Origin of the sequence: Pseudomonas sp. ATCC PTA-122608, assembly GCF_001952855.1 — a bacterium.
Taxonomy (GTDB): Bacteria; Pseudomonadota; Gammaproteobacteria; order Pseudomonadales; family Pseudomonadaceae; genus Aquipseudomonas.
Genome location: NZ_LPNO01000023.1, coordinates 1 through 55,534, shown reverse-complemented (window position 1 = coordinate 55,534; position 55,534 = coordinate 1). Strand labels below are relative to the sequence as shown.

Genomic DNA, 55,534 nt, shown 5'->3' with positions numbered 1-55,534 from the left:
CGCGGAGCTGCTGGGGCGGCAGTAAACGCCGGTGGTTTTCACGCCATAGACGAAGGTCAAGTCGGCCTTGGCGTCGCGGGCGACGATGGCGGCCCAGCGTGGGTCTTGTTCGATGGCGTGGCGCGCGGTCATGGCGGTGGCTCCTGGTTGAAGAATGCCAGGTTAGTCCCCTGAGGCATTCGCAACACTCCGATGCTTGCGGTCAAATTCATCCGGCCGTGCGAAATGTCATGTTGATGCGCTGCGGGCCCATGACCGGATGTGTGCCTGGCTTGATCGGCATCACGCCGTGAAAGCGCAGGCGATCGACGCCGCCCCATACCACCACATCACCATGGAAAAGCGAGACTTTTTGTGGCTTGTCGCTGCGCTCATGGCCGCCGAACAGAAAAATCGCCGGCAAACCCAGTGACACGGACACCACTGGAGCGGCATAGCGGCGCTCGTTCTTGTCCTGATGCAGGGACATTTTCGCGCCCGGCACATAGCGGTTGATCAGGCAGGCATCCGGTTCGAAATCCTCGAAACCCGCGTCTGCCGCCGCCATGAGCGCCAATTGGCGTAGCGCCTCGGGCATGGCTGGCCAGGGTTGCTGGTTGTTGGGGTCAATCGCAGAGTAGCGATAGCCGGTGGGATCGGTCGTCCAACCCAGTTCACCGCAACTGCTCAAGGCGGCCGACATGGTAAAGCCGCCCGGCGTGACCATTTGCCGGAACGGCGATTGAGCCAGTACGCGCCGCAGTTCCGGCAGCAAACGTTCGACCCAGGGCAGGGCGTAGCCTCTGAGAACGTAGGATTGTTCACCGATTTGTTCGCGTCCCGGGGGCTGTTGCAAGGCCTCGTCGGCAAACAAATCGGCAGTTGCTCCGGGATCGGTCTTACTGCGCATCGTGAAAAATCACTCCCAAGGTATGCCGCGTACCACTGTGCAGAACACTGACCCCATGGCGCAAGGTCACTCGATGAAACCCTCTCACGCTGGGCATGGGTCGCTGGTTGACCGCGAAGATCACGGCGTCGCCCCTGTTCAGCGGTACGACCTGGGCCCGGGATTGCATGCGTGGGCGCTGTTCGGTCAGCACCAGTTCGCCGCCACGAAAGTCCTCTCCCGGCTGCGACAGCAGGATGGCAACTTGTAAGGGAAATACATGTTCGCCGTACAGATCCTGGTGCAGGCAGTTGTAGTCGCCGGGGCCGTATTGCAGCAATAACGGGGTAGGGCGCTGTTGTCCCGCAGCGTGGCAACGGGCAATGAAGTCAGCATGGTGTGCCGGGTAGGTGATCGGCAGGTTCATCTGTTCGTTCCAGCGATTGGCCTGGGGGACCAGGTACTGATACAGCTGCTCGCGCAACTCGCTGACCCGGGTGGGCAGCGGATAGCGGAAATACTTGTACTCGCCCCGACCGAAGCCGTGCCTGGCCATCAGCACATGGGAGCGAAACCGTTCGTGCTGCGGGTAGTGGCCACTGAGCTCCGCACATGCCTGCTGGCCCAGCAAGGCCGGAATCAGTGCGTTGCCCTGTTGATCGAGGTCGCGCTCAATCGCGCGCCAGTCCAGCTTGGCCAGGCGCTCTTGCAGTGAGGTAGATGGCATTGACGAGTTCCTGTGGCAGCGGATAAAGGCTGCCAGTCTAGGAAGTCGCCAGCGTTACGACACTCCGATGCTTGCGCTCGAATTACAGAGCTTTGCTCACATTGATATCGGTGATTTCGTCGCTGGCATCGTGCATTTTCGCCAGGGCTTCCTTGGCTTCCTCAACGCTGCCTGCTTGCAGTTGGGCGAACTCGAAGCGGCGTTCACCGTTAAGTTTGTACTTGATCACATATTTGGTGGTAGTCACGGGCATTCCTGTCAGCTCAGTTTCGAATTGGTGCGGCGCACGATGCGGATCTTGTGGGACAAGGTCGGCTTCTTGGTCACGCTGATGGCGCGGCGGGTCACCACGTCCAGGGTGATGTTCCAGAACCCGGTGCTCGGCGCGGTGATTTTTGCCGGGAACTTGTCGAATGCGCCGCCGTGGTAAGTGTGGCGGCCACCGTTCTTGAAGCTGCGAAAGTTCGCGTCGCTCATCAGGCGGATGTTGCAGGTTTGCGAGCATTCAATGACGACAATGTCTCCTTCATTAAGGTGTTCGCGTTGGTGGATGAATTTCATGAGGTGTCTCCAGAAGGGCTTTTTCTGAAAAATCAGAACGATACGTAGGATAAGATGGAGTTTATCAGCCCCAGCACGTTTATTATCGGACCGTCGTCGACGACTTCGACAATTTAAAACAGTTATTTACCGAGTTATCAGGGATAAATCCTACGTGGGCGGGAGAAAAATACCTTCTTCGCTGTCGTAGGGTCTTTATCGGAGGTTTTTAGTATGAAGTGGAGTGTGTTGGTTCTGGCCTTGGCGTTGGGTGGATGTGCTTCGGTGGCGGATATCAAGCAGACCCCACCGACGTTGGCAGTGATCTCCGGGAAAAAACCTCAGGAATACGCGGCGTGTGTGGTCCAGAAACTGTCTAAAACCCGCAGGCCGTCGCAGATTGAGCCTCACAAGGAGGGTGTTCAAGTTATCGTACCGCAGAAGTTTTCTGCCGATCCGTCGGCTATCTTCGAGATTGAAGAACGTTCCAGCGGTAGCAGTATCAAGCTCTACGAGAGCATGTCCAATGTGCCTATTCGTCCGGGTGACGTGAAGGCTGCCGGGGAAGCTTGCATTTCCGGCTGAGTCTGTAGGCCCGCCACTTTCGAATCCGATCAAAAAACCCGACCTGCCGTTGCAGTGTCGGGTTTTTTTGTGTGGGATTTTCGGTTTGTAGTCCTTTTCCTTCGGCTAAGGGTGTTGTAGCTGTCGGACCATTACCCTACCATTTGTAGGCTTATGCCTAATTCGCCTAAGCATATAACTATAAAAATGGAGTCGTGATGATGTCTCTGGAACGAGTACTGATGGGTAGCGCGCTGCTGCTGATACTGGGCAATGCTCATGCGCTGGAGGGAAAAAACGTATTTACACAGGGTGGCTCGCAGCCCGGGGCCGCGCCGTGTGTGGCTTGCCATGGGGCGGATGGCCTCGGGCTGGCAGCGGCGGGCTTTCCGCGCTTGGCCGGGTTGCCAGCAGGCTATTTGCGCAAGCAACTGCAGGATTTTAAAAGCGGCGCCCGTAACAGCCCGGTGATGCAACCGCTGGCAAACGCCCTGACGGAAGAGGAAATCAGCGCTGTGACCCAGCAGCTGGCGGCGATGCCTGCGCCTGCGCCTGTCCTGATCCACCGCAGCGAGATGCCAACCGAGGCTGCACAAAAGATCGCCCTGCAAGGCGCGTTGGAGCGCCAGATTCCGGCCTGCGTCAGTTGTCATGGACCGGCCGGTGTGGGTGTCGGCGACGCATTTCCGCCCTTGGACGGGCAATCCGCCACCTATCTGGCGGCGCAACTGAACGCCTGGCGCAGTGGTACGCGCCGTAACGATCCGAATGACTTGATGGGCCATATCGCCAAATCCCTCAGCGCTGAAGAAGTGCAGGCCGTGGCCACTTATTTTGCGTCGTTGAGCGGCCAGGAGGCCAAGCCATGAAGCTTTTCTTATTGGCAGCCCTCGCCAGTGTGCCTGTCCATGCTGCCACCATCGCCATGGAAGATCAGTCACAGTTGCAGCCAACCGCCAGTCCGACGGCTGCCGCGCAGTTCCAGCCGCCGCAAGAGAGCGAGCTGCCGGACAACGCCTACGGCAAGCTGGTGAAGCAGGGCTACGCACTGTTTGTCGACACCAGGCGCCTGGCGCCGCAATTTGTCGGCAATGGCCTCAATTGCAGCAATTGCCACCTCGACCAGGGCCGCCTGGCCAATTCCGCGCCGCTGTGGGGCGCCTACCCGATGTACCCGGCGTATCGAAAAAAGAACGACAAGGTCAACACCTTCGCCGAGCGCTTGCAGGGCTGTTTCCAGTTCAGCATGAATGGCGGCACGCCACCGACCGCAGACAGCCCGGAGATCACCGCGCTGTCGGTGTATGCCTACTGGCTGGCGAGCAAGGCCCCGTTGGGCGTCGAGCTGCCAGGGCGGGGTTATCCGGAGGTGCCGGCACCCGCCAAGGGTTACGACCTGACCCAGGGCGCAGAGGTCTATAAAGGCCAATGCGCGGTGTGCCATGGCGCCGAAGGCCAGGGCCAGAAAGTCGGTGACAGTTACGTGATGCCGCCGCTGTGGGGTAAAGACTCCTACAACTGGGGCGCTGGGATGCACCGTATCAATACGGCAGCGTCCTTCATCAAGCACAACATGCCCCTGGGCAAGGGCGGCAGCCTGAGCGACCAGCAAGCCTGGGACGTGGCGGCCTACGTCAACCGCCACGAGCGACCTCAGGACCCGCGCCTGGTGGAAGGCTCCGTGGAGAAAACCCGGGTGAAGTTCCACGCCAATGACGGCGTCAATCTTTACGGGCAAACGGTGGATGGCGTGCTGATTGGCCAAGGCATCCGTTAAACTGTCGGTAACCCACAAAAAATGCCGCTGAATCAGCGGCATTGTCTTTTCGGAAACTTATTCATGAAGCGTGAGCAAGTCAGAGAACAACATGCAGGGGGGCATATTTCTGCGACCCATGTGATTCAAAATCCCGCGGATACCGGCGAGTGGATCGTGTTCTTCAAAAAGAGCGGCGGTCGCAGCTATTTYCTGGTGGATGACCAGGATGAAGTCGAATCCTTTTCTCGCCTGGATGACTTGATCGAGACCATTCGCGGCCTGGGCATCAAGTTCGCCGAAATTCACATGTAATTACTTGCAAACTACCGTCACGCTGCGGGTCTTGTAGTTGCCGACATCCTTGCCCAGGGTCTTGTCGCTTTCTTTCAGGGCCGGTGTGCCTTCGGTGCCGACAATCCGGTAGCCGGTGCCCGCGCAGGACGCATCAGCCTTTTCATAGCAACTGGCCCAGGAGTTGGCTTCGCCGGAGCAATCGATCGCCAGGCCTTGTTCGCCATTTTTCAGCACGGTGTCGGAAGTGGTGGTGCAGCCACCGGTAAGCGCCAGTACCGCAATCAGTGCCAGGATCTTGTTCATGTAGGAGTCGTCATTAGGGTGTTGGAGGGAAGCGCTGACACTGTCGTGGGGCGTTTCAGGCGAGATTATAGCGAACCGCCATCAAGGTACAGACAAACACAAAAAAGCCCCGTTAAACGAGGCTTGATTGGCACTACTGCGGGTATTACTTGGTCTTGGGACGTTTGCTCGACGCGTGGCCGGCTTCATCTACGAACACTTCGGCCACGGCGCAGGCTTGAGCTTCGGTCGCGAATGCCCCGGCAACGCTGTCGCCGTGGAAGTTGATCAGGTGCCAGCCATCCGCTCGCTTGGTGATCAGGTAGCCGTTCACGCCTTTTGGTTCTGACATCTATCAATCTCGTTGTCTGGTTCAAGGCGGTAATGATAGCGCCAAACGGCCTGGGGCGGCGCAAGTTGTTGCAGTTCAGTGCCGATCGGCATAAAGCGTGCTAAAAAGGTTTAAGCCCTTTGAATGACGGGCGCAAGCCGACGATTTCTAACAGCGGCGAAGGCACTGGATTGAATGCTGGCGGAACTTACGCCGACTTTTTTTCTCTATGTTGACATCGCGGCGCCTGCAGGACCCATTGTAAGGTGACTGCGGCCTGATTAGACTGCGCCGAATTTCGTACGCACAGCCCTTTGTAAGGACTCATATGATCAAGAAATGCTTGTTCCCAGCAGCCGGTTACGGCACTCGCTTCCTGCCAGCGACCAAGGCCATGCCCAAAGAAATGCTGCCGGTGGTGAACAAGCCACTGATCCAGTACGGCGTGGAAGAAGCACTGGATGCCGGCCTGAACGAAATCTCGATCGTGACCGGCCGTGGCAAACGCGCCCTGGAAGACCACTTCGACATCAGCTACGAGCTGGAAAACCAGATCAAGGGCACCGACAAGGAAAAATACCTGGTCGGCATCCGTAAACTGCTCGACGAGTGCTCGTTCTCCTACACCCGTCAGACCCAAATGAAAGGCCTGGGCCACGCGATCCTGACCGGTCGCCCGCTGATCGGTGACGAACCCTTCGCCGTGGTACTGGCGGATGACCTGTGTGTAAACCTGGAAGGCGACGGCGTCCTGACCCAGATGGTCAAGCTGTACCAGAAGTACCGTTGCACCATCGTCGCGGTTCAAGAGGTTGATCCTCAGGAAACTAACAAGTACGGCGTGATTGCCGGCGACGATATCGGTGATGGCCTGATCCGCGTACGTGACATGGTTGAAAAACCGGCGCCGGAAGATGCTCCGTCGAACCTGGCGATCATCGGTCGCTACATCCTGACTCCGGACATCTTTAAGCTGATCGAAGAAACCGAGCCGGGCAAGGGTGGCGAGATCCAGATCACCGACGCCCTGCTGAAACAGGCAAAAGACGGTTGCGTGATTGCCTACAAGTTCAAAGGTCGTCGTTTTGACTGCGGTGGCGCTGAAGGCTACATCGAAGCAACCAACTTCTGCTACGAGCACTTCTACAAGACTGGCAAGGCTTACTGATTCACGGTTGCCTGCTTGATCTGGGAAAGCCACCTTCGGGTGGCTTTTTCGTTTTTCGGCCCCATGTAAGCAGGTATGCTGTTGTCCTGCCGAGGAGAGTGAAATGGCCTACGATTTTGACCTTTATGTAATTGGCGCCGGTTCCGGCGGTGTGCGCGCTGCACGATTCGCCGCAGGTTTTGGCGCCAAGGTGGCAGTGGCTGAAAGCCGCTACCTGGGTGGTACCTGCGTGAACGTAGGCTGTGTGCCGAAGAAGCTGCTGGTGTACGGCGCGCATTTCGCCGAAGACTTCGAGCAGGCCAGCGGGTTTGGCTGGTCCCTGGGTGAAGCAAACTTCGATTGGGCGACCCTGATCGCCAACAAGGACCGCGAGATCAACCGCCTCAATGGCATCTACCGCAATCTGCTGGTCAACAGCGGCGTGACCCTGCACGAAGGGCATGCGCGGTTGGTGGATCCGCATCAGGTGGAAATCAACGGCGAGCGCTTCACCGCCAAACATATCCTGGTCGCTACTGGTGGCTGGCCGCAGATCCCGGAAATCCCGGGGCGCGAGCACGCCATTGGCTCCAATGAGGCGTTCTTCCTCAAAGAGTTGCCCAAGCGTGTGCTGGTGGTCGGCGGTGGTTACATCGCTGTCGAGTTTGCCGGGATTTTCCATGGTCTGGGCGCAAAGACCTCTCTGCTGTATCGCGGCGACCTGTTCCTGCGCGGTTTTGACGGTTCGGTGCGCACGCACTTGAAGGAAGAGCTGACCAAGCGTGGCCTGGATCTGCAATTCAATGCCGACATCGAGCGCATCGACAAGCAGGCCGACGGTAGCCTGAAAGCCACCTTGAAAGACGGCCGCGTGCTGGAAACCGATTGCGTGTTCTACGCCACCGGCCGGCGCCCGATGCTCGATAACCTGGGGCTGGAAAACACCGGCGTCAAGTTGGACAAGCGCGGCTTTGTCGAAGTGGATGATCTGTACCAGACTGCCGAACCGTCGATCCTGGCGATTGGCGATGTGATCGGTCGTGTGCAACTGACGCCGGTAGCGTTGGCTGAAGGCATGGCCGTGGCGCGCCGCCTGTTCAAGCCTGAGCAATATCGCCCGGTGGATTACGCGATGATCCCGACAGCGGTGTTCAGCCTGCCAAACATCGGCACCGTGGGCCTGAGCGAAGAGCAAGCCCGTGCAGACGGTCACAAGGTGCAGGTTTTTGAAAGCCGCTTCCGGCCTATGAAGCTGACCCTGACCGAGTGCCAGGAAAAGACCCTGATGAAGCTGGTGGTCGACGCCGAGACCGACAAGGTCCTGGGTTGTCACATGGTCGGCCCCGACGCCGGGGAGATCGTGCAGGGCCTGGCGATCGCGCTCAAGGCGGGCGCGACCAAGCAGCATTTCGACGAAACCATCGGCGTGCACCCTACGGCGGCGGAAGAATTCGTCACCATGCGCACGCCGGTGGCGCAGTAATCAACCGTCGGTAGTTGCCTCTGGCGCCGTCGCAACGACGGACGCCAGGCGCAGCGCCTCGATACTTGCCTGGGCTTTGACCAGGTCCAGCTCCAGGGTTTTGTGGGTCTGCTGATGTTCGGCCAGCGCTTCCTGGCGCGTCTGACTCTCCAGCAGTGCAACCCGCAAGCGTTCCTGCAACAGGGTGCGCTCGCTGTCGATCACGTTCACCTGTTCGCTTAGCTGGCGCTGCTGATCGCGGTCCTGGCGGGCCTGTTCCTGCAGTGCGCTCAATTCCTTTACGGTCACTCGATGTTCAATCAGCAGGCGCTCGTTATCGCGATGCAGCTGGGTGATCTCGTCCTGGCGCACCATCGCGCTCTGCTGAGCCTGACGCAGCTCGGCCTGTACCTGCTGCAGTTGGCCTTCGTGGCGACGCTGTTCCTGCTCGCGCTGATCCTTGATTGCGTTGCGGTAATGCTCCAGGGCATCCCGGGCGTGCAAGTGCTTCTCTTCCAGTGAGCGTATCTGCTCGTCCTTGTCGTTGATCCGCAGTTCGTAATCGCTGCAGGCCTGGCTCAGCCCTGCGTTGCGGGTTTGCTCGGTTTGCAGGCTGGAGCGTGTGCTTTGCAGGGAGGCACTTTCTTCGGCCAAAGCGGCTGCCTGGATATCGAACTGCTGCTTGAGCTGACTGTGGGTGGCTTCCAGTTCCTCGACCTGGGCGAGCAGGGCGGCTTTCTGCTGCTGGAACTGCGCCAGGGCCAGGTCGATAGGCTCCTGGGCCTTCTCCTTCAGGCGCTGGGCCAGCCGCGCTACCAGTTCGCCGAGCTCGTCGTCGATGGGGGCTTCGGTGATGGTCTGGCGGGTTTCGCTTTCGTCCAGCTCCTTCAAATAGCGGTGAATCGTGGTTTTCGAGCCGGTATTGCCCATCTCGATGCGTACTGCATCGATGCTCGGGTTTTCGCCGCGGGCGAGGATCGCCAAGCGTGCCGTTTGAACTACTGCTTTATTGATGCCGCCGCGAGCCATGGAGTCTCCGTCGATTTAGTACTGTGGTACGTAGTATGTATATACGTACTATATCATGATTATATTTAGCCTGAAATTGATGATTTAACAGATGGGATATTGGCGTATTATCCCGTGTGATCAAGGTTTTGAAGTGGACAACGCCCCATGGCAGTACAGATATGAGTGAACTGGACCGTTATCTGAATGCGGCCACCCGCGATAACACCCGCCGCAGTTATCGCGCGGCGATCGAGCATTTCGAGGTGAGTTGGGGTGGTTTCCTGCCGGCGACCAGCGACAGCGTGGCGCGCTACCTGGTGGCCCATGCGGGCGTGTTGTCGGTCAATACGTTGAAGCTGCGCTTGTCGGCATTGGCCCAGTGGCATACCAGTCAGGGTTTTCCCGACCCAACCAAGGCGCCGGTGGTGCGCAAAGTGCTGAAAGGGATTCGCGCCGTGCACCCGGCTCAGGAAAAGCAGGCCGAGCCATTGCAGCTCCAGCATCTTGAGCAGGTGATTCAGTTTCTCGAACAGGAAGGCCGCGACGCCCGAAGCGCAGAAGATCATCCCCGCTGGCTGCGTGCCAAACGTGACGCGGCATTGATCCTGCTGGGTTTCTGGCGCGGGTTTCGTAGCGATGAGCTGTGTCGGTTGAACATCGAGGACGTGCAAGCAGTGCCCGGCTCGGGCATTACCCTGTATTTGCCGCGCAGTAAAAGCGATCGGGAAAACCTTGGCCGCACTTACCAGACGCCGGCGTTATTGCGCCTGTGCCCGGTGCAGGCCTACAGCGAGTGGCTCAGTGCTTCGGCGCTGGTGCGCGGCCCGGTATTTCGCGGCATAGACCGCTGGGGCAACCTGGGCGAGGAGGGCTTGCACCCCAACAGCGTGATCCCGCTATTGCGCCAGGCCCTGGAGCGCGCCGGCATTGCAGCGGATCAATACACCAGCCACTCACTGCGCCGGGGCTTTGCCACCTGGGCCCATCGCAGTGGCTGGGACTTGAAGTCGTTGATGACTTACGTCGGCTGGAAAGACATGAAATCTGCCATGCGCTATGTTGAAGCGACGCCCTTTCTAGGCATGACCCGCGCATCCCTCGAGTGATTGAAGGTTTCTTCTATTAATACAGTCCCTTGATAGTGAAAACCAATCGTCAGCATCAGGTTTGCCAATGAGCCATCGGCCGGGAGAGTGGGTAGGATTCACCCCATCAACTTACTAAGCCCTTCTACAAACCTGACGGAGAGTCAACGATGCCTATCATCAACAGCCAAGTAAAACCGTTCAAAGCTACCGCCTACAAAAACGGCAACTTCGTAGACGTGACTGATGCTGACCTGAAAGGCAAATGGTCTGTCGTCTTCTTCTACCCAGCCGACTTCACCTTCGTCTGCCCAACCGAACTGGAAGACCTGGCTGACAACTACGCCGAATTCCAGAAACTGGGCGTCGAAATCTACAGCGTTTCTACCGACACCCACTTTGCCCACGCTGCCTGGCACAACACTTCGCCAGCCATCGGCAAAATCCAGTACACCATGATCGGCGACCCGACCCTGACCATCTCCCGCAACTTCGACGTACTGATCGAAGAAGCTGGCCTGGCAGACCGTGGCACCTTCGTGATCAACCCGGAAGGCCAGATCAAAATCGTTGAACTGAACGATGGCGGCGTTGGCCGTGACGCTTCCGAGCTGCTGCGCAAAATCAAGGCTGCTCAGTACGTTGCTGCTCACCCAGGTGAAGTGTGCCCAGCCAAGTGGAAAGAAGGCGAGGCCACCCTGGCTCCGTCCCTGGACCTGGTCGGCAAGATCTAAGCCTGTGAAGTACCAAGGGCGGGTTACCGCACTTAAGTAAGCTGCATCCGCCCTCAAAACGCCCGGGCGAGATTCGCTCGGGCGTTTTTTTGTCTGCAATAAACCGAATTAATAGGAAATCGCCCGTATGTTGGACGCCAATCTTAAAGCTCAGTTGAAGTCATACCTGGAACGGGTCACCCAGCCGATCGAGATCGTCGCCTCCCTCGACGACGGTGCGAAATCCCAGGAAATGCTCGCCTTGTTGCAGGACGTAGCCAGCCTCTCAGCGCTGATTACCCTGCAAAGCGATGGCAACGATGCGCGCAAGCCTTCGTTCTCCATCAACCGCCCGGGTGCCGATATCAGCCTGCGTTTCGCCGGCATCCCAATGGGCCATGAATTCACTTCGCTGGTGCTGGCGCTGCTGCAAGTCGGCGGCCACCCATCGAAGGCCAGTGTCGAAGTGATTGAACAGATTCGGGCCCTTAAAGGCGAGTTCAGCTTCGAGACTTACTTCTCGCTGTCGTGCCAGAACTGCCCGGACGTGGTCCAGGCGCTGAACCTGATGGCGGTACTGAACCCGAGCATCCGCCACGTCGCAATCGACGGTGCGTTGTTCCAGGCCGAAGTCGATGATCGTCAGATCATGGCCGTGCCTAGCGTTTACCTGAACGGTGTGAACTTCGGCCAGGGCCGCATGGGCCTGGAAGAGATCCTCGCCAAGCTCGACACCAGCGGCATCGAGAAACAAGCCGAGAAAATCAGCGCCAAAGGAGCCTTTGATGTGCTGGTCGTCGGCGGTGGCCCAGCCGGCGCAGCTGCAGCGATCTACGCTGCCCGTAAGGGCATTCGTACCGGCGTGGCTGCTGAGCGTTTTGGTGGCCAGGTACTGGACACCATGGCGATCGAGAACTTTATCTCGGTGCAGGAAACCGAAGGGCCGAAACTGGCCAGTGCCCTGGAAGAACACGTCAAGCAATACGACGTGGACATCATGAACCTGCAGCGTGCCAGCGCGCTGATCCCGGCGAAGAACGCGGGTGAGCTGCACGAAATCCGTTTCGAAAGCGGTGCGACCCTCAAGTCCAAGACGGTGATCCTTGCGACTGGCGCCCGCTGGCGTGAAATGGGTGTGCCGGGTGAACAGGAATACAAGGCCAAAGGCGTGTGCTTCTGCCCGCACTGCGACGGTCCGTTGTTCAAGGGCAAGCGCGTGGCGGTGATCGGCGGCGGTAACTCCGGCGTTGAAGCGGCCATCGACCTGGCTGGTATTGTCAGCCACGTGACCTTGCTGGAATTCGACAGCAAACTGCGCGCCGATGCGGTATTGCAGCGCAAGCTGTACAGCCTGCCCAACGTTGACGTGATCACCAGTGCGCTCACCAGCGAAGTCAAAGGTGACGGTCAGAAGGTTACCGGCCTGGCTTACAAGGACCGTGACAGTGGCGAGTTCAAGACCGTTGACCTGGAAGGTATCTTTGTCCAGATCGGCTTGCTGCCTAACACCGACTGGCTCAAAGGCACCGTCGAGTTGTCGCCCCGTGGCGAGATCATTGTCGATGCCCGTGGCGAGACTTCACTGCCAGGTATCTTCGCAGCTGGCGACGTCACCACCGTGCCATACAAGCAGATCGTGATCGCCGTGGGCGAGGGCGCCAAGGCTTCCCTGAGTGCTTTCGATCACCTGATCCGCAGCTAAGCTGCCGGCTCTGAAACGAAAAACCCCATGAGTGATCATGGGGTTTTTTTATTACAGCGGCGTTGGCTGAATGATTTCAACCCAGTACGCATCCGGGTCTTTCACAAAGGCCAGGCTTTTCATGCGGCCATCACTCAAACGCTTCTGGAAGTCGCAGCCCAGCTCTTCAAAGCGCGCGCAGGCAGCCACAATATCCGGTACCGAGATGCAGATATGGCCAAAGCCACGCGGGTCGGTGTTGCCATTGTGGTAGGCAAAGTCCGGGTCGTTTTCGGTGCCGTGGTTGTGGGTCAGTTCGAGGATGCCCGGAATCGACTTCATCCACTGGGTGCGTGCGGCAGCGTCGGCCGGGATCTGGGCCTTGTCCACCAGGGCCAGGAAGTACAGGCTGAATTCGGCTTCCGGGAAGTCACGTTTTTCAACCAGGGAAAAACCCAGTACGCGGGTGTAGAAATCCAGCGACTTGGTGATGTCCTTGACCCGCAACATGGTGTGGTTGAACACGAAGTTCGTGGTGGCGGTGTCAGGTTGGGCGGTTACGCCCGGAAATGTGTTCAGTTCGTGCAGGCTCATGGGCCCTCCAGAGAAGAATGGGGCAAACGTAGCTCTAGTTCGAGCGATCCCTTGGCTTGCGGCTGGCATCCGTGCAGCCGGCCCATGATACGCAGCCCTGCCGGTTGCGCCAAATGAAAAAGGTCACGCAGCCCTTGCGAGCAGCGGGTGCAGAGGCCCAAACTTTGTCGCTTGAACCTTGAGTGTTTTTTGCAATGATCGGATTACGCGCACCGCTGTTAATGACCCTGGGCCTAGTGTTGGGCAGCAACGCCGTATGGGCGGCTGACCCGGAAATTCATTGGCCCAGCGGCTGGCAAGTGGAGGAGGTAGTGCCCGACGATCAGGCGGCGGCGCAGCCGTCGGCAGTGTCCCGCCAGCGTGCAATCAAGAATGATGAAAATGGCGCGACCTTGATGGTCATGGAGTTGACGGGTACTCCGATTGAAGCGGGGCATACGGTCAATTTGCAAGGTGTGTTGCTGGAAATGCGTAAATCCATCCAGAAAGACTTTGCTCAAGGCGGTTATCAAAGTGTGTGCACCAAGATGCACCCCACAACATTGAGTCGGCTTGAGGCTTTGGAAACTACCTGTGTAATCACCGAGAACGGTCGGCATGTGCTGTCGCAAACGTTGGTGGGGGCGGTCGATACCGATAAGGCCTATGTTTTTTCATTCGCAGGCCAGGCCGCAGCTTACGAGTCAAGCAAGGATGAAGTCAGTTCGGTGCGCGACAGCCTTAAACTTTGATTGCTCTAGGCCAGGTCGGGATTATTCGAATTGAACAAAGTGAAATGTTTTTTAAAGTTCGTTTTTGAAAGTGCCAGCGTCTGATTTTGTTTCAATATCGATGGTTGTAAACGAAGAAGCCCTGCATGTGCAGGGCTTGTCTTAGTGCGTTTGTACTAGCTGCAAAGCATTAGCCACGAAGCCAGGAATCTACAGTGGCCGCGCCGTATTGTTCTTTCCATGCCTTCAGGCCGCGGTGGTTCCCGCCCTTGGTTTCGATCAGTTCGCCAGTGTGCGGGTTGTGGTAAACCTTGACCACACGTGCACGGCGCTGTTTTGGTGCGGTGGCGACGGAAGCGCCGGACTTGCCCGCGTTAGGATCCAGGATGGAGATGATGTCGCGCAGGCTTTTGCCGTAGGTTTTCATCAGCCCTTGCAGCTTTTCTTCGAATTCGATTTCTTTCTTCAAGCCAGCGTCGTTCTTCAGGGATTCCAGCTGGGCAAGCTGTTCTTGAAGGGCTTTTTCTGCTGCGCGAAATTCGGCGAGTCTGGACAAAATCTATACTCCAATAGTGTATTTGGCTGATATCTACTGCAAACAAAGCGATAAGCCAAGAGCCTTAAGGCAACTCAACGAAAGTGGCCTTCCTGCCAATTCTGCACAGGCAGGAAAAATTGTAGTAGTTAATCAGCCTTGAGTAAATCATGTCTTTTGTATAAATAACAATATTTCCGTTGAACTGGATGGCTATTCAATGGCTGTTCAGGAATCTAATGAATTCAGCACAAGGTACAGGCTTGCCAAAGAGGTAGCCCTGCAAGAAATCAACACCTTGGGCGGCAAGATATTCACATTGTTCTGGTGTTTCGACGCCTTCGGCAACCATGCCCAGGTCGAGCTTGGCGGACAATTCAATGATGCTGTCGAGTATATGCCGCGAGAGTGCATCAACACCGATCATCGCGACGAAGCTCTGATCTATTTTCAAGTAATCGACATTGAAGTTGCGCAAATAACCCAGGCTCGAGTGGCCGGTGCCGAAGTCGTCGATCGCAATCATTACCCCCATTTCGTGCAGCGCCTGGAACAGCTGGTGGGTGATATCCGTGGGTTCGATCAACTCGCGCTCGGTCAATTCCAGTACCAGAATCACCTTGCCTGGCGGGAAGGCGCCGAGGAATTCCCGGCAGTCCTCCACCAGTTTCAGGTCGTGACAATGGCGGGCAGTGATGTTGATCCCGACGTGAAACCCCTCAGCGAGTTGCTCTGCGTGGGGCGCCAGCTGCGCAGCCGTCTGACGCATCAAGGCGCGAGTCATTGGCACGATCAGGCCCGAATGCTCGGCCAGGGGAATAAACAGGTCCGGGCGCACCAGGCCTTCCTTGGGGTGATTCCAGCGCATCAGCACTTCACAGCCGGCCCACTGGCGAATGTCGCCGCCGCGCACCACCGGCTGGTAATAGGGCACGAATTCATTAGCACCCAGGGCACGTTGCAGCTCAAGGGTCGGTGCCGATGAGCGCTTTTGCAGCCAGTGGGCGAGGATGCCTGCCAATACGCCGAAAAACACGACAAGAACGAACAGTGCAGGATACCGCGCCTGCATGTAGCGCCAGGTTTCGCCCTCCGGCATCCCGGCTTCCACGCTGTAGGTATAGCGCTTGGAGTCGAGATGATGGTGCGCGAGGGCAAATGTCGGCAATGCTGTGCTGTGGACCTTGCCATCCGACGCCAGCCAGTTGGGCCCCACCTGCAACACCAGGTCGGTATATCGGCTGATCAGGCGCAAGGCGTTGGTCAAGTGATAGCCATCAACGGAGGCGAAGGCACCCCGGTCGCCCTCGGTGAGGCGATACACCAGCAAGGCCGTGTCGGGTGTGACCGGATTGCCTTTCATCAGCCAGAGGCGGCCGTCGACGTAGTCCTCCGGGTTGACCGGCGACAGATAATTGCCGCCGAACAACGAGCTGCAATAGATGTTTCTCTGCCAGGACAAGGTCGTGGCGCGCACAAAAGGCCGGCGGGTGACTTGTTCCCGTAGCGCCAATTGTGTCGGGTTATCACATTCATGCCCGGCCAGGGGCAGCAGGGCCTGGGCGGCGAGGGCGGTGTTGTCGAGCATCAGGTCAAACTGGCGCACGGCTTCCTGAGCGGTTTGCGCGGTGCTGTGCTCCAGCGTGCGCCCGGCTTGCCAGTACAGGATCAGCACACCCAGCAGAATCGGCAGCGCGCCACTCAACAGGGTGATCAGGTGGCGAGTAGTGGCTTTTCTTGGGCCTTTGACGGTCAGTGGCATTTGCGCGGCCTGTAGCGGGAAGGGGCAATAAGACGCTCAAATGCGGTCGGGACGTCCAACAAAGCGTTTTGGTATTGGCCATGATAGATGGCGGCACGCGACCCTGCATGCTCAATCAAGCTGCAAGCGTGTGGCCAGTTCAATAAACGCCAGGGTCGCCGGCGAGGATTGCCGTCGATCCAGAACCGCCAGCCCCACCTGGCGCTTCACGGCTGGTTTGAGCGGTTTGATCAGGTAGTCCGGCTCGGTGGATTCAGGCAGTGACGACTCGGCGACAACGGTCACGCCGTCACCCCGGCGCACGGTGTCCAGGGTACTGAGCAGTTGTGAGCAGCGGTAACGCACATCCGGCTGCAGCCCGGCGCCGACGAACAGCCTTGAGACCAGTTCGGACGAACCCGCCTGGGTCAGGATAAAGGGCTCGCCGCACAGCGCCTTGAGGCTAACGCTCGACTGCGCGCCCAGGTGATGTCCCGCTGGCAACAGCGCGACCAACTGATCCTCGATCAACGGGAACGTATCGAAGCGCTCTTCAGGCAGCACCACAAACCCCACGTCGACGCGCCGTTCTTCCAGCCACTGCATCACCTGCCGATCCGGGCCTTCGTCGACGTGCACCTCAATGCCCGGATGCAACTCGCGAAAGCGTTGCAAAATCTTCGGCAACAGACGAATCGATGAAGTCGGCCCAAACGAACCAATGCGCAGCGTGCCGCGTTTCATCCCGCGGGCATCGGCGGCTTCCTGTTGCAGGGTGTTGGCCAGGCCGAGCATGGCCCGGGCGCGCAGCAACAACTGTTGACCGATATCACTGAGTTCCACCTGGGACTGATGGCGGCGGATCAACTCCACCCCCAATTCCTGCTCCAGGGATTTGATCGCATGGGACACCGCCGACTGGCTGATGCCCAGGCGATTGGCGGCAGTGGTGAAACCTTGCAACTCGGCCACCAGGGAGAAGATTTCCAGTTGGGTAAGGGTCATGAGCATTTACTCATTTTACGATGACAAGGGATTAGCCAAACAATAAGCCAATCCTGTGTTTTTTGAGTAGAAATCTGATGACGCCAACCTCTGACCGTCTCACGTATTTGAAATTGGCGGCCGTGACCATGATTTGGGGCGGCACCTTTGTGGCCGGCCGCTATCTGGCTGCAGGCCTGGACCCGTTGTTGGCGGCGACTCTGCGCTTTGTGCTGGCAAGCCTGGCGCTGCTGGTGTTCATGGCTGTGGCGCGCCTTCGCCTGGTGCGCCCGACCTCCGCGCAACTGGGGCAATTGACCGTGCTCGGGTTCTTCGGGATTTTTTTCTACAATCTGTGCTTTTTCTACGGCCTGCATTACATCAATGCGTCCCGGGCGTCGTTGATCGTCGCACTGAATCCGGCAGTGATTGGCCTGGCATCGTGGCTGCTGTTCAAGGAGCGGCTGGGGTCGCTGAAGCTGCTGGGAATCGCCTTGTGCCTGAGCGGTGCCGGGCTGGTGATCGTCAGTCGCAACCCGCAGTTGCTACAGGGCACGGCAGATGCGTGGGTCGGTGACCTGCTGATCTTTGGCTGTGTGGTGGGGTGGGGCGTGTACTCGTTGTTTTCCCGCGGCCTCAACCAAAGCCTTGGGCCTTTGCAAACCGTGACCTGGTCGATCCTGTTGGGCACGCTGATGCTGACGATCACCACGCTGTTAGCCGGACAATTGACGGTCGCCGCAGTGAGCAGCATTGATCTGCCGCAACTGCTGAGCTTGTTGTACCTCGGCGTGCTGGGTTCGGCACTGGCCTACATCGGCTACTACGATGGCCTGCGCCGCATCGGCGCCACCCGCGCGGGCGTGTTCATCGCGCTCAATCCGCTGACCGCGGTGATTTGCGGTGCAATGCTGCTCGGCGAGCAACTGACCGTGCCGATGCTGCTGGGCGGGGCAGTGATCCTGCTGGGCATCTACCTGTGCAACAAACCCCTTGCGCGGGCCAGGGCAATGGGGATTTGATAAGAGTACGGACAAACGCGGTTACGCTGTGTAGAATCGATTTACGCATACAAGAATAAGGACTTGCGCTAACGCAAGCCTCGCCCGTAAGAGACTGATGCAACCATGAAGCTACTCGGGTCCCCCCTCATCTTTGGTGACTTCCTCGCCCGCAGCGTGCGGGGTATCTCCTGTGCGCCACCCGCTGACCTCATCCTTGCTCGCAAATAAACATTTGTAATTACAAGAATGATGAGGCACCGAAAATGGCAGACCTATACGAAAACCCAATGGGCCTGATGGGCTTTGAATTCATCGAATTCGCATCGCCAACCCCGGGCACCCTGGAGCCGATCTTCGAGATCATGGGCTTCACCAAAGTCGCGACCCACCGTTCCAAGAACGTGGACCTGTTCCGTCAGGGCGAGATCAACCTGATCCTTAACAACGAACCCAACAGCATCGCCTCCTACTTTGCGGCCGAACACGGCCCGTCGGTGTGCGGCATGGCGTTTCGCGTGAAAGACTCGCAACAGGCCTACAACCGGGCACTGGAACTGGGCGCCCAGCCGATCCATATCGAAACCGGCCCGATGGAGCTGAACCTGCCGGCGATCAAGGGCATTGGCGGCGCGCCGCTGTACCTGATCGACCGCTTCGGCGAAGGCAGTTCGATCTATGACATCGACTTTGTGTACCTCGAAGGCGTTGAGCGCAACCCGGTGGGCGCCGGCCTCAAAGTCATCGACCACCTGACCCACAACGTGTATCGCGGTCGCATGGCCTACTGGGCGAATTTCTACGAGAAGCTGTTCAACTTCCGTGAAGCGCGCTACTTCGACATCAAGGGCGAGTACACCGGCCTGACCTCCAAGGCCATGAGCGCCCCGGACGGCATGATCCGCATCCCGCTGAACGAAGAGTCGTCCAAGGGCGCCGGGCAGATCGAAGAGTTCCTGATGCAGTTCAACGGCGAGGGCATCCAGCACGTAGCCTTCCTCACCGATGACCTGGTCAAGACCTGGGACGCGTTGAAGAAGATCGGTATGCGCTTCATGACCGCGCCGCCAGACACCTACTACGAAATGCTCGAAGGCCGCCTGCCAAACCACGGCGAGCCTGTGGACCAGTTGCAAGCACGGGGCATCCTGCTGGACGGTTCGTCGGTGGCGGGGGACAAGCGCCTGCTGCTGCAGATCTTCTCGGAAACCCTGATGGGCCCGGTGTTCTTCGAATTCATCCAGCGCAAGGGTGATGACGGTTTCGGCGAAGGTAACTTCAAGGCCCTGTTCGAATCTATCGAGCGCGACCAGGTGCGTCGTGGTGTGCTCACCACTGACTGATCGTTGATGTAAAAAAGCCCGGTCGTGGGTATCCGCGACCGGGTTTTTTTTGCCTGGAATCAGGCCCTGCGCTGGCGAACCAGGTGCTTGAAACTTTCGTATACCAGCACCATCACCGCCAGCCAGATCGGCAGATAGGTCAGCCATTCCCCCGCCTTGATGCTTTCTCCCAGCAACAAGGCGACCCCGAGCAACAGCACCGGCTCCACATAGCTGAGCAGCCCGAACAGGCTGAACGCCAACAAGCGGCTGGCAATGATGTAGCACACCAGCGCCGAGGCACTGATCACGCCCAGCATCGGGATCAAGGCATACAAGCCCTTGTGCGCATCGAGCACGGCAAACCCCTGTTCGCCGCTTTGCACGAACCACAACGCCACCGGCAACATCAGCGCCATGTCGAGCCACAGCCCGCCCAGGTGGTCGGTCTTCAGGCGTTTGCGCACGATGAAGTAGATCGGGTAACCGATGATCACCACTAACGTGGCCCAAGAGAAACCACCTACCTGATACAACTCATTCAGCACGCCGAGGCCGGCAAAAAACACTGCGATCTTTTGCAGGCGTGACAATTGATCGCCGTACACCAGGCGCCCGGTCAGCACCATCGTCAATGGCAGCAGGAAATACCCCAGCGAAACATCCAGGCTGCGCCCATTGAGCGGTGCCCACATGAACAGCCACAACTGCACCCCGAGTAAGGCTGAAGACACCAGCAGCCCGAAGATCAACCCAGGTTTGGCCGCCACCCGCCGAACCAGTTCCCACACCCGCCGCCACTCGCCGCTGACGATCATGAACACGGTCATGCAAGGCGCTGTCAGCAACATCCGCCAGCCGAAAATCTCCAGGCCGCTCAAGGGCGTCAGCAGCGACGTGAAGTAATACATCACGGCAAACAACACCGAGGCCAAGACCGATAACACAACACCTTTAGACACGCTGTCCTCGCGAAAACCGATTCATACAAAAGAAGGGAGATTTCAGGGAGGGAATATAGTGCTTTTAGGGTGAGATGTTTGCTCTGTTTCGTGGCGAGGGGGCTTGTCCCCCGTTGGGCTGCGAAGCTGCCCCAGAAAAGCGGGAGCGCTGCGCACTCCAACGGGGGGCAAGCCCCCTCACCACAAGTCAGGTGTATGCCGCTCGGCTATCGGGCAATGCGTCCCGAGACAAAGTGGCTTACGTCATTAAACCCTGGCGTCGAGGCATGGCCCGGGGTAACCAGCGAATCAATGAATGCCTCATCTTCTGCCGTGATCTTCACCTCCAGCGCGCCGGTGTAGGCATCCCACTGCGCCTCGGTGCGCGGCCCGACAATCGCCGAGCTGACCGCCGAGTTGTTCAGCACCCAGGCAATCGCAAACTCGACAATCCCCACGCCACGGCCCTGGGTGTATTGCTGGATCTGCTGGGCGATGCGCAGGGATTCAACGCGCCATTCGGTTTCCAGGATGCGCTTGTCCTGGCGCCCGGCGCGGCTGCAGGCTTCAGGCGTAACGTCCGGCGCATATTTGCCACTGAGCACGCCACGGGCCAGCGGGCTGTAAGGCACCACGCCCAAGCCATAGGCGGCGGCCGCGGTGATCTGCTCCGCCTCGGCCTGGCGGTTGACGATGTTGTACAGCGGTTGGCTGATGATCGGCTTGTCCACACCCAGGCGCTCGGCCACGCGGATCACTTCAGCGATACGCCAGCCGCGGTAGTTGGACAGGCCCCAATGGCGGATCTTGCCCTCGCGGATCAAATCGCCAATCGCCGAAATCGTGACTTCCAGCGGCGTGTCGTGGTCTTCACGATGCAGGTAATAGATGTCCAGGTAATCGGTGTCGAGGCGCGTCAGGCTGGCTTCCAGTGCATTGAAAAGCCGCTTGCGGCTCAGCCCGCTGCGGTTCGGCAGGCCATCCACCGGGCCGATGCCGACCTTCGAGGCCAACACCCAATCCTGACGTTGGCGGGCGATGGCTTCACCGACGATTTCTTCGGAGCGCCCGCCGGTGTAGACGTCGGCGGTGTCGATAAAGTTGATGCCTTGATCCCAGGCCTTGTCGATGATGCGCAGCGAGTCCTCGGTGTTGGTCTGCTCGCCAAACATCATGCTGCCCAGGGTCAGTGCGCTGACCTTCAACCCGGACTGGCCCAGTGTGCGGTAAATCATCGTGAACACCTCATAAGGGGGAGACAGTCCCTATCCAATACCAGACAGCAAGGCTCTGGAACAAGCCCTGGGACGGTTATTGCGGTAATAGTTCGGCGCAACGCAGTTGCAGGAAGCGGTGCAGTACCTTGACCCGTTCCGACACTTGCAGCCGATGCGGACACATCAGGTTAAACGGCGTCGGCTCGCCTTGCCAATCGGTGAGCAACGGCACCAGGCGCCCGGCCTTGATGTCGCGGGCCACATCCAGCCGCGCTTTATAGGCGATGCCATGGCCGGCCAACGCCCAGCGCCGGACAATCTCGCCGTCATCGCTCAGGTAGTCGCCGCTGACCTCGACTTCCTGCAGCAACTCGCCTTGGCGAAAGTACCAGGTGTTGTTCGCTCGACCCTGGCGCATGTAGCGCAGCGTGCTGTGTTGCGCCAGATCCTGGGGAATGCGTGGGGTACCGTAGCGCGCGAGGTAGTCGGGGCTGGCGCAGGCCACGCGCTGGTGATCGGGCACCACCGGCAGCGCCACCAGACTGGAGTCCCGTGGTACGCCGAAGCGCAGGGCGATGTCGACGGTTTCGCGGAACAGGTCGGCATTACTGTCGTTGAGCAGCAATTGGAGGCGAACGTTGGGGTGTTCGAGCTTGAACTCATCCAGCCAGCCCAGCAGCACATTGCGCCCGAAGTCCGAGGGCGCGGCCAATTGCAGCAAACCGCTGAGGCTCTGGCCTTGCTGCTTGATCGCTTGTTCGCCTTCGGACAACGCCTCCAGGGCCACGCGCACGCTGTCGAGGTAGCGCCGGCCTTCCTCGGTCAGACGCATGCTGCGAGTGGAGCGCGCCAGCAGCCGAATGCCCAGGCGGGTTTCCAGGCGCTTGAGGGCAATACTGGCTGCAGCTGGGGTCAGGCTCAAGCTGCGGGCGGCCGCCGACAAGCTGCCGGTGTCGGCGGTGCGCACAAACACTTCAAGGTCGAGGATTGAGCTCATCTGTAAAAATCCTTTAAAGATCTTGTCGTTTTACCGGGATTTTTCAGCGATTGCCAAGCTGGGAAGATGAAACCTCATTTATCAGCCAGGTAGTTCTTCATGACTTCTCCCCTCAGCGGCAAAACCATCATCGTCATCGGCGGTAGCAGCGGCATTGGTGCGGCCGTGGCCAAGCAGGCTGTGGCACGCGGAGCCCACGTGGTGCTGGCGGGGCGGCGCTTGTCTTCAACCGTGGAGAACGGTGTGCGCAGCGAGCAGGTAGACGTGACCGACGCGGTCTCGTTGCAGCGGTTGTTCGAAACAGTGGGGCCGTTTGATCATCTGGTCTACACCGCAGGCCCTGCGGTACAGGCCAAGACCTTGATCGAGACGGACCTGAACCTGGCGCAAGACAACTTCAACGTGAAGCTCTGGGGTTCGCTGCGGGCGATCCAGTCGGCTCTGCCTTTTCTCGACGAGCGCGGCAGCATCACGCTGACCTCGGGTCAACTGGGGCGCAAAACCGTGGCAGGGCAATTCATCAAGACCGGGATCAACGCGGCCACTGAAGCGCTGGGCAAACAGTTGGCCAAGGAGCTGGCGCCACGTCGGGTGAATGTGGTCAGTCCAGGCGTGATCGACACCGAGGCGTATGCCGGGTTGTCCGAGGAGCAGCGGCTGGCGATGTTTGCCAAGGCGGGCGGGGCGTTGCCGGTGGGGCGAGTGGGGCAGGCTGAAGAAGTGGCGGCCGGGTATGTGCTGGCGATGGAGAACGGGTTTGTCACGGGAAGCGTGATTGACGTCGACGGCGGTGGTTTGTTGTAAACAGACATCAGACTGTGGGAGCGAGCCAGCTCGCCCCCACACTGACGGTGTTACACCTTCAAGGTGCGCGTCATCCGCAACGCCAGCACGCTGCCCGCGACGATCACCGCCGCCAGCAAGTACAGCGCCAGGTCCGTAGACCCGGTGGCATCCTTCACAAACCCGACGATGTACGGGCTGAGGAAACCCGCCATTTGGCCCATGGAGTTGATCAACGCCAGGCCACCCGCCGCAGCACCTGCGCTGAGCATGGCGGTGGGCACCGGCCAGAACATCGGCAGGCCGGTGAGGGCGCCCATGGTGGCGATGGTCAGGCCGAGTATCGCAATCGCCGGCGTGGTCGCAAAGTTCACCGCAATCACCAGCCCGATCGCGCCCATCAGCATCGGCACCACCAGGTGCCAGCGCCGCTCTTTGCGCAAGTCCGCAGAGCGGCCCACCAGCAACATGAACACCGCTGCCAGCAGGTATGGAATCGCACTGAGCCAGCCAATCACCAGGTTATCGCTGAAGCCCATGTTCTTGATGATCGACGGCAGCCAGAAGTTGATGGCGTACACACCGCTCTGGATGCAGAAGTAGATCAGGCCGAATGCCCAGATGGCCGGGTTCTTGAATACTTCCAGCAGCGAGTCGCTGGTGGTTTTCGGCTTGTTGGCCAGGTCGGTCGCCTGGTCGGCTTCCAGCACGGCACGCTCATGGGGCGTGAGCCACTTGGCGTTGGCGAAGCTGTCGCTGAGCAGGAAGTAGGCGAGGGCGCCGAGGATCACCGTCGGTACGCCTTGCAGCAGGAACATCCACTGCCATCCCGCAAGCCCGCCTTGGCCGGCGGCAAAGTGGTTGAGGATCCAGCCGGAGAACGGGCTGCCCAGCAGGCCGGACACCGGAATCGCCGACATGAACAGCGCCATGATCCGCCCACGGCGGAAGGTCGGGAACCACTGCGAGAGGTACAGCACCACGCCCGGGAAGAACCCGGCTTCAGCGGCGCCGGTCAGCAGGCGCAAGCCGTAGAAATGGGTCGGTGTGGTGACGAACAGCAGGCAGGTGGACAATGTGCCCCAGACGATCATCATCAGCGCAATCCAGCGCCGTGGACCGAATTTGGTCAACGCCAGGTTGCTTGGCACGCCGCACAGCACGTAGCCGATAAAGAATATCCCGGCACCAAGGCCGTACACGGTCTCGCTGAACTTCAAGGCGTCGAGCATTTGCAACTTGGCAAAGCCGACGTTGACGCGGTCGAGGTAGTTGAACAGGTAGCAGATGAAAATGAAGGGGATCAGGCGCAGGGTAATGCGCTTGTATACGGCGTTTTTATCGTCATCGGTGGCCTGGGTAACAGCGGCGCTCTGTGACATGGCAGTCTCTCTTTATTATGATTTTTCGCGATGCGAGGGTAACGTTGATCGCCCAATGAGTCTCGGCCACCTCAAGGGTTGATGTCTTTGTGCTCGCGCACAGTCAGGCACCATTTGCGCTGTGCCTATGAACAACCCACTTTCCAGGAATTTAGCCCCATGTTCGAGCTGGATCATGACTTGGCGCAGGATATCGTCAATCGCACCATGGCGATCCTGCCCTATAACGTCAATGTCATGGACAGCCAGGGCCTGATCCTGGGCAGCGGCGAACCCGAGCGCATCAACACTCGCCATGAAGGCGCACAGCTGGTGCTGGCGAATGTACGCGTGGTGGAGATCGACAGCCAGACCGCCAAGCACCTCAAGGGCGTGCAGCCCGGGATCAACCTGCCGCTGTTGCACGATCAGCGCCTGATCGGCGTGCTGGGCATTACCGGCGAGCCGGAGCTGCTGCGTACCTATGCACAACTGGTGCGCATGACCGCCGAAATGCTGGTCAGCCAGCGTCACCAGCAAGCCGAGCAGCAATGGCGCCGGCAGCGTTGCGATGACTTGCTGGCGCTGCTGCTGGCCGAGACCGGCGACTCGCCACGGCTGGTGGATGAAGCGCAGCAGCTGGGCCTCAAACCGCAGATGGCACGTACGCCGTACCTGTTTGAACTGGGCAGCGGCCAGTCGGCGGAAGCCTTGAGCGCCTGGCTGACCTCGCGCTACCCGGACAGTTGGTGCGTCAGCTCCGCACAGTTTTCCCTGCTGTGGTGCCGACCGGCGTCGGTGCAAGTCGACAACCCGCGCCTGCTGGAAAAACTCGACGGCCTGGGCTGGAACATCCTGCGGGTTGCCGTCGGCGGGCAAGCAGACGGCCTGCCCGGGCTGCGCCGTTGCTACCGGCGAGTCGGTGATCTGCTTGCCTATGGCCGCGATGTGCTGCCCGAATCGCGGCTGCTGACCCTCAATCGCTACCGCCTGCCGGTGATGCTCTGGCGCCACCGCAACGACGACGCCCTCGACGAACTGCTCAACCCGTTGCGCAAGGTGCTGGCCAAGGACAGTAACGGCCAGTTGCAGGCAACCCTGCGCAGTTGGTGCGATCACGACGGCCAAAGCCAGGCCTGCGCCGACGCCCTGGGCATCCACCGCAACAGCCTGCGCTATCGCATGGAGCGCATCGCCGAGCTGAGCGGCGTCGACCCGTTGACCCTTGACGGCATGCTCGCGTTGTACCTGGGCGTGCAGCTACTGCCGCAGGCTTTGTCCAAATGAACAACAAACCCCAGCCACTCTTGTGCAATGGACAGGCGTTATTGCCGGTGCCAACTGGCAGCATGGGCGTTATAAAAACCGGAGAAAGCCCATGAAAATCATCATCGCCCCCGACTCGTTCAAGGACAGCCTGAGTGCTGAAGGCGTGGCGAATGCCATTGCCGAGGGGTTGGCCAGCGTGTGGCCCGACGCCGAGCTGATCAAGTGCCCGATGGCTGACGGTGGTGAGGGCACGGTGGAGTCGGTACTCGCCGCCTGCCAGGGCGAGTTGCGCACCAACCGTGTGCAAGGGCCATTGGGTGACAGTGTCGACGCGCACTGGGGCTGGTTGGCCGAGAGCCACACCGCAATCATCGAAATGGCCGAGGCCAGCGGTCTGCAACTCGTGCCACCGGGTCAGCGAGATGCGTGTTCCAGCAGTACCTTCGGCACTGGCGAGCTGATCCGCGCCGCCCTGGATGCCGGCGCCCAACGCATCATCCTGGCCATTGGCGGCAGCGCCACCAACGATGGCGGCGCGGGGGCGATGCTGGCTCTCGGTGTGCAATTGCTTGATGCCGAAGAGGCAGCATTGCCCCTGGGCGGCCTGGCGCTGGCCAAGTTGTCGCGCATCAGCCTTGAGCAACTGGACCAACGCCTGAAAGAAGTGCGCTTCGAAATCGCCGCCGACGTGAACAACCCGCTGTGCGGTCCCCACGGTGCTTCGGCGATTTTCGGCCCGCAAAAAGGCGCCAATCCCCAGCAAGTCGAACAACTGGATGCCGCTCTTGGCCATTTCGCCGATCACTGCGCCAAGGTATTGCCCAACGATGTGCGCGACGAACCCGGCAGCGGCGCCGCCGGTGGCTTGGGGTTCGCCGCCAAGGCGTTCCTTGGCGCGCAGTTTCGTGCAGGTGTTGAAGTGGTCGCCGAGTTGGTAGGCCTCGAAAAAGCGGTGCGTGGCGCTGACCTTGTGATCACCGGCGAAGGCCGCTTCGACGCCCAGACCCTGCGGGGCAAAACCCCGTTTGGCGTCGCGCGGATCGCCAAACAGCACAACGTGCCGGTGATTGTGATCGCCGGCACGTTGGGTGAGGGCTATGAGCAGATGTACGCCCACGGTGTGGATGCCGCGTTCGCGTTGCCATCGGGACCAATGACCCTGGAACAGGCCTGCAGCGAGGCGCCTCGCCTGTTGCGCGAGCGCGCCTCGGACATCGCCCGGGTCTGGAAATTGGTGGCTGCGCGGCCTTGATAATTGCGGTGCTGGGCTCGCCATCCTGAGGCTTTGCCGCCTACACTGGCCCGCCATGTGTTTTCAAAGGATGAAACACCATGCACACACCTGAACCCAAAATCGTTATCACGCGCTTCACCGAGGCCCACCTTGACGGCGTCGCTGCGCTCTACAACGACCCGGCTGTCTGCCGTCAGGTGCTGCAAATGCCTTTCCAGTCGGTCGAGGCCTGGCGCAAACGCCTGGTGCAGGACAACGAACGGCGGCTACAACTGGTGGCGGTGCATGCCGGTGAGGTGATCGGCCAGCTCGGGCTTGAACAGTATTTGCGTGTGCGCCAAAGCCACGTCGGTTCGTTTGGCATGGGCGTGGCCACCGCCTGGCAGGGCAAGGGCGTGGGCTCCCGGCTGCTGAGCGCGGCGCTGGAGGTGGCGGATAACTGGATGAACCTGCACCGGGTGGAACTGACGGTGTATGCCGACAACGAAGCCGCTCACCGCCTGTACCACAAGTTCGGCTTCGAGACCGAAGGCCGGCTGCGGGATTACGCCGTGCGTGACGGCGCATTCGTCGACACCCTGACCATGGCGCGCATTCGCCAGCCTGCCTAGTCGTCCTGCAAGGCAAACGCCACCGCAGCCTGCGCATGCAGCTCGGTGGTGTCCAGCAGTGGCAGGTCGCTGTGCTGCGGCTTGATCAACAGACTGATTTCCGTGCAGCCGAGGATGATGGCCTGGGCGCCACGCGCCGCCAGGGACTCGATCACCCGTTGGTACACTTCACGCGATGCGTCGCTGATCACCCCGACACACAACTCTTCATAGATGATCCGGTGCACGGCCTGGCGCTCTTCCGCGTCCGGTACCAGCACGGTCAGCCCCTGTCCGGCCAGGCGTGACTTGAGAAATGCCTGCTCCATGGTAAATGCGGTGCCCAGCAGGCCCACGGTCAGGGTGCCGGCTTCCACGGCCGCCGCGCCGGCGGCGTCTGCAATATGCAGAAACGGTATCGACACCGCCGCCTCAATGCGCGGCGCCACCAGGTGCATGGTGTTGGTACACAGCACGATGCATTCGGCGCCACCGGCTTGCAGGCGGCGGGCGGCGTCTTCGAGGATCAGCGCCGCGTCATCCCAGCGCCCGGCGTGCTGGGCCTGCTCCACCGGGCCGAAGTCGACGCTGTACATCAACAGTTGTGCCGAACGCAGGGGCCCGAGCTGGTCGCGCACGCGTTGGTTGATGATGCGGTAATACTCGGCGCTGGACTCCCAGCTCATGCCGCCGATAAGGCCGATGGTGCGCATGCGATGCTCCTGAATTGGACGGGCGAGGGCACCACATTACCCAAGCGCTGCGCTTTAGTCATACGCCAGCGTGCGGCATCTGCCATGATCAAGGCTCGCAACATGGGTCACCCAAGGAACACGGCAATGGACGATGTACAACAACTGGGCGAGATGCTTCGTCATTACGCCGACAGCGAAGCCCACAAGAAGCAGCAGTTCGAAGTGCAGTCGGCCCATTGGGCGCAGAAGATCGGCGAGTTGTTCGGCCAGATCGAGCAGTGGCTGGAGCCGGTAAAGACTGTCGGCTTGCTGGAAGTGCAGCGCGAGGCGTACGTGGCTTCCGGCCCCAGCGTGCCGGTGGAGACTTCCACCTTCAAGACCGAGAAACTGACCATCCATATCGCCGGCAAACCGGTGGAGTTCGTGCCGGATGTGATGGGCGTTGGTGGTTTGATTTCGTTGTCGGTGATGGGCTTGACCGCTGCCCGCTACGGCAGCATTTCCCTGGTGTTGCTGCCGGGGAAAAACGACTGGTTGTGGAAGAAAACCAACGGCCTGAAAGACCCGGACACCTTTGGCTTCGATGCCAACTTCCTGGCGTTGCAGTTGCAGAGTCTGATTCCCCGCGAACGCGGCTAGTCGCTCAATGTGGTGCTTGTGTGGGAGCGGGCTTGCTCGCGAAAGCGGTGTGTCAGTCGCTGTATATGTTGACTGAACCACCGCTTTCGCGAGCAAGCCCGCTCCCACAATCAGATCTCTATATTGCCCCAGTCCTGCTTTGTTTCCTCAGGCGCCACCGCGTTGACCCGCTTGCCCGTGGCCAACTCAACCCGCCGCGCCACTTCCGGGTCATCGGCAAACGGCATCAGGCTGGCTTCATCCAGGCTCTCCTTCGATTGGCCCCGCAAGCAATACTCCACCGCGCCATACAGGCCGATCACCGCTGCCAGGTTCAGCGCTATCTCCCACATCAGGCGATCTGCGCGTCAAGCTGCGCCACCTTCAGGTCCGCCACGCGCACCGTGCGCCAGGTGTTGTACGCCATCAGCAACATGCCGCTGAGGAAGAACACCCCGCCGACAAAGCGCACCACAAACCCCGGATGGCTGGCCTGCAAGGCTTCCACAAAGGAGTAGGTGAGGGTGCCGTCATCGTTCACCGCCCGCCACATCAAGCCCTGCGTGATGCCGTTGACCCACATCGACGCGATGTACAGCACCGTGCCGATGGTCGCCAGCCAGAAGTGCATATTGATCAGCCCCACGTTGTGCATCTGCGCGCGCCCGAAGATTTTCGGGATCATGTGGTACAGCGAGCCAAACGTGATCATCGCCACCCAGCCCAGGGCGCCGGCGTGGACGTGGCCGATGGTCCAGTCGGTGTAGTGGGACAGGGCGTTGACGGTCTTGATCGCCATCATCGGCCCTTCAAACGTCGACATGCCGTAGAACGCCAGCGACAGCACCAGGAAGCGCAGGATCGGGTCGGTGCGCAATTTATGCCAGGCCCCGGAAAGCGTCATCATGCCGTTGATCATCCCGCCCCAGCTGGGCGCCAGCAGGATCAGCGACATCGCCATGCCCAGGGACTGCGCCCAGTCCGGCAGCGCGGTGTAGTGCAAGTGGTGCGGGCCGGCCCAGATGTACAGGGTGATCAGCGCCCAGAAGTGCACGATGGACAGGCGATAGGAATACACCGGCCGCCCGACTTGCTTGGGCACGAAGTAATACATCATCCCCAGAAAACCAGTAGTCAGGAAGAAGCCGACCGCGTTGTGCCCGTACCACCACTGCACCATGGCGTCGGTGGCGCCGGAGTACACCGGGTAGGACTTGAACCAGTCCACCGGGATCGACAGGTGATTGACCACGTGCAGCATCGCGATCACCACGATGAACGCACCGAAAAACCAGTTGCCGACATAGATATGCTGGGTCTTGCGCTGTACTACGGTGGTGAAAAACACGATGGCATAGGCCACCCACACCACCGTCATCCACACCGCCCCGGTGAACTCGATTTCGGCGTATTCCTTGGTGGTGGTGTAGCCCAGCGGCAGGCTGACCAACATGATCACGATCACCGACTGCCAGCCCCAGAAGGTGAAGGCGGCAAGCTTGTCCGAGTACAGCCGTACCTGGCAGGTGCGCTGTACTGCGTAGTAGCTGGCGGCGAATTGCGCGCTGCCGGCAAAGCCGAAAATCACCAAGCTGGTGTGCAGCGGGCGCAGGCGGCCGAAGGTGGTCCAGGGCAGGTCGAGGTTCATTTCCGGCCAGACCAGTTGCGAGGCGATCCACACGCCCATGGCCATGCCGACCACGCCCCAAACGATGGTTGCAATGACGAACTGACGCACGACCTTATAGTTGTAGGCCTGTGCGGTTGATGGTGGTTGCATGCTTAGTCCTCCCACGGTTCCAAGTGGGCGGCACTGTAGGAAGTATGGGCAGAACAATACAGACTCAGACCCGGGTCATTAATACGGATCAGCCACTCACCTGTGTTTTTCGCCGGTTACCCCCGTCAAGAAATCGTTTTCTGCCACTGCCCGACGGATTCCGCGCTGATACTTACCCCGCCACACACAATCACCACCACATCCTCAACCCCGGCAATCGCGGCATGCTCCAAATAAGCCACGGCCAACGAAACGCCGCACGCCGGTTCCACCAACTGCCTGAGATCATCGGCATACCGCGCCACGCCCATCATCGCGTCGGCATCGCTCAACACCACGCACTGATGGGCAAACCTGCAGATATGCTCAACCGGCCACGCCGCCACCTGGGTCGCGGCCAACGACTTGGCCAGGGTATCGATCTTCGCCAGGCGCACCGGTTTTCCAGCCTCCACGGCCGCAGCGAACGACGCTGCGCCTGCCGTTTCACAGGCAATCACTTTGCAGTCGAATCGCCGATGGCGCTCCAGCCCCGTCAGTACGCCCGCAAGCAATCCACCGCCACCCACGGAGGTCACGATGGCGCCCACCTGAGGGCAGTCCTCGAGAATTTCATCGATCATGCGGCTGTGACCTTCCCACAACAGCGGGTGATCAAAGGCCGGCACGTACAGCGCGTCCGGTGCTTCGGAAAATTGCAGCGCCAGCTCGTTGGATTGATCCCACAGATCACCGTGCACCACCACCTCGGCCCCGGCCTGGCGGATGCGCGCGCGGGTCGCTTCGGGGGTGGTGGTCGGCACCACGATCCGCGCCTGCAATCCCAGGCCCCGCGCCGCAAAGGCCGTCGCCAACCCTGCATTGCCGCCGGAGGGGCACACCACGGTGGTCTTGCCCTGGCTGGCCGCGTAGGCACACAACGTGGTCATCCCGCGCAACTTGAACGAGCCGCAAGGTTGCAGGTTCTCAAGCTTCAGCCAGATGCGTCGGGTAGCGGTGGACAAGCCGGGGTGCAGGATCAACGGGGTGCGAATCGGCAGCATTTCACAACTTCCTTATTGGTTGGGCTGCCATCCTACCTCAGCGGGTGGCCGGCACCAGCGGTTCAGCCGGTGTCTTGCAGCGTGTCACATGGCTGATGCCCATGATGATCAGCGGCGTAAACAAGGCAATGTAAGCGTTGTCGATGCCCCACGGATTACCGGCGAGAAACCAGCCCACTGTCGCCAGCAACGAGGCAATGATGCTCAGGAACGCACCCGTCGCCGTGCCGAATTTCGGTGCGTAGAACACCATCAACACCAGCACCGCCAGGGACGCGCGCAATGCCTTGCCGAGGAAGGCGATCATCAGCACCTTGTCCGACGTCAGCGCCAGGGCAATCGGCAACAGGCCGACGGCGATGGTCGCCAGGCGCACGAAGCGCAGGGACTTGGCGTCGCTTTTTTCCGGGTTGAACCACGGCTCATAGAAGTCCCGCAGCAACAACGTCGCCGAGCCCATGCTCACTGCCGAAATGGTGCCGAACAGCGAGCCGGCCAGGCCCGCGACTACCAGCCCGGCAGTCAGTTGGTCCATGCTGGCGATCAGGGTCGGGAAGGCTTGCAGCGAATCGACATTGGGGAACAGCACGGCGCTGCACATCCCGATCAATGCCGCGCCGATGCCGAACGGCACCATCAGCACCGCCACGTAGAAACACGCCCGCTGGGCCTTGCCCGCATGGCTGACGGTGTTTACCGCCTGGATCACGTATTGGGTAGAGAAGATCGAGCCGATACCGGCGATCATCCAGGCGATGATCTGGCCCCAGCCGACGGTGGTCCAGTCAAACATGCTGGCCGGCAATTGCGCCTGCAACTGGCCGATGCCGCCTACTTGCTTCAAGCCGAACCACAGGGCCAGGCCGACGCCGAGGTATTTCAAAGCGGCGTGGACGAAGTTGGTGTAGATCACCGAGCGCATGCCGCCGATGCTGACGTACGCCACCGAGACCACGCCGACGATCACGATTGCCAGGGTTCGGTCCACTTGCATTACGCTGGCTAATACGGCGCCGCCGCTGGCGTAGATCGAGACGGCGACGATTTCCAGGGCAAAGATGGTGATGATCGATGTGGCGAAGCGAGTGCGTTGGCCGTAGTTGCGTGCGAGTACGCCGGAGATGGTGTTGTCGCCCAGGTCTTTGTACTTGCGGGCCAGTAGCCAGGCGAAGAGTACGAAGCCGAGGGCCAGGGCGAACAGGTTCCAGGCGGCGGAGATGCCTACCTTGAAACCGGTTTGGGCGGTGCCGATGCTGACTGCGGTGCCGATAAATTCCGAGAGCATCAGGAAGCCGATCAGGAACGCCGGGAAGTGGCCACCGCCGGTGGTGTAGTTGTTGGCGCTGCGGGAATGACGGCGAACGCCGTAGCTGATCAGTGCCAGGCTCAGCATGTAAATGCCAGTGATGGACAGCACGATCCAGGAGGAGTGGGTGGGCATTTTTTTATACTCTTTAGGTATTTTTGTAATTGTGGGTAGTTTCCTCTGGCGTGTTTGCTTTCGTCTAATATCGGGTTGGTATGGTTTGATACTCTTTTGGTATGGGTGTATATCCGTTATTTAGGTAACGGCCACCTATGGTTTCGCTCTTACAGCGAGTCACTTTTGGCAAACGCCCGGAATGCCGGCCCAGCCAAAAGTAACCAAAAGGTCTTTGCCCCACCACTCGGCGCCTCGCCTAGGCTCGGCATGCCCGCACTCCGGCCATCGTGGTTGACGGGGCCCGCAGATCAAAATCACAAGCAGATCAAAAGCAGAGCACAGCGGCCTACCGGCCGGCTTGAGTGTTAGAAGCAGAGGCAAGATCCAGAGCGAAAGCAGAGCTGCTTTTCTGTGGGAGCGGGCTTGCTCGCGAAAAACCTGAGAGCGCCGCGTTCATCCAGAATGCCATCGTCATCGTTAACGACCTTCGCGAGCAAGCCCGCTCCCACATTTGGACCGTGCCCGCTTTAGCTTCTGATTTCGCTGTTGCTGTTGCTGTTGCTTCACCACACTCAAGCCGGCCGGTAGGCCGCTGTGCTCTTGATCTGCTTGTGATCTTGATCTTAGGCGCCCCGTTAAACCACGCTGGCCGAACGCAGGCTTTGGAGCGTGGGTAACCTGGCAGGACGCCAGGTTAGCCGTCCTGGGCCAGGGATGGCCCATGACGGCGGCCCACGGTCCAAAGCCGGAGTGAGGGCACACCGAGCATTAGCGAGGTGCCGAGTGGTGGGGCAAGAGCGTTTTGCTTACTTTTGCGCTTTTCAAAAGTGAGCCGCTGTAAGAGCGGAACCCATACAAGCCATCACCCAAATAACGGATATACCCCCCGACCATCCTCACACCTCAGCAAGGCTTCCGGTATATCCCCCGCACACTCCAAAAAAGCCAAATTGACGGTCTATCCACTACTGGATATGTTGTCTGAATGAAAAAGCACACTCCCGAACAAGCGGCCTTGATCAGCCAACTCGAACAGATTGCCGAAGGCCTGAGCAAGACCTTCAGCCCGTTTTGCGAGGTCGTACTCCACGACCTGCGCGACCCCCAGCACGCAATCATGGCCATCCACAACAACCTCTCCGGGCGTCAACCGGGTGACCCCGCCACCGAGCTGGGCCTGGCGCGGATCGCCGATCCCGATTACCCGCAGGTGATCGCCAACTACCAAAACCAGTTCGCCGACGGCCGCCAGGTCAAGAGCACCTCCATCGGCATCAAGGACTCCACCGGCAAATACGTGGCAGCCTTGTGCATGAACGTTGACCTCTCGCTGTTCCGGGGCCTGCAGGGCATGCTGGAACAATTCGGCTCGGTCAGCGGCGACCGGCCCGCCGAGTCCCTCGACCCGTCCGGCGCAGATGCCATTCGCGCGCGTATCGACCAGTTCGCCGCACGCCTGGCGACCACCCCGCGCGCCCTCAAGGCCGCCGACCGGCGCTTGTTGATGCAAGAGCTGAAAGAGGCGGGCGTGATGGACATTCGACGTGCCATGGAAACCGTTGCCTCGCACCTTGGGGTCTCGCGGGCGGCGGTCTACACCTACGCCAAATGACCTACGCCGAACGTGCCACGGCTTCGATTTCAATCAGGTAGCCGTGGTGCAATTCCGGCACCGGCACCACCGCGCGGGCCGGGCGGTGCTCCCCCAGCGCAGCGGCGTACAGGCCGTCAAATTCAGGCCAGTGCTTCACGTCCACCACATACACGGTGACTTTCACCAGGTCTGCGGGCGAGCCGCCTGCCGCCTTCAAGATCGCCAACAGATTGTCCAGGGCCACTTGGGCCTGTTCGGCAAACGACGCCTCAAGGTTGTGACGCCCATCGGGGCTCACCGGCAATTGCCCGGAGATGTACAGCGTGCCCTGATGACTCACGGCCTGGGCGTAGTGCCCGGCAGGCACCGAGGCTGCGGGGGTGTGGATGATGTTCATTGTGGAGTGCTCAGCAGCGTCGCATAGGTTTGGAGGTCGACGTTGCCGCCGGTCACGATAATGCCCACGCGTTGGCCCCGGAACTGATGCTTGAGGTTTCGCAGGGCCGCCAGACCAAGGCAGCCGGTGGGTTCCACGACCATTTTCATGCGCTGCATTAAGAACTTCATCGAGGCCACCAACTCGGCATCCGAGACGGTGAGGATATCGGTCACGCTCTCGCGAATGATCGGAAAGGTGTGGTGGCCCAAGTGCTGGGTCTGGGCGCCATCGGCGATGGTGGCGGGTGTGTCGATGTGCACGATGCTGCCGCTCCGGAATGAACGCTGGCCGTCATTCCCGGCTTCGGGCTCGACCCCGTACAACAGGCAATCGGGCGACAACGCACGGGTGGCCAAGGCGGTGCCGGAGAGCATGCCGCCACCGCCCAGGCCGACGAACAAGGCGTCGAGTGGGCCGGTAAATTCCAGCAGCTCCTTGGCGGCGGTGCCCTGGCCGGCCAGCACGTCCGGGTGGTCGTAGGAAGGGATCAGGGTCATGCCGTGTTGCTCGGCCAGAGTGCGACCGATCTGCTCGCGGTCTTCGGTGATGCGGTCGTAGAACACCACCCTTGCGCCATATTCCCGGGTAGCGGCGACCTTGGCGGCGGGGGCGTCGGTGGGCATCACGATGGTTGCCGGCATCTGCAACAAACGGGCGGCCAGCGCGATGCCTTGCGCATGATTACCCGAGGAAAATGCCACTACCCCGGCCTTGCGCTGTGCCTCGTCAAACCGTGAAAGCGCATTGAACGCCCCACGAAACTTGAACGAACCGGTGCGTTGCAGGTTTTCGCACTTGATAAACACCTGGGCGCCGGTCTCGGCATCGAGGGTGCGAGAGGTGTACACCGGCGTGCGGTTGGCGAAGCCCTCCAGGCGTTCGGCGGCGTTGATCACGTCATGGTACGAAGACGATTGCATGGAAGGGATCTCTCGAAGGTTGTTATCTGGATAAAATATCCATATCTGTACAAACTGTAAAGTCATGTTTCATGCTAGCGTTTCGGACTTCTCTGATCTGTAGAGGGCTCGACGTTGATTCGACTCACCGATTACATCGCTGATTTTTCTCGTTCTCCGCTGGCGCCCTGGGCTGATCTGGCGCCTTGGGAACTGGTTACCCAGGCGCCTGGCGTGGTTCGCCAATTGCTGGCGGGGCTGTCTGACGAAGATTATGAAATTCATGACGAGATTGCCGTGCACCGGACGGCGATCGTTGAAGTTGGTGCTGTTTTAAAAGCGCCGCTGATTGTTGGTGCTCACTGTTTTATCGCTGCTGGTGCTTACCTTAGAGGTGGTTGCTGGGTGGATGAATATTGCATTTTTGGGCCTGGCGCAGAGCTCAAGACATCCTTTGTTTTCAGCGGCAGCAAGTTGGCGCACTTCAATTTTGTCGGTGATTCGGTGCTGGGGCGCGGGGTTAATCTGGAGGCTGGGAGCATCGTCGCCAATTACCGGAACGAGCGTGACGACAAGCAGGTGCAGGTGCGCGTTGACGGGCAGTTGCAGGGTACTGGTTGTGACAAGTTTGGCGCGTTGCTGGGGGATCAGTGTCGGGTGGGTGCCAATGGGGTGTTGGCACCGGGGGCGGTGCTTGCGGCGGGGRGTGTGGTCAGGCGGGGGGAGGTTTTTGATTGTGAGGAGTGGGGGGTGGGGGTACATATCCGTTGCTGCGGTAACGGCGGCTTATGGTTCCGCTCTTACAGCGGGTCACTTTTGGCAAACGCCCGGAATGCCGGCCCAGCCAAAAGTAACCAAAAGGTCTTTGCCCCACCACTCGGTGCCTCGCCTGGGCTCGGCATGCCCGCACTCCGGCTCGGCTCCGCGGGCCGCCGCGACGGGCCATCCATGGCCCGGCGCGGCTAAATCGGCTTCCCTGCCGATTTACCCGCTCCACCGTGCCTGCTTGCGGCCATCGTGGTTGACGGGGCCCGCAGATCAAGATCACAAGCAGATCAAAAGCAAGAGCACAGCGGCCTACCGGCCGGCTTGAGTGTTAAAAGCAAAAACAAAGCTGCTTTTCTGTTTTATGTAGGAGCGAGCTTGCTCGCGAAAAACCTGAGACCGCCGCGTTCATCCAGAATGCCAGCGTCATCGTTAACGACCTTCGCGAGCAAGCCCGCTCCCACATTTGGACCGTGCCCGCTTTAGCTTCTGATCTTGCTGTTGCTGTTGCTTCACCACACTCAAGCCGGCCTGTAGGCCGCTGTGCTCTTGATCTGCTTTTGATCTTGATCTTAGGCGCCCCGTTAAACCACGCTGGCCGAACGCAGGCTTTGGAGCGTGGGTAACCCGGCAGGACGCCGGGTTAGCCGCGCTGGGCCAAGGATGGCCCATCGCGGCGGCCCACGCTCCAAAGCCGGAGTGAGGGCACTCCGAGCCTAGGCGAGGAGCCGAGTGGTGGGGCAAGAGCGTTTTGCTTACTTTTGCGCTGTTCAAAAGTGAGCCGCCGTAAGGGCGGAACCATAAGCGGCCCTGACCGCAGCAACGGATATACACACCCACCCCATTTACGACCCATCCAAACCAAAAACGACCCCCTCCGTTGACGCCCCACCCCAAACCCCTATTAAGTACTATTAATGCGCATTAATAGGATCAATCAACCACCATGCTAAGCCGCCCGTTGCGCCGCAAACGCCAGAAGCTCTCCGACGTCATCGTCGAGTCGGTCAAACGCTCAATCGTCACCGATGCCCTGAAACCCGGCGACCGTTTGCCCACCGAACGCGAGCTGATGGAAAGCTTCCAGTGCTCCAAAGGCTCCGCCCGCGAAGCCCTCAAGGCGCTGGAAGTCGAAGGCCTGGTCAACACCCGCACCGGCCCCAGCGGCGGCGCCTACCTCAACCAGGCCGGCACCGAACCCGCCAGCCGCGCCTTGCGCAACTACCTGCACTTCCAGCACCTGGACGGCGAACAGGTCTACCAACTGCGCAAAGTCATCGAAGTCGAACTCGCCGTCTCCGTGCTGGGCCACCTGAGCGAAGACGACTACCGCGCCCTCCAGGACAACGTCGATTTCTGCAGCGCCCCCGAAGACAGCGAAGCCGGCCAACGCGAACAACGCATCGCCGAACTCGAATTCCACAACCTGCTGGCCAAGGCATGCCCCAACCCGCTACTGAGCTTCATGGCGCAATTCCTCAACGACCTGCTGCGCGACCTGGTCGTCCTGAAAAAAGCCTACAAACCCAAGCGCAAGCAATTCGACGCCGCCAACCTCGACTACCACAAGCAACTGCTGATCGCCTTCCGAGCCGAAGACGAAGCCACCGTACGCAGCCTGATGCACGAACACATGTGCGACGCCGAACACCACATGACCGCCCTTGAAGGTGAAGTCAGCCCGCACTTTCTATTGGAGTTCGATCACAACCACTGACACCCCCCAACCCCCAATAAAAGGCCTGACCACAGGCCGTGCTCCACCGTATCGCCATTGCCACTCCTGCCAATAACTAATCCAGGGAGTCACCCCATGCAGCGTCGTACGTTGTTGAAAGCCAGTCTCACCGCCGCAGCCGCCCTCAGCCTTCCGCTGAGCGTGCGTTCTGCATTCGCCGCCGAGCCCTTTACCTTTTACGGCCTCAAGTCCATGTCTGGCGCCTTTGCCAGCTATGGCAAATTTGCCGACATGGGTTCACGCCTCGCGGTGGAACAACACCCCGAGCTGCTCGGTCGCCCGTTGGTCTACAAGGTGATCGACACCGAAGGCAACGCCGGCAAGGCCGTGCGCAAGGTCCAGGAAGCAATCCAGCAGGACGGTGCACGCTTCTTCCAGGGCTGTACCCTGTCGTCTTCGGCACTCGCGGTGGCCAAGGAAGTGAGCAAGGCCGGTGGCGTGTTCATGACCCCGGTGGGCGCCGATGAAGTCACCGGCAAGGACTGCAACAGCGCCACCTTCCGTTGGTCGGTACCGACTTACGGTGCGATCCGCGAGACCATCGTGCCGCTGATCAAGCTGCTGCCCGACGCCAAGCGCTGGTACACCATCACCCCGCAATACGTGTTCGGTGAAGCCCTGCTCGAAGGCGCCAAATCGGTGCTGGCCGAGCATGGCCTGGAACACGCCGGCAACAGCTACCACTCGCTGCAGGAACAGGAATTCTCCGGTTACCTGACCAACGCAATCGCCGCCAAACCCGATGTGCTGGTGCTGCTGAACTTCGGCAGCCAGTCGTCCAACACCCTGCGCCAAGCGGTGAACTTCGGCATCAAGGAGCGCATGAAAGTGCTGCTGGTGTGGTCCGCCGGCCTCGATCAGTTTCAGGAGCTGGGCAGTGACGTACTGGAAGGCGTGTACCTCGGCGCGCAGTACTGGCATCAGGTCGACACCCCGCTCAACCGCGATTTGGTGAAACTGACCAAGGCCAAATACGGCATCAACCCCACCTACCCGCTGGCCGCTGACTACATCAGCACCAAGGTCATGCTCGAAACCATCATCTCCACTGGCAGTTTCGACGGCCCGACCGTGGCTAAGGCCATGCAGGGCTTGAGCTACGAAGGCCCCACTGGCAAGGAATCGATCCGCGCCGGCGACCATCAGGTGATCAAGGATTACTACCTGCTGGTAGGCAAGGCCGCCGCCGATATGGCCGACAAGGACGACCTGGCCAAGGTGCTCAGCTCCGGCCAGTCGTTCCCACCGGTGGAAGCCACGGGCTGCGTGCTCGGCTGATCCGCTGAAAATCTACTGGTGACACAGCGCAGGGCCGCTCACGCGGCCGCCTGCCGAGGGTTCCTGCATGCTTAATCTTTACCTGTTCCAGATTCTCAACGGCCTGGGCCTTGGGATGATTTACTTCCTGATCGCGGTCGGCTTGACGATCATTTTCGGCTTGCTGAACTTCGTCAACTTCGCCCACGGTGCGTTCTTTTTGCTGGGTGCCTACATCTGCTACACCGCCGTCAGCCTCACCGGCAGCTTCTGGCTGGCACTGCTGATTGCGCCGCTGGTGGTGGCCGCGCTGGCCTGGGTGATCGAGCGATTACTGATCCAGCGGATTTATCACTTGCCGCACATGTTCCAGATCCTGGTAACGCTGGGCATCGCCCTGATCATCCAGGAAGCCAGCGTGATGATCTGGGGCCCGGTGGGCAAAAGCGTCGCCGTGCCGGAATTACTGCGCGGGGTACTGGTGGTCGGCGATTTCGTCTACCCCTACTACCGGCTGTTCCTGATCGTGTTCTCCGGCCTCGTTGGCCTTGGCCTGTGGCTGCTGCTGGAACGCACGCGCTTCGGCGCCCTGGTGCGCGCCGGCAGTGAAAGCACGGAAACCGTGTCCCTGCTGGGCACCAACATTTTCCGCCTGTTCTCCATGACTTTCGCCCTCGGCGTGGCCCTGGCCGGCGTTGCCGGTGTGCTGTTCGCGCCGTTGCGCGGCGCCCAGCCCTTTGTCGGCCCGGAAATCCTCGGCGTGGCCTTCGTGGTGGTGGTGATTGGCGGCATGGGTTCCTTCAGCGGCGCACTGGTCGGCGGCCTGTTGGTCGGCGTGGTGCAAAGCCTGATGACCACACTCTGGCCCCAGGGCGCGAGCCTGATGATCTACGGTGCAATGGCCGTGGTGATTCTGGTGCGTCCTTACGGCCTGTTCGGGAGAGCCTGACATGAGCGAGAAAAATCCCCTGCCGTTCGCCAAAACCCAGTCGCGCTACATGCTGCTGTTGGTGCTGGCGGTATTGATCGGCTTACCGTTGATTTTGCCCTCGGCGACCCTGGCCACCGAGATCCTGATCTTTGCCATGGCGGCCCTCGCCTGCAACCTGCTGCTGGGTTACACCGGGCTGCTGTCGTTCGGCCAAGGCATCTTCTTCGGGGCCGGCGCCTACTGCGCGGCGTTGCTGATGATCCACCTGCAACTCGGCCTGTTCAGCGCATTGCTGGGCGCTGCGGTCGCCGGTGGTTTCCTGGCGTTTCTGGTGGGCGCCCTGGCGATCCGCCGCACCGGCATTTACTTCGTGATGCTGACCCTGGCCTTCAGCCAGATGGCCTACTTCGTCGCCTACACCCTGAGCGACTGGACCGGCGGCGACAACGGCCTGCTCAGCGTGCCGCGCCCGGAAATCCGCATCGGTGACACGGTGCTGTTGTCCCTCACCGATGCCCGCGCGTTCTACGGGTTTGTCGCGGTGCTGTTCCTGCTGATCTTCATCGGCGCGCGCCGGGTGATCGCCTCGCCATTCGGCAGCACGTTGATGGCAATTCGCGAAAACGAAACCCGCGCTTCAGCCATCGGCTACGACACCCGCCACTTCAAGATACTGGTGTTCGTACTGTCTGGCGCCGTGACCGGGATTGCCGGGGCGCTGTACGCGATGCTGCTGCACTTTGTGCCGCTGTCGAACATCGACCTGGCGATGTCCGAGAACATCCTGATCATGACCATCGTCGGCGGCACCGGGTCGCTGTTCGGCTCCTTGCTGGGCGCCGGCTCCATCGTGCTGCTGGGGGACTTCCTGTCTGACCTGTGGCCGCGCTGGCTGATGCTGCTGGGGGTGATTCTGATCCTGGTGGTGATCTTCATGCGCGGCGGTTTGTGGGGCGGCTTGTCGACCCTGTTCGAACGTGTGCGCGGCAGCCGCAAGGCCGACGTTGTGAGCAAGGAGAAGCTGTCATGAGCATCCTGTTGGAAACCAAAAACCTGGAACTGGCCTACGGCGCATTCCACGCGGTGAACGGCGTCAACCTCAAGGTGGAAGCCGGCACCATCCACACCATCATCGGCCCCAACGGCGCGGGCAAGACCAGCCTGTTCCACTGCCTGACCGGCGAACGCCAGGCCACTGCCGGGGCGATTCATTTCGACGGCAAGAACCTGATGCGCAAACCGGCCCACGGCCGCGTCGGCCTGGGCATGGCCCGCTCGTTCCAGCTCACCAGCCTGTTCCAGAACCTCAGCGTGCGCGAGAACCTGCGCCTGGCCGCCCAGGGCCGCGACGGTGCCCGCGCCCTGAACTTCTGGCGCCGGGTCGACAGCAAGCGCGAACACCTGGAGATGGCCGACCAGGTGCTGGAACGCCTGCAACTCACCGCCCGCGCCGACACCTTGGCCGGCGAGTTGTCCCACGGCCAGCAACGGGTGCTGGAAGTCGGCATGTCGATCTGCTCCAGACCCAAGCTGCTGATGCTCGACGAACCCACATCGGGCATGGGCATCGACGACATCCCGATCATGACCCAACTGATCAGCGACCTCGGCCGCGACCATACCGTGCTGCTGATCGAGCACAACATGAGCATCGTCATGTCCATCAGCCAACGCATCACCGTGATGAGCCACGGCCAGATCCTGGTGGAAGGCACACCGGAATTCGTGCGCGCCGACGAGCGCGTGCGCACCGCCTATTTGGGAGAAGCCGCCTGATGCTGACCGTCGACAATATCCATTCCTACTACGACAAGAGCCACGTCCTTGAGGGCGTGTCCCTGACCGTCAATCCCGGCGAACTGGTGACCCTGCTGGGGCGCAACGGTGCCGGCAAGACCACCACCCTGCGCAGCATCCTCGGGATTATCTGCCCGCGCCAGGGCCAGATTCACTTCAACGGCCAGCCGCTGGTGGGGCAGAAAATCTTCGAAATCGCCCGTCAGGGCCTGGCACTGGTACCGGAGAACCGCGGGATCTTCCGCCTGCTGACCGTCGAGGAAAACCTGCGCATCGCGGTGCGCAAGACCAGCCGCTGGCAGATGGAAGACGTGTACGGCATGTTCCCGCGCCTCAAGGAGCGCCGCAAAAACGCCGGCCACGCACTGTCTGGCGGCGAGCAACAGATGCTCGCCATCGCCCGCGCCCTGCTCAACGATCCGAAGCTGCTGATCCTCGACGAACCCACCGAAGGCCTCGCGCCGGTGATCGTCGACGAACTGGTGAAGATCCTGCGCAAGGTCAAGGAAGACGGCCTGCCGGTGCTGCTGGTGGAACAGAACCTGATGGTCTGCGACAAGCTCGCCGACCGCCATTACGTCCTCGAACAAGGCCGCGTGGTGTACGAAGGCAGTGCCGAAGCCTTCCGCGCCGACCCGACGATCAAGAACCGTTACCTGGCCCTGAGTGCCTGACCGGAGACTGCTGATGAATAGTTTTGCGCAACCGCTCCAGAGCAACGCCCCGCTGATCAACCGCGACCGCCTGTGGCAATCGTTGATGGACCTCGCCCGCCTGGGCGCCACGCCGAAAGGTGGCGTATGTCGCCTGGCCCTCACCGACCTCGACCGCCAGGCCCGCGACCTGTTTGTGCAATGGTGCGAGGCGGCCGGCTGCAGCGTCAGCATCGACGCCATCGGCAATATCTTTGCCCGCCGCGCCGGGCGTAATCCGGCACTGGCGCCGGTGATGACCGGCAGCCATATCGACACCCAGCCTACCGGCGGCAAGTTCGACGGCTGCTACGGCGTGATGGCCGGCCTGGAAGTGATCCGCACCCTTAACGATTTGAATATAGAGACTGAAGCACCGATCGAAGTGGTGGTGTGGACCAACGAAGAAGGCTCGCGTTTCCCGCCGTGCATGATGGGTTCCGGGGTGTTCGCCGGTAAGTTCGACTTGCAGGAAACCCTCGACAAGCAGGACGAGCAAGGCCTGTCGGTGGGCGCCGAATTGCAGCGCATCGGCTATGCCGGTTCCCGCGCGGTACTGGGCCATCCGGTGGGTGCCTATTTCGAGGCGCATATCGAACAGGGCCCGGTGCTGGAAGACCAAGCCACCACCATCGGCGTGGTCATGGGCTGCCTGGGCCAGAAGTGGTTCGACCTGACCCTCACCGGCGTCGAAGCTCATGCCGGCCCCACCCCGATGCACCTGCGCAAAGACGCCTTGGTAGGCGCGGCGCAAGTGGTCAGCGCGGTGAATCGCATCGCCCACGAACAGCAACCCCATGCCTGCGGCACTGTCGGTTGCCTGAGCTTGCACCCCGGCTCACGCAACGTGATTCCCGGCCAAGTGCACATGACCATCGACCTGCGCCACCTGCACGCCGACAAGCTGCAAGCGATGGTCGACGAAGTGCGCCAGGTGATCGAAGCGACTGCCGAGCAACACGGCCTGAGCTTTGAACTGACGCCTACTGCCGACTTCCCGCCGCTGGACTTCAACCCCGCCTGCGTCAACGCCGTGCGCGAGGGTGCAAGCGCCCTGGGCCTGAGCCATATGGACATCGTCAGCGGCGCCGGGCATGACGCGATCTTCGTCGCCGAACTGGGCCCGGCCGGGATGATTTTTGTGCCATGCGAAGGCGGCATCAGCCACAACGAAATCGAAAACGCCGCACCGGATGACCTGGCAGCGGGCTGCGCCGTGTTGCTGCGGGCCATGGTCAACGCGGCGCAAGGAGGGAAAGCGGCATGACGGATATCGCCAACCTGACCGCTGTTGAGCTGCTGGCTCTCTATCGGGATAAAAGCCTGTCGCCGGTGGAAGTCACCGAAGATGCATTGCTGCGAATCGAACGCTACAACCCGGCGGTCAACGCCTACTGCCACGTCGACCCGGAAGGCGCCTTGAACGCGGCCCGAGCCTCGGAACAGCGCTGGCTCAAGGGCCAGCCGTGCGGCGCGCTGGACGGTGTGCCGGCGTCCATCAAGGACCTGACGCAGACCATCGGCATGCCGACGCGCAAGGGTTCGCGCACCACCTCCGCCGAGGGCCGGTGGGATGTGGATGCGCCCTTCTCGGCCTTCATGCGCAAGGCCGGCGCGGTGCTGCTGGGCAAGACCACCACGCCGGAGTTCGGCTGGAAAGGTGTCACGGATAATCCGTTGTATGGGATTACCCGCAACCCGTGGAACACGCGCATGACGGCGGGCGGTTCGTCCGGCGGTGCCGGTGCGGCAGCGGCCTTGAACCTGGGCGTGCTGCACCAGGGCAGCGATGCCGGTGGCTCGATCCGGATACCCTGCGCCTTCACCGGCACCTTTGGCATCAAGCCGACCTTCGGTTACGTGCCGCAATGGCCGGCCAGTTCGATGACCATTCTGTCCCACCTGGGGCCGATGACCCGCACCGTGGAAGACTCGGTGCTGATGCTGCAAACCATCGCCCAGCCGGACCCGCGGGACGGGTTGATCGGCGCGCCACGGACCACGCCATGGTTGCAGGCCGGGGCTGACTTGAAGGGCCTGCGTATCGCCTACAGCCCGAATTTCGGCTATGTGGACGTGGACCCGCAAGTGGCCCGGGTCGTCGCCCAGGCGGTCGAAGGTCTGGTGCAGTTGGGTGCCCATGTTGAACAGATTGATCCGGGGTTCAGTGATCCGCTGGAGGTGTTCAATACCCTGTGGTTCGCCGGCGCGGCACGCCTGGCCGGGCCGTTGAGCGATGCGCAACGGCAACTGATGGACCCGGGGTTGCTGCGCATTGCCCGACTGGGCGAGCAGATCAGCCTCAGTGACTACAGTGCGGCGCTGGAAGCACGGGCTGCGCTCGTCGCGCGCATGGCGGCGTTCCATGAACATTACGATGTGCTGGTGTCGCCGATGATGCCGATCACCGCGTTCGAGGCCGGGCATAACGTGCCGCCGGGTTCGGGCCTTGGGGAATGGATGGAGTGGACGCCGTTTACCTATCCCTTCAACCTGACCCAGCAACCGGCGGCGTCGGTGCCGTGCGGGTTGGCCGCGAATGGCTTACCGGTGGGGTTGCATGTGGTGGGGGCGCGGTTTGCGGATGAGCAGGTGCTGAGGGTTTGCCAGGCGTATGCCAAGGCTTTCCCGACCTCGCACTTGCAAGCCCCAAAAACCCCAACCTGAAATGCAATCAAACTGTGTGCGGGCTTGCTCGCGAAGGCGGTGTATCAGTCAAGGCATCCGGTGACTGACACACCGCCTTCGCGAGCAAGCCCGCTCCCACATTTTTGTCCGTATTCCGATCATCAGCCCCTACAATGCCTCCTATCATCCAAGGGGGTTTCATGGACATCGAACTGGCACGCACCTTCCTCGAAATCACCCGCTGCGGCAGCCTCGCCGCGGCGGCCGAGAAGCTGCACGTCACCCAGACCGCGATCACCGCCCGCGTCAAAAACCTCGAAAGCCAGCTCAACAGCACCCTGTTCGTGCGCAACCGCGCCGGTGCGCGCCTGACCCCGGACGGCGAGGCCTTCGTGGTCTACGCCAACCAGTTGGTACAAACCTGGGAAGCCGCCCGCCGCGACCTGCCGTTGCCCGATGGTTACCGCAACGTGCTGCACATCGGTGGCGAAGTCAGCCTGTGCAACCCGTTGATGCTCGGCTGGGCCCAGGCCCTGCGTGAACACATCCCCGGTCATGCCTTGCGCACCGAGATTCGCGAAGGCGAATACCTGTTGCGTCAGCTGGAACTGGGCGTGCTGGACGCTGCACTGGTGTTCCAGCCGCAATACTGGCCGGGGTTGCAGGTGGAGCAGGTGCTGGAAGAAAAGCTGATCCTGGTGCAACTGGCGGCGCGGCCCGAGCCCTACGTGTATATCGACTGGGGTCAGGGCTTCCGCCAGCAGCACGACGCCGCCCTGCCGGACAAGGCCCGCGCCGCCTTGAGTTTTAATCTCGGGCCGTTGGCGTTGCAGTACATCCTGGAGAACGGCGGCGCCGGGTATTTTCGCACGCGGGTGGTGCAGAGCTACCTGGACAGCGGCGTGATGGAGCGGGTACCCAAGGCACCGGAGTTCAGTTTTCCGACGTACCTGGTGTATTCCCGCGAGCGCGACTCGGCGGTTTTGCAGCAGGCACTGGCCTTGCTGCGGGCGGTGGTGGAGGCGGAAAAGGATTGGTCGCAGCGCTGGGATCCGGTGATTTGAAGCCGTGCACATGGTAGCCTCAGGTTGTTTTCTCCTGGTTTCCCCCTGCCGATGAACAAGAAAAAATCCGTCACCATCAGCGACATCGCCAAACGGGTCAACATGACCACCATCACGGTGTCCCGGGCGCTGAGCAAACCCGACTTGGTCAAGCCCGCCACCCTGGCGCGGATTCTCGAGGTGGCGCGGGAGCTGGACTACGTGCCCAACGCCTTCGCCCGCGGGCTCAAGCGCAGTGAAAGCCTGATCATCGGCGTGATCACCGCCTCGGTGGACAACCCCTTCTACAGCGAGATGATCAAGGCGATTTCCCGCGAGGCGAAAAAGCACGGCTACACCATCATGCTGGTGGACACCGACGAGCTGGAAGAACTGGAAAGCAAGGCAGTCGACACCCTGTTGGGCTACCGCGTGGCAGGGATCATCCTGTCGCCGGTCTCCGACGAGCCCAGCTACCAGCCGGACTACCTGGAACGCCTGGGCAACGGCAAGACCCCGGTGGTGTTGCTCGACCGCACCATCCACGAGAGCCCGTTCAGCCGCGTGGTGCTGGATAACTACCACAGCGGCATCGAGGCGGCGCAGTACCTGGTGCGGCAAACCCCGAATCTCAAGCGCCTGCTGGTACTGACCGGGCCGGAGCATTCGCGCATCACCATGGAACGCCTCAAGGGCTTGAAAGAAGTACTGGCCGATCACCCGCAGGTGCACGTCGAAGTATGTGCCGGCGACTACACGCTGATGCCCTCCTACCTGCACACCCTCGACTACCTGGCTGAGCACTCGGCGCCGGACGCGATCATGGGCTTCAACCAGCTGATCACCCTCGGCGCCTTGCGTGCGTTGCGCATGCACAACATCCCCCACGAAAGCCTGACCATCTGCGGCATCGACCGCCTGCCCTTCGCCGATATCTTCGGCGTGCCGATTGCCTGCGTGGCCCACGACGCATCACTGGCCGGCAGCAGCGCGGTGCGGCTGCTGCTGGACCGCCTTGAAGACCCGCACAAACCGCGGGACAAAGTGGTGATCGCCGGCAAACTGGAGAACGGCTAGCGGCTGGTATACCCGCCATCGATCGGCAAGCTGACGCCGCTGATCATGCTGGCGGCATCGCTCAGCAGGAACAGCACCGGCAGGGCCACCTCCGCCGTTTCGGCAAACCGCCCCAGCGGGATCGCCGCCAATGCCGGGTCGCGCTTGGCGGGCGCCGACCAGGCCATCTGCGCCATGGGCGTGAGGGTGACGGTGGGGTTGACGCTGTTGACGCGAATCCCGAAACGTCCCCATTCCGCGCATTGCACGCGGGTGATGGCGTCCAGTGCGGCCTTAGAAGCGCAGTAGCCGAGGTGATCGTCCAACGCTACGAGTGAGGCCTGGCTGGAAACGTTGACGATGCTGCCCGCGATCTTGGCTTCAATCATTGCCGCGGCGATACGGCTGGCGACCTGGGCGGCGGCGCGGGCGTTGACGTTCATCACCTGATCGAAGGCTTCGGCGCTGATGGCGGCAGCCGGTTCCAGGCGAGAGATGCCGGCACAGTTGACCAGGCCGTGCATCGGCGGCAAACCTTGCAGGGCCAGGTCCAGGGCGGCGCTGTTGGCGATGTCCAGGCACAGGGTTGCGCAGCCGAGTTGGGCCAGGGATTGGGCGTCGCGGCCCAAGGCGAAAACCTCGGCGCCGCTGGCGATCAATTGCAGAGCGATTTCCCGGCCGATGCCGCTGCTGGCGCCGGTGACGAGGATGCGCTGGTGGGTGAAATCAAAAGTGGTGTTCATCACAGGAACCTTGGGTGTGAAGCCCCTGTAGGAGCGAGCTTGCTCGCGAAAAACGCAAGGGCACCGCGTACCTTCAGGAAGCACTCGTTATCGTTAACGTTTCTCGCGAGCAAGCTCGCTCCTACAGGCTGTGCATCAGTGACTTCAGCACCGGGTACAGTTCAAGATAATTGGCGAATGAGTGGTCGTAGGCCTGGGTATTCCCAACCTCCGGCTCCGCCCGCAGCTCCAACTGCACCCAGCCCTTCTCCATCTGCCGATCATCCACCAACCCCACCGCATGGGCCGCCAACAACGCCGCGCCCAGTGCTGCCTCCACCTCTTGCACAATGGTGTAAACCGGGTAGTGGGTGATGTCCGCAATGATCTGCATCCACAAATCCGAATGGCTCGCCCCACCGACCACGATCAACCGTGGATCAAGGGAATGCGCCCCACGGGAGCCCGCTTCGATATTGTGCCGCAGGGCAAAACTCACCCCTTCGAGCACCGCGCGGTACAGGTGGATACGGCTGTGATACAGGTTCAGCCCGACAAAGCTGCCACTGGCGCGGTCATCCCACACCGGGCTGCGTTCGCCCATGAGGTACGGCAGGAACAACAGCCCTTCACTGCCCGCCGGGATCTTCGCGGCGCTCTGCTCCAGCAGCCACAAACTGTCCTGGCCGGTGTCCCTGGCCTGCTGCTCTTCGGCCTGGCAGAACTGCTCGCGAAACCAACTGACCGACGCCCCGGCAGTAATCGCACCGCCGAAGATGTACAGGTCCTGATGGCCGTTATAGACGTGGGGCATGCTCACCAGGCCATGGCGCGCGTCCACCTGCTGATTGAGATAACCCCAGCACATGCTGGTGCCGATCATCGCCACGTGATTGCCCGGTCGCGTCACTCCGGCGGCCAATGTAGCCATGGCTGCATCCACGCCTCCGGCAAGGATCGGCGTACCCGCCGACAAGCCCAATCGCCGGGCCCATTCCTCGAGTAACCCGCCCACCACTTCACCGGAATACAGCAAGCGCTCCGGCATCATCGCCAACGGAATCTCAAGCGCCGCCAGCATCTCGGCCGACCAGCCACGCTGCACCACATCGTAGACGCCACCGATATTGCCGGCGCTGCTGTGATCCACCGCCAACTCACCGGTCAGGCAATAGTTGATATAGCTGTTGGGCGGCAGCAGGTAGCGGGTGTTGGCCCACACCTGCGGCTGATGCTGCTTGAGCCAGAGCATCTTGGTGAAGCCGTAGTAGCTGTCCACCGAGTTGCCGGTAATCGCGAACAGCCGCTCCAGGTCCACATGCTCGCGCACCCACTCCACTTGCTCGCCCGCGCGCCGGTCCATCCAGATCAGGCACGGGTGCAGCGGCGTGATCTGCTCGTCCACAGCAATTCCGGAGCCGCCATACAGGCTGCTGATGCACAGCGCCTTGACCTGCTCTTTCCCTATGCCGGCCTTGGCCATGCACTGGGCGACGCAGGTCTCGACCGCATCCAGCCAGACCTGCGGCCACTGCTCGGCCCAGCGCACTTTCGGGGTATCCACGCGATACCCCTGGCTGTGCTGGGCGATGATCAGGCCGTCCGCATCCACCAGCAGCGCCTTGGTGCTTTGCGTGCCGATGTCCACACCCATTACGTAGTTCATCTCAGAGCACCGGCTTCAGCAGCACCTTGATCGACTTGGTCGAGTTGGCCAGTTCAAACGCCTCGGCCCAGTTATCCAGCCCGAAGTCATGGGTCACGATGCCCTTGGAGGTCACCAGGCCGCGCTCGAACAGGTCGATGGCCACCGGGTAGCAATACGGCCCCAGGTGCGCGCCGCGTACGTCCAGTTCCTTGCGGTCGCCGATGATCGACCAGTCGGCGCTGGTCTCGGCACCAAACACACTGAACTCGACAAACCGCCCGAGCTTGCGGATCAAGTCCAGGCCCTGGGTAACGCCCGCCGGTACGCCGGTGGTTTCGATGTACACGTCGCAGCCGTAGTTGTCGGTCAGGCTATTGATGATCTCGCGAGCATTGTCTCGCGACGGGTTGATCACCACGTCGGCCCCGTACTGCTTCGCCAGTTCCAGGCGCTCGTCGACCATGTCGATCACCACCAGTTTCTTCGGCGTTTTTAGCGCCGCCACCTGCACCATGCACAGGCCCAGGGTGCCGGCACCAGCAATCACCAACACGTCATCCAACTGGATCTCACCGCGGTTGACGGTGTGAATCGCGCAGGACATCGGCTCGATCAGCGCCGAATCTTCCAGGGACACCGACTCCGGAATCTTGTGCACAATGGCGGTCTTCGGAATGCGCATGTACTGGGCCATGCCACCCTCGGCGACTTCACGCTGGAAGCCGAAGATGTTGTGCACTTCACACATCCAGTACTTGCCGGACTTGCAGAAACGGCACTTGCCACACGGCACGATCTGCTCGGCGATCACCTTGTCGCCGACCTTCACTTCAAAGTGTTCCTCGGCACCCTCACCCGCTTCCACCACGTAGCCGAAAAACTCATGCCCCGGCACCACCGGCGCCTTGACCCACGGGTTGTCGCCGCCCCAGAACATCGCAGCGCCCGAGTGGCATTTGCAGTCACTGGCGCAGATGCCGCAGGCGGCGATACGGATCACCAGTTCATTGGCCCGCGCCTGGGGTTTGCTGATGCGTTCCAGGCGGTAGTCTTTCGGGCCGTGGCAGACGACGGCTTGCATTTGGTTGTGCTTTTCCATGATGTGCGGACCTTTCTTGAGCATGAGAGAACCCATCGCGGCCACCATGGCCGCGTGGAGATAATCGGTTTACTTGTGGCGCTGACGGCTGATAAAGATCGCCAGCAAAATGATCCCGCCCTTGATCACGCTCTGGACGTAGGGCGAGACCCCGAGCATGTTCAAGCCGTTGTTCAACACCCCCAGCAGCATGGCGCCGAGCAAGGTTCCGACGATCACCCCGCGCCCGCCGGCAATCGAGGCGCCGCCCAGGACCACGGCGGCAATCGCGTCGAGTTCAAACGACACCCCGGCATTCGGCTGGCCACTCATCAAGCGCGAGGTCAGCACCAGCCCGGCAATCGCGGCGGTAAAACCGCTGATGCCATACACCAGCAACTTGAAGCGCGCCGCCCGCACACCAGACAGGCGCACCGCTTCCTCGTTGCCGCCAATCGCGTAGATATAGCGACCGATGCGGGTGTGTTGCAGCAGCACATAGGCCGCCAGGTACGTCACCAGCATGATCAGGATCGGCACCGAAATACCGAACAGGCTTTCGCGGCCAAAGAAGCCAAACCACTCCGGCAAACCGGAAACCGGGTAGCCATCGGTGTACATCAGGCCGAACCCGCGGGCGATGCCCATGGTCGCCAGGGTGACGATGATCGGCGGCATGTGCAGGTAGGCGACAAACAAGCCGTTGCCGATGCCGAAGGCCACGCCGACCAGCATCCCGGCGCCAATCGCCAGGCCCGGCGGCAAGCCGGCGACCATCAAGCCGGCGGTCAGGGTGCCGGACAAGGCCATCACCGGCCCCACCGACAAATCGATGCCGCCGGTAAGAATCACGCAAGTCATGCCCACCGCGATAATCGCGTTGATCGACACCTGGCGCGCAATGTTCGACAGGTTGTTGGCGGTGAGGAAATTATCGCTGGCGAAGATCATCACCAACGTCACCACCAGCAGCCCGACAAAGGGATAAAACGCCGGTGAGCGAATCAACCGCGCCAGGTTCAGCCGCAGCCGGCCAGGCGTCACGGCATTAATGGACGTATTCACTTGAGCCCCCTGTTGCATGGCGCATGACCTCTTGAGGATTGACGGCAGACGCTTCCAGTACCTTGACGATGGCGCCTTTATGGAACACGGCGACGCGGTCGCACATACCGATGACTTCCGGCAGTTCCGAGGAAATCATGATGATTGCGTAGCCTTGTTCGGTGAGGCTGCGCATCAGTGCGTAGATCTGCGCCTTGGCCCCCACGTCGATGCCACGGGTGGGTTCGTCAAACACCAGCACGTCACAGTGATGGTTGATCCAGCGGGCAATCACGACTTTCTGCTGGTTGCCGCCGCTGAGGTTGAACACCCGGCTCTCGCCGCTGGGAGCCTTGATCGACAGCTGGCGCATCAGCGCTTCGACGCTGGCGCATTCCTTGTCCTTGTCGATCAGGCCGCTGGCGTTCTGGTATTTGGGCAGGTTGTTGAGGGAGATGTTTTCGCGAATGCTGAAGTCGGTGATCAGGCCTTCGGTCTTGCGGCTTTCCGGCAGCAGGCCGATGCCATGGGCCAAGGCCTGGGCCGGGTCGTCAAGGGTGATTTTTTCGCCGCGCAGCCATACGTCTTTGCTCACCGATGGCAGCGCGCCCATCATGCCCAGCGCCAATTCGGTACGGCCGGAACCCACCAGGCCGGCAAAGCCGAGAATCTCGCCCTTGTGCAATTCAAAATGGTTATGGGGGCCGTTGCGCACCAACTGGATGTCCTTGACCTCCAGCAACAGCGGCCCGCGTTCGCTGCTGGGCTTGGGCGGAAAACTGCACTCCAGGCGGCGGCCGACCATCATTTCCACCAGGCGGTCGATATCGCTGTCGGCCACATCGGTGACGCCCACATTGCCGCCGTCGCGCAGCACGCTGATGCGGTCGCACACCTGGAAAATCTCCTCCAGGTGATGAGAGATAAAAATCACCGCCACGCCCTGGCGCTTGAGCTCACGCATGATCTCGAACAGCAGCTCGGCTTCGCTCGGCGTCAGCGTGGCGGTGGGTTCGTCGAGCACCAGCAGCCGCGCATCCAGGGCCAGGGCCTTGGCGATCTCGACGAACTGCTGTTCGGCCACACTCAGGTGCTTGACCGCGCATTGCAGGTCGATGCTGACGCCGAGGCGCTTGAACAACGCCTCGCTCGCCTCGACCATTTCGCGCTTGCGCAACAGGCCGAAGCGGTTGCTCAGCTCATGGCCGAGGAAGATATTTTCCACTGCCGTGAGGTAGGGAATCAGGCTGAATTCCTGGAACACGATGCCGATACCGGCGGCAATCGCATCACGGTAGGTCGCGAACTGCCGGGCCTCGCCGTCGATCAGGATCTGCCCTTCGTCCTGGTGCTCGACCCCGCCAAGGATCTTCATCAGGGTCGATTTGCCCGCGCCATTTTCCCCGAGCAACGCATGAATTTCGCCGCGCTGCACTTCCAGGTTGATCGCCCTGAGGGCTTGCACCCCCGGGTAGCGCTTACAGATATTTTCCAGTTTCAGAAGACTGCTCATACCGCCGACCTCGCATTCAGATGGATGACCTGTGCCCCACGCCTGGCGTGGGGCCTGGGTGTTTTACCAGCTGAAATCCTTGGCCTTGGCCTGGTCGATCAGGGTGATGTCCACCGGGATCGTGGCCGGCACTTGCGAGCCCCATTTCTTGGCCAGGGCGATGCCCAGGGCCAGGCGGATCTGGTCACGGGGGTATTGCGCGGAGGTGGCGATGAATTTGCTGCCGGGTTTCTGGATGGCCTTGATCGCTTCCGGCGCGCCGTCGACGCTCACCAGTTTGACGTCCAGGCCACTGGCTTCGATGGCCGAGAGTGCACCGAGGGAGCCGTTGTCGTTGACGCTGAAAATGCCCTTGAGGGTGGGCTGGGCCTGCAGCATGTTTTCGGTGACGGTCAGCGCCTGGTCACGTTCCTGCTTGCCGTTCTGGATGCTCACGATCTTGATGTCCGGGTGCTTGGCCACGGCCTCTTTGCAACCGCGTACGCGTTCCAGGATCGGCACCACGGCGATGCCGTCGAGGATGGCGATATTGCCCTTGTCACCGATGTTCTTGGCCAGGTATTCGCAGGCCTGGAAGCCGGCGTCGAAGTTTTTCGAGCCAACGAAGGAGTCCAGTGGGCCTTCGGCCTGGGCGTCGACGGCGACCACGACTACGCCGGCGGCATGGGCGGATTTGACGGCTGATTGCACGCCGACCGAGTCGGTGGGGTTGATCAGCAGAATGTCGATGCCCTTTTGCAGCATGTCTTCGACGTCGCTGACCTGTTTGGACACGTCGTGGCGGGCGTCGGTGATGATCAACTGCGCACCGATGGTCGCCCCGGCTTCCTGCAGGGCGTCTTTCATGGTGACGAAGTAAGGGTTGTTGATTTCCTGGAAGGACGCGCCGATGCGGATGGGGGCGGGTTTGGTGTCGGCCAGGGCCAGGCCAGAAGTGCCAAGATTGATGCTCAGAGCCAACAAACACAGGGTTTTCGGAAGCATTTTCATGGTGGGGATCTCTGTTTTGTTTTTATTTTTAGAGCAAATGTTATCGTTAACATTTTGTAAGAAGCTAGCAAAGAAATTGGGGGGTCGCAAGGGGTGTTTGATCGGTGGTGGCGGGGGTGGTGTACATATCCGTTGCTGCGGTCAGGGCGGCTATTGGTTCCGCTCTTACAGCGGCTCACTTTTGAAAAGCGCAAAAGTAAGCAAAACGCTCTTGCCCCACCACTCGGCTCCTCGCCTAGGCTCGGAGTGCCCTCACTCCGGCTTTGGAGCGTGGGCCGCCGCGATGGGCCATCCTTGGCCCAGCGCGGCTAACCCGGCGTCCTGCCGGGTTACCCACGCTCCAAAGCCTGCGTTCGGCCAGCGTGGTTTAACGGGGCGCCTAAGATCAAGATCAACAG

At 60.8% G+C, this 55,534-nt stretch carries 57 protein-coding genes and 1 pseudogene (1 of these 58 cut by a window edge); 29 read left to right on the top strand and 29 right to left on the bottom strand.

Going from position 1 to position 55,534, the window contains the following annotated elements; translation table 11 throughout:
* The 5 genes from ada to AU074_RS20010 all read right to left on the bottom strand — a co-directional run.
* Positions 1-132: the beginning of a bifunctional DNA-binding transcriptional regulator/O6-methylguanine-DNA methyltransferase Ada gene (gene ada / locus AU074_RS20025; RefSeq protein ID WP_076016193.1), read on the bottom strand. It extends 933 nt beyond the left edge of the window; 132 of the gene's 1,065 nt are visible here — the first part of the coding sequence; the start codon lies at positions 130-132; its stop codon lies off the left edge, out of view.
* A 76-nt stretch (positions 133-208) separates the two neighbouring features.
* Complete coding sequence (gene alkB / locus AU074_RS20020; protein ID WP_076016192.1) at positions 209-889, bottom strand: DNA oxidative demethylase AlkB; 681 nt, start codon at positions 887-889, stop codon at positions 209-211.
* Positions 879-1,595 carry a 2OG-Fe(II) oxygenase gene (locus AU074_RS20015; protein WP_076016191.1) on the bottom strand — a complete coding sequence of 239 codons (717 nt, stop codon included), beginning with the start codon at positions 1,593-1,595 and terminating at the stop codon, positions 879-881. Before AU074_RS20015 ends, alkB begins: the two co-directional genes overlap by 11 nt.
* A gap of 82 nt (positions 1,596-1,677) precedes the next feature.
* Positions 1,678-1,842 (bottom strand): hypothetical protein, encoded by a 165-nt coding sequence (locus tag AU074_RS34200; RefSeq protein ID WP_167664902.1) that lies wholly within the window; start codon positions 1,840-1,842, stop codon positions 1,678-1,680.
* A gap of 11 nt (positions 1,843-1,853) precedes the next feature.
* Positions 1,854-2,156, bottom strand: a complete 303-nt coding sequence (locus AU074_RS20010) for a DUF1883 domain-containing protein (RefSeq protein WP_003212586.1) — start codon at positions 2,154-2,156, stop codon at positions 1,854-1,856.
* A 213-nt stretch (positions 2,157-2,369) separates the two neighbouring features.
* On the opposite strand from AU074_RS20010, the gene AU074_RS20005 reads away from it, so the two are divergent.
* The 4 genes from AU074_RS20005 (at position 2,370) to AU074_RS19990 (ending at position 4,770) form a co-directional block, all read left to right on the top strand.
* Complete coding sequence (locus AU074_RS20005) at positions 2,370-2,720, top strand: hypothetical protein (RefSeq protein WP_010171399.1); 351 nt, start codon at positions 2,370-2,372, stop codon at positions 2,718-2,720.
* 197 nt (positions 2,721-2,917) lie between these two features.
* Positions 2,918-3,568 (top strand): cytochrome c, encoded by a 651-nt coding sequence (locus tag AU074_RS20000; protein ID WP_076016190.1) that lies wholly within the window; start codon positions 2,918-2,920, stop codon positions 3,566-3,568.
* A complete protein-coding gene (locus tag AU074_RS19995) occupies positions 3,565-4,476 on the top strand; it encodes a c-type cytochrome (RefSeq protein WP_076016189.1) in 912 nt (303 codons plus the stop codon). Before AU074_RS20000 ends, AU074_RS19995 begins: the two co-directional genes overlap by 4 nt.
* A gap of 63 nt (positions 4,477-4,539) precedes the next feature.
* Positions 4,540-4,770, top strand: coding sequence for a hypothetical protein (locus tag AU074_RS19990; protein ID WP_003212582.1), 231 nt, complete (start codon positions 4,540-4,542; stop codon positions 4,768-4,770).
* On the opposite strand, the gene AU074_RS19985 is transcribed toward AU074_RS19990, so the two are convergent.
* A complete protein-coding gene (locus tag AU074_RS19985) occupies positions 4,771-5,055 on the bottom strand; it encodes a hypothetical protein (protein ID WP_003212581.1) in 285 nt (94 codons plus the stop codon).
* Between the two features lie 145 nt (positions 5,056-5,200).
* Entirely contained in the window at positions 5,201-5,386 is a 186-nt protein-coding gene (locus tag AU074_RS19980) for a hypothetical protein (RefSeq protein ID WP_003212580.1), read from the bottom strand.
* Between the two features lie 307 nt (positions 5,387-5,693).
* Between AU074_RS19980 and galU the strand changes: the two genes are divergently transcribed.
* A complete protein-coding gene (gene galU, locus AU074_RS19975; protein WP_003212579.1) occupies positions 5,694-6,533 on the top strand; it encodes a UTP--glucose-1-phosphate uridylyltransferase GalU in 840 nt (279 codons plus the stop codon).
* Between the two features lie 103 nt (positions 6,534-6,636).
* Positions 6,637-7,995, top strand: coding sequence for a glutathione-disulfide reductase (gorA, locus tag AU074_RS19970; protein ID WP_076016188.1), 1,359 nt, complete (start codon positions 6,637-6,639; stop codon positions 7,993-7,995).
* On the opposite strand, the gene AU074_RS19965 is transcribed toward gorA, so the two are convergent.
* A complete protein-coding gene (locus tag AU074_RS19965) occupies positions 7,996-9,003 on the bottom strand; it encodes a DNA-binding protein (protein WP_076016187.1) in 1,008 nt (335 codons plus the stop codon).
* Positions 9,004-9,164: 161 nt separating this feature from the next.
* Between AU074_RS19965 and AU074_RS19960 the strand changes: the two genes are divergently transcribed.
* From AU074_RS19960 to ahpF, 3 genes are all read left to right on the top strand, one after another.
* Complete coding sequence (locus AU074_RS19960) at positions 9,165-10,091, top strand: site-specific integrase (RefSeq protein ID WP_076016186.1); 927 nt, start codon at positions 9,165-9,167, stop codon at positions 10,089-10,091.
* Between the two features lie 149 nt (positions 10,092-10,240).
* Positions 10,241-10,804, top strand: coding sequence for an alkyl hydroperoxide reductase subunit C (ahpC, locus tag AU074_RS19955; protein WP_003173835.1), 564 nt, complete (start codon positions 10,241-10,243; stop codon positions 10,802-10,804).
* 127 nt (positions 10,805-10,931) lie between these two features.
* Positions 10,932-12,485 carry an alkyl hydroperoxide reductase subunit F gene (gene ahpF / locus AU074_RS19950; protein WP_076016185.1) on the top strand — a complete coding sequence of 518 codons (1,554 nt, stop codon included), beginning with the start codon at positions 10,932-10,934 and terminating at the stop codon, positions 12,483-12,485.
* A 51-nt stretch (positions 12,486-12,536) separates the two neighbouring features.
* Here ahpF and gloA read toward each other — a convergent pair whose 3' ends face one another.
* Positions 12,537-13,058 carry a lactoylglutathione lyase gene (gloA, locus tag AU074_RS19945; protein ID WP_076016184.1) on the bottom strand — a complete coding sequence of 174 codons (522 nt, stop codon included), beginning with the start codon at positions 13,056-13,058 and terminating at the stop codon, positions 12,537-12,539.
* 194 nt (positions 13,059-13,252) lie between these two features.
* Here gloA and AU074_RS19940 point away from each other — a divergent pair, with 194 nt between their 5' ends.
* The gene (locus AU074_RS19940; protein ID WP_076016183.1) at positions 13,253-13,789 is read left to right on the top strand and encodes a DUF4946 domain-containing protein; all 537 of its coding nucleotides are present in this window, start codon (positions 13,253-13,255) and stop codon (positions 13,787-13,789) included.
* A 169-nt stretch (positions 13,790-13,958) separates the two neighbouring features.
* Here AU074_RS19940 and AU074_RS19935 read toward each other — a convergent pair whose 3' ends face one another.
* From AU074_RS19935 to AU074_RS19925, 3 genes are all read right to left on the bottom strand, one after another.
* Positions 13,959-14,324, bottom strand: a complete 366-nt coding sequence (locus tag AU074_RS19935) for a histone-like nucleoid-structuring protein, MvaT/MvaU family (protein WP_076016182.1) — start codon at positions 14,322-14,324, stop codon at positions 13,959-13,961.
* A gap of 196 nt (positions 14,325-14,520) precedes the next feature.
* Positions 14,521-16,065 carry an EAL domain-containing protein gene (locus AU074_RS19930; RefSeq protein WP_076016181.1) on the bottom strand — a complete coding sequence of 515 codons (1,545 nt, stop codon included), beginning with the start codon at positions 16,063-16,065 and terminating at the stop codon, positions 14,521-14,523.
* A 111-nt stretch (positions 16,066-16,176) separates the two neighbouring features.
* A complete protein-coding gene (locus AU074_RS19925; protein WP_076016180.1) occupies positions 16,177-17,049 on the bottom strand; it encodes a LysR family transcriptional regulator in 873 nt (290 codons plus the stop codon).
* Between the two features lie 77 nt (positions 17,050-17,126).
* Between AU074_RS19925 and AU074_RS19920 the strand changes: the two genes are divergently transcribed.
* Complete coding sequence (locus AU074_RS19920; RefSeq protein WP_076016179.1) at positions 17,127-18,050, top strand: DMT family transporter; 924 nt, start codon at positions 17,127-17,129, stop codon at positions 18,048-18,050.
* 245 nt (positions 18,051-18,295) lie between these two features.
* Entirely contained in the window at positions 18,296-19,372 is a 1,077-nt protein-coding gene (gene hppD / locus AU074_RS19915) for a 4-hydroxyphenylpyruvate dioxygenase (RefSeq protein WP_076016178.1), read from the top strand.
* A gap of 59 nt (positions 19,373-19,431) precedes the next feature.
* On the opposite strand, the gene rarD is transcribed toward hppD, so the two are convergent.
* The 3 genes from rarD to AU074_RS19900 all read right to left on the bottom strand — a co-directional run bounded on the left by rarD (position 19,432) and on the right by AU074_RS19900 (position 22,506).
* Complete coding sequence (gene rarD, locus AU074_RS19910) at positions 19,432-20,313, bottom strand: EamA family transporter RarD (protein WP_076016177.1); 882 nt, start codon at positions 20,311-20,313, stop codon at positions 19,432-19,434.
* Positions 20,314-20,519: 206 nt separating this feature from the next.
* Positions 20,520-21,527: an aldo/keto reductase gene (locus tag AU074_RS19905; RefSeq protein ID WP_076016176.1), complete on the bottom strand. Its 1,008-nt coding sequence runs from the start codon at positions 21,525-21,527 to the stop codon at positions 20,520-20,522.
* 76 nt (positions 21,528-21,603) lie between these two features.
* On the bottom strand, positions 21,604-22,506 hold the full coding sequence (locus AU074_RS19900; RefSeq protein WP_076016175.1) for a LysR family transcriptional regulator: 903 nt from the start codon (positions 22,504-22,506) through the stop codon (positions 21,604-21,606).
* A 99-nt stretch (positions 22,507-22,605) separates the two neighbouring features.
* Here AU074_RS19900 and AU074_RS19895 point away from each other — a divergent pair, with 99 nt between their 5' ends.
* Complete coding sequence (locus tag AU074_RS19895; RefSeq protein WP_076016174.1) at positions 22,606-23,310, top strand: SDR family oxidoreductase; 705 nt, start codon at positions 22,606-22,608, stop codon at positions 23,308-23,310.
* A gap of 50 nt (positions 23,311-23,360) precedes the next feature.
* Here AU074_RS19895 and AU074_RS19890 read toward each other — a convergent pair whose 3' ends face one another.
* The gene (locus tag AU074_RS19890; RefSeq protein WP_076016173.1) at positions 23,361-24,671 is read right to left on the bottom strand and encodes an MFS transporter; all 1,311 of its coding nucleotides are present in this window, start codon (positions 24,669-24,671) and stop codon (positions 23,361-23,363) included.
* Between the two features lie 159 nt (positions 24,672-24,830).
* Here AU074_RS19890 and AU074_RS19885 point away from each other — a divergent pair, with 159 nt between their 5' ends.
* The 3 genes from AU074_RS19885 (at position 24,831) to AU074_RS19875 (ending at position 27,764) form a co-directional block, all read left to right on the top strand.
* Complete coding sequence (locus AU074_RS19885) at positions 24,831-25,937, top strand: sugar diacid recognition domain-containing protein (RefSeq protein ID WP_076016172.1); 1,107 nt, start codon at positions 24,831-24,833, stop codon at positions 25,935-25,937.
* A 91-nt stretch (positions 25,938-26,028) separates the two neighbouring features.
* Positions 26,029-27,171, top strand: a complete 1,143-nt coding sequence (locus tag AU074_RS19880; protein WP_076016171.1) for a glycerate kinase — start codon at positions 26,029-26,031, stop codon at positions 27,169-27,171.
* Positions 27,172-27,251: 80 nt separating this feature from the next.
* Positions 27,252-27,764, top strand: a complete 513-nt coding sequence (locus AU074_RS19875) for a GNAT family N-acetyltransferase (protein ID WP_076016170.1) — start codon at positions 27,252-27,254, stop codon at positions 27,762-27,764.
* On the opposite strand, the gene AU074_RS19870 is transcribed toward AU074_RS19875, so the two are convergent.
* Positions 27,761-28,456 (bottom strand): aspartate/glutamate racemase family protein, encoded by a 696-nt coding sequence (locus AU074_RS19870; protein WP_076016169.1) that lies wholly within the window; start codon positions 28,454-28,456, stop codon positions 27,761-27,763. The two genes, AU074_RS19875 and AU074_RS19870, sit on opposite strands and share 4 nt — an antisense overlap.
* 126 nt (positions 28,457-28,582) lie before the next feature.
* Here AU074_RS19870 and AU074_RS19865 point away from each other — a divergent pair, with 126 nt between their 5' ends.
* Positions 28,583-29,077: a hypothetical protein gene (locus tag AU074_RS19865; RefSeq protein ID WP_076016168.1), complete on the top strand. Its 495-nt coding sequence runs from the start codon at positions 28,583-28,585 to the stop codon at positions 29,075-29,077.
* 110 nt (positions 29,078-29,187) lie between these two features.
* Here AU074_RS19865 and AU074_RS19860 read toward each other — a convergent pair whose 3' ends face one another.
* The 4 genes from AU074_RS19860 to AU074_RS19845 form a co-directional block, all read right to left on the bottom strand.
* Complete coding sequence (locus AU074_RS19860) at positions 29,188-29,409, bottom strand: cbb3-type cytochrome c oxidase subunit 3 (protein WP_017480401.1); 222 nt, start codon at positions 29,407-29,409, stop codon at positions 29,188-29,190.
* On the bottom strand, positions 29,409-30,836 hold the full coding sequence (ccoN, locus tag AU074_RS19855; RefSeq protein ID WP_076016167.1) for a cytochrome-c oxidase, cbb3-type subunit I: 1,428 nt from the start codon (positions 30,834-30,836) through the stop codon (positions 29,409-29,411). Before ccoN ends, AU074_RS19860 begins: the two co-directional genes overlap by 1 nt.
* 125 nt (positions 30,837-30,961) lie before the next feature.
* Positions 30,962-31,879 (bottom strand): pyridoxal-phosphate dependent enzyme, encoded by a 918-nt coding sequence (locus tag AU074_RS19850; protein ID WP_076016166.1) that lies wholly within the window; start codon positions 31,877-31,879, stop codon positions 30,962-30,964.
* 37 nt (positions 31,880-31,916) lie between these two features.
* Positions 31,917-33,320, bottom strand: a complete 1,404-nt coding sequence (locus AU074_RS19845) for a sodium:solute symporter family protein (protein ID WP_076016165.1) — start codon at positions 33,318-33,320, stop codon at positions 31,917-31,919.
* Between the two features lie 967 nt (positions 33,321-34,287).
* Here AU074_RS19845 and AU074_RS19835 point away from each other — a divergent pair.
* The gene (locus AU074_RS19835) at positions 34,288-34,914 is read left to right on the top strand and encodes a transcriptional regulator (RefSeq protein WP_076016164.1); all 627 of its coding nucleotides are present in this window, start codon (positions 34,288-34,290) and stop codon (positions 34,912-34,914) included.
* A 1-nt stretch (position 34,915) separates the two neighbouring features.
* Here the strand turns inward: AU074_RS19835 and AU074_RS19830 are convergent, their stop codons facing one another.
* Both AU074_RS19830 and AU074_RS19825 read right to left on the bottom strand, forming a co-directional pair.
* Positions 34,916-35,293 (bottom strand): RidA family protein, encoded by a 378-nt coding sequence (locus AU074_RS19830; protein WP_076016163.1) that lies wholly within the window; start codon positions 35,291-35,293, stop codon positions 34,916-34,918.
* Positions 35,290-36,255, bottom strand: coding sequence for a threo-3-hydroxy-L-aspartate ammonia-lyase (locus AU074_RS19825; protein WP_076016162.1), 966 nt, complete (start codon positions 36,253-36,255; stop codon positions 35,290-35,292). Before AU074_RS19825 ends, AU074_RS19830 begins: the two co-directional genes overlap by 4 nt.
* Before the next feature lie 114 nt (positions 36,256-36,369).
* Here AU074_RS19825 and AU074_RS19820 point away from each other — a divergent pair.
* The 11 genes and pseudogenes from AU074_RS19820 to AU074_RS19765 form a co-directional block, all read left to right on the top strand.
* Positions 36,370-36,975, top strand: a pseudogene (locus AU074_RS19820) (LpxA family transferase); the annotation flags it as partial.
* Between the two features lie 970 nt (positions 36,976-37,945).
* Complete coding sequence (locus tag AU074_RS19810; RefSeq protein WP_076016161.1) at positions 37,946-38,716, top strand: FadR/GntR family transcriptional regulator; 771 nt, start codon at positions 37,946-37,948, stop codon at positions 38,714-38,716.
* A gap of 96 nt (positions 38,717-38,812) precedes the next feature.
* Positions 38,813-40,015 carry an ABC transporter substrate-binding protein gene (locus AU074_RS19805; RefSeq protein WP_076016160.1) on the top strand — a complete coding sequence of 401 codons (1,203 nt, stop codon included), beginning with the start codon at positions 38,813-38,815 and terminating at the stop codon, positions 40,013-40,015.
* A 67-nt stretch (positions 40,016-40,082) separates the two neighbouring features.
* Positions 40,083-40,943, top strand: coding sequence for a branched-chain amino acid ABC transporter permease (locus AU074_RS19800; RefSeq protein ID WP_003215751.1), 861 nt, complete (start codon positions 40,083-40,085; stop codon positions 40,941-40,943).
* A 1-nt stretch (position 40,944) separates the two neighbouring features.
* The gene (locus AU074_RS19795; RefSeq protein WP_076016159.1) at positions 40,945-41,955 is read left to right on the top strand and encodes a branched-chain amino acid ABC transporter permease; all 1,011 of its coding nucleotides are present in this window, start codon (positions 40,945-40,947) and stop codon (positions 41,953-41,955) included.
* Positions 41,952-42,701, top strand: coding sequence for an ABC transporter ATP-binding protein (locus tag AU074_RS19790; RefSeq protein WP_003215756.1), 750 nt, complete (start codon positions 41,952-41,954; stop codon positions 42,699-42,701). The genes AU074_RS19795 and AU074_RS19790 overlap by 4 nt, the downstream gene beginning before the upstream one ends.
* Complete coding sequence (locus AU074_RS19785; RefSeq protein WP_008430585.1) at positions 42,701-43,396, top strand: ABC transporter ATP-binding protein; 696 nt, start codon at positions 42,701-42,703, stop codon at positions 43,394-43,396. Before AU074_RS19790 ends, AU074_RS19785 begins: the two co-directional genes overlap by 1 nt.
* Positions 43,397-43,409: 13 nt before the next feature.
* Entirely contained in the window at positions 43,410-44,681 is a 1,272-nt protein-coding gene (locus AU074_RS19780; protein WP_076016158.1) for a Zn-dependent hydrolase, read from the top strand.
* On the top strand, positions 44,678-46,081 hold the full coding sequence (locus AU074_RS19775) for an amidase (protein WP_076016157.1): 1,404 nt from the start codon (positions 44,678-44,680) through the stop codon (positions 46,079-46,081). Before AU074_RS19780 ends, AU074_RS19775 begins: the two co-directional genes overlap by 4 nt.
* Before the next feature lie 161 nt (positions 46,082-46,242).
* Positions 46,243-47,106: a LysR family transcriptional regulator gene (locus tag AU074_RS19770; RefSeq protein ID WP_003215763.1), complete on the top strand. Its 864-nt coding sequence runs from the start codon at positions 46,243-46,245 to the stop codon at positions 47,104-47,106.
* Positions 47,107-47,157: 51 nt separating this feature from the next.
* Positions 47,158-48,162, top strand: a complete 1,005-nt coding sequence (locus tag AU074_RS19765; RefSeq protein ID WP_076016156.1) for a LacI family DNA-binding transcriptional regulator — start codon at positions 47,158-47,160, stop codon at positions 48,160-48,162.
* Here the strand turns inward: AU074_RS19765 and AU074_RS19760 are convergent.
* From AU074_RS19760 to AU074_RS19735, 6 genes are all read right to left on the bottom strand, one after another.
* Entirely contained in the window at positions 48,159-48,884 is a 726-nt protein-coding gene (locus AU074_RS19760; RefSeq protein ID WP_076016155.1) for an SDR family oxidoreductase, read from the bottom strand. The two genes, AU074_RS19765 and AU074_RS19760, sit on opposite strands and share 4 nt — an antisense overlap.
* Positions 48,885-49,005: 121 nt before the next feature.
* Complete coding sequence (locus AU074_RS19755) at positions 49,006-50,529, bottom strand: FGGY-family carbohydrate kinase (protein ID WP_076016154.1); 1,524 nt, start codon at positions 50,527-50,529, stop codon at positions 49,006-49,008.
* 1 nt (position 50,530) lies between these two features.
* Entirely contained in the window at positions 50,531-51,610 is a 1,080-nt protein-coding gene (locus AU074_RS19750; protein WP_076016209.1) for an alcohol dehydrogenase catalytic domain-containing protein, read from the bottom strand.
* 69 nt (positions 51,611-51,679) lie between these two features.
* Positions 51,680-52,672, bottom strand: coding sequence for an ABC transporter permease (locus AU074_RS19745; RefSeq protein ID WP_076016153.1), 993 nt, complete (start codon positions 52,670-52,672; stop codon positions 51,680-51,682).
* On the bottom strand, positions 52,638-54,146 hold the full coding sequence (locus AU074_RS19740) for a sugar ABC transporter ATP-binding protein (RefSeq protein WP_076016152.1): 1,509 nt from the start codon (positions 54,144-54,146) through the stop codon (positions 52,638-52,640). Before AU074_RS19740 ends, AU074_RS19745 begins: the two co-directional genes overlap by 35 nt.
* Positions 54,147-54,209: 63 nt before the next feature.
* Positions 54,210-55,136 (bottom strand): substrate-binding domain-containing protein, encoded by a 927-nt coding sequence (locus AU074_RS19735; protein WP_017475204.1) that lies wholly within the window; start codon positions 55,134-55,136, stop codon positions 54,210-54,212.
* Positions 55,137-55,534 lie beyond the last annotated feature (398 nt).

Bases quoted from the DNA above. Each gene is read 5' to 3' on its own strand.
- AU074_RS19750 (WP_076016209.1), bottom strand. From the start codon at position 51,610: ATGGAAAAGCACAACCAAATGCAAGCCGTCGTCTGCCACGGCCCGAAA.
- AU074_RS19780 (WP_076016158.1), top strand. From the start codon at position 43,410: ATGAATAGTTTTGCGCAACCGCTCCAGAGCAACGCCCCGCTGATCAAC.
- hppD (WP_076016178.1), top strand. From the start codon at position 18,296: ATGGCAGACCTATACGAAAACCCAATGGGCCTGATGGGCTTTGAATTC.
- ccoN (WP_076016167.1), bottom strand. From the start codon at position 30,836: ATGCAACCACCATCAACCGCACAGGCCTACAACTATAAGGTCGTGCGT.
- galU (WP_003212579.1), top strand. From the start codon at position 5,694: ATGATCAAGAAATGCTTGTTCCCAGCAGCCGGTTACGGCACTCGCTTC.
- AU074_RS20010 (WP_003212586.1), bottom strand. From the start codon at position 2,156: ATGAAATTCATCCACCAACGCGAACACCTTAATGAAGGAGACATTGTC.
- AU074_RS20005 (WP_010171399.1), top strand. From the start codon at position 2,370: ATGAAGTGGAGTGTGTTGGTTCTGGCCTTGGCGTTGGGTGGATGTGCT.
- AU074_RS19885 (WP_076016172.1), top strand. From the start codon at position 24,831: ATGTTCGAGCTGGATCATGACTTGGCGCAGGATATCGTCAATCGCACC.
- AU074_RS19830 (WP_076016163.1), bottom strand. From the start codon at position 35,293: ATGAACATCATCCACACCCCCGCAGCCTCGGTGCCTGCCGGGCACTAC.
- ahpC (WP_003173835.1), top strand. From the start codon at position 10,241: ATGCCTATCATCAACAGCCAAGTAAAACCGTTCAAAGCTACCGCCTAC.
- AU074_RS19785 (WP_008430585.1), top strand. From the start codon at position 42,701: ATGCTGACCGTCGACAATATCCATTCCTACTACGACAAGAGCCACGTC.
- gloA (WP_076016184.1), bottom strand. From the start codon at position 13,058: ATGAGCCTGCACGAACTGAACACATTTCCGGGCGTAACCGCCCAACCT.
- AU074_RS19740 (WP_076016152.1), bottom strand. From the start codon at position 54,146: ATGAGCAGTCTTCTGAAACTGGAAAATATCTGTAAGCGCTACCCGGGG.
- AU074_RS19930 (WP_076016181.1), bottom strand. From the start codon at position 16,065: ATGCCACTGACCGTCAAAGGCCCAAGAAAAGCCACTACTCGCCACCTG.
- ahpF (WP_076016185.1), top strand. From the start codon at position 10,932: ATGTTGGACGCCAATCTTAAAGCTCAGTTGAAGTCATACCTGGAACGG.
- AU074_RS19765 (WP_076016156.1), top strand. From the start codon at position 47,158: ATGAACAAGAAAAAATCCGTCACCATCAGCGACATCGCCAAACGGGTC.
- AU074_RS19995 (WP_076016189.1), top strand. From the start codon at position 3,565: ATGAAGCTTTTCTTATTGGCAGCCCTCGCCAGTGTGCCTGTCCATGCT.
- gorA (WP_076016188.1), top strand. From the start codon at position 6,637: ATGGCCTACGATTTTGACCTTTATGTAATTGGCGCCGGTTCCGGCGGT.
- AU074_RS19925 (WP_076016180.1), bottom strand. From the start codon at position 17,049: ATGACCCTTACCCAACTGGAAATCTTCTCCCTGGTGGCCGAGTTGCAA.
- AU074_RS19870 (WP_076016169.1), bottom strand. From the start codon at position 28,456: ATGCGCACCATCGGCCTTATCGGCGGCATGAGCTGGGAGTCCAGCGCC.
- AU074_RS19880 (WP_076016171.1), top strand. From the start codon at position 26,029: ATGAAAATCATCATCGCCCCCGACTCGTTCAAGGACAGCCTGAGTGCT.
- AU074_RS19755 (WP_076016154.1), bottom strand. From the start codon at position 50,529: ATGAACTACGTAATGGGTGTGGACATCGGCACGCAAAGCACCAAGGCG.
- AU074_RS19735 (WP_017475204.1), bottom strand. From the start codon at position 55,136: ATGAAAATGCTTCCGAAAACCCTGTGTTTGTTGGCTCTGAGCATCAAT.
- AU074_RS19770 (WP_003215763.1), top strand. From the start codon at position 46,243: ATGGACATCGAACTGGCACGCACCTTCCTCGAAATCACCCGCTGCGGC.
- AU074_RS19940 (WP_076016183.1), top strand. From the start codon at position 13,253: ATGATCGGATTACGCGCACCGCTGTTAATGACCCTGGGCCTAGTGTTG.
- AU074_RS20000 (WP_076016190.1), top strand. From the start codon at position 2,918: ATGATGTCTCTGGAACGAGTACTGATGGGTAGCGCGCTGCTGCTGATA.
- AU074_RS19905 (WP_076016176.1), bottom strand. From the start codon at position 21,527: ATGATTTACCGCACACTGGGCCAGTCCGGGTTGAAGGTCAGCGCACTG.
- AU074_RS19900 (WP_076016175.1), bottom strand. From the start codon at position 22,506: ATGAGCTCAATCCTCGACCTTGAAGTGTTTGTGCGCACCGCCGACACC.
- AU074_RS19890 (WP_076016173.1), bottom strand. From the start codon at position 24,671: ATGTCACAGAGCGCCGCTGTTACCCAGGCCACCGATGACGATAAAAAC.
- AU074_RS19965 (WP_076016187.1), bottom strand. From the start codon at position 9,003: ATGGCTCGCGGCGGCATCAATAAAGCAGTAGTTCAAACGGCACGCTTG.
- AU074_RS19980 (WP_003212580.1), bottom strand. From the start codon at position 5,386: ATGTCAGAACCAAAAGGCGTGAACGGCTACCTGATCACCAAGCGAGCG.
- AU074_RS19800 (WP_003215751.1), top strand. From the start codon at position 40,083: ATGCTTAATCTTTACCTGTTCCAGATTCTCAACGGCCTGGGCCTTGGG.
- AU074_RS19775 (WP_076016157.1), top strand. From the start codon at position 44,678: ATGACGGATATCGCCAACCTGACCGCTGTTGAGCTGCTGGCTCTCTAT.
- AU074_RS19860 (WP_017480401.1), bottom strand. From the start codon at position 29,409: ATGTGGGAGATAGCGCTGAACCTGGCAGCGGTGATCGGCCTGTATGGC.
- alkB (WP_076016192.1), bottom strand. From the start codon at position 889: ATGCGCAGTAAGACCGATCCCGGAGCAACTGCCGATTTGTTTGCCGAC.
- AU074_RS19810 (WP_076016161.1), top strand. From the start codon at position 37,946: ATGCTAAGCCGCCCGTTGCGCCGCAAACGCCAGAAGCTCTCCGACGTC.
- AU074_RS20015 (WP_076016191.1), bottom strand. From the start codon at position 1,595: ATGCCATCTACCTCACTGCAAGAGCGCCTGGCCAAGCTGGACTGGCGC.
- AU074_RS19835 (WP_076016164.1), top strand. From the start codon at position 34,288: ATGAAAAAGCACACTCCCGAACAAGCGGCCTTGATCAGCCAACTCGAA.
- AU074_RS19920 (WP_076016179.1), top strand. From the start codon at position 17,127: ATGACGCCAACCTCTGACCGTCTCACGTATTTGAAATTGGCGGCCGTG.
- AU074_RS19795 (WP_076016159.1), top strand. From the start codon at position 40,945: ATGAGCGAGAAAAATCCCCTGCCGTTCGCCAAAACCCAGTCGCGCTAC.
- AU074_RS19760 (WP_076016155.1), bottom strand. From the start codon at position 48,884: ATGAACACCACTTTTGATTTCACCCACCAGCGCATCCTCGTCACCGGC.
- AU074_RS19825 (WP_076016162.1), bottom strand. From the start codon at position 36,255: ATGCAATCGTCTTCGTACCATGACGTGATCAACGCCGCCGAACGCCTG.
- AU074_RS19850 (WP_076016166.1), bottom strand. From the start codon at position 31,879: ATGCTGCCGATTCGCACCCCGTTGATCCTGCACCCCGGCTTGTCCACC.
- AU074_RS19745 (WP_076016153.1), bottom strand. From the start codon at position 52,672: ATGCAACAGGGGGCTCAAGTGAATACGTCCATTAATGCCGTGACGCCT.
- AU074_RS19805 (WP_076016160.1), top strand. From the start codon at position 38,813: ATGCAGCGTCGTACGTTGTTGAAAGCCAGTCTCACCGCCGCAGCCGCC.
- AU074_RS19875 (WP_076016170.1), top strand. From the start codon at position 27,252: ATGCACACACCTGAACCCAAAATCGTTATCACGCGCTTCACCGAGGCC.
- AU074_RS19895 (WP_076016174.1), top strand. From the start codon at position 22,606: ATGACTTCTCCCCTCAGCGGCAAAACCATCATCGTCATCGGCGGTAGC.
- AU074_RS19865 (WP_076016168.1), top strand. From the start codon at position 28,583: ATGGACGATGTACAACAACTGGGCGAGATGCTTCGTCATTACGCCGAC.
- AU074_RS19790 (WP_003215756.1), top strand. From the start codon at position 41,952: ATGAGCATCCTGTTGGAAACCAAAAACCTGGAACTGGCCTACGGCGCA.
- AU074_RS19845 (WP_076016165.1), bottom strand. From the start codon at position 33,320: ATGCCCACCCACTCCTCCTGGATCGTGCTGTCCATCACTGGCATTTAC.
- AU074_RS19985 (WP_003212581.1), bottom strand. From the start codon at position 5,055: ATGAACAAGATCCTGGCACTGATTGCGGTACTGGCGCTTACCGGTGGC.
- AU074_RS19960 (WP_076016186.1), top strand. From the start codon at position 9,165: ATGAGTGAACTGGACCGTTATCTGAATGCGGCCACCCGCGATAACACC.